Source organism: Exiguobacterium sp. SH1S1, from assembly GCF_004337245.1.
Taxonomy (GTDB): domain Bacteria; phylum Bacillota; class Bacilli; order Exiguobacteriales; family Exiguobacteriaceae; genus Exiguobacterium; species Exiguobacterium aurantiacum_A.
The window spans coordinates 1-56699 of record NZ_SJUZ01000002.1 but is presented as its reverse complement, the minus strand read 5'-3'; the positions used below and the strand labels follow the sequence as shown (position 1 = coordinate 56699).

The window sequence follows — 56699 nt, the reverse complement described above, 5'->3', positions numbered from 1 at the left end:
AAGTTTCAACGGGCGTCAACTTGTACGAAAACGGCGACGTTGACCGCACTGGTTTGACTTCTGAACTCGTTGCTCAATACCAAGACAGCGAAGAATTCTCGACTGTCGTTGAACCGACACTCTTCTACCTCCAGTTCAACACTGAAGTTGAAGCGTTCGACAACCAAAATATCCGTAACGCGATCGACCGTGCTTACGATAAAGCAGCAATCTCTGAAACGCTTCTCGCGAACGGTTCAGTACCTGCGAACTACCTCGTGCCGAAAGACTTCGTAACAGGCCCAGACGGTGCAGACTTCCGTGACGCTAACGGCGACATCGGTGGTTACAACGTTGAAGAAGCACAAAAACTTTGGGAAGCAGGACTTGAAGAGCTCGGGACAGATTCTGTCGAAATCGAACTCCTCAACTACGACTCAGAGTCTGCGAAGCAAATCGGTGAGTTCATCAAAGGTGAACTTGAGAAGAACCTTCCAGGCATGACGCTTACGATCAAGCAACAACCGTTCAACAACAAACTCGACCTCGAGAACAAAGGTGACTTTGAGCTTACATTCGCAGGCTGGGGACCTGACTACCAGGATCCAATGACGTTTGTTGACCTCTTCGTAACTGACGGACCATACAACCGTGGTAAGTGGTCGAACGAAGAATTCGATGCACTCATCGAATCTGCGAAAGCGAACACAGATGCTGAAGCACGTTGGAAAGAGCTTCAAGATGCAGAGAAAATCGTTCTTGAAGAGAACGCGATCTCGCCAGTTTACCAACGCGGATCAGCTCGTCTCACGAAGCCGTACGTTAAAGGAATCGTTGAACACGGGTTCGGCGCTGACTACTCGTACAAGTGGGCATTCATCGAAGGCAAAGAGCAATAAGCAACATTCACCAGAAAGAGACAGGGACGCCTGTTTCTTTCTTTTTTTGTGTTCTTCCATAAAGAAGCCGCCCAACGCATGCGTTGGGCGGCTCTGGCTTATTTTTTCACTTTGGCACGTTTTCGGCTTAAGCCCATCGCTTTCTCGATCTTGGCGAGGTTCTTGTTCGCGACTGCTTCGGCTTTCTCACGGCCGACATCAAGGATCGCATCAAGCTCTGACGAGTCGACGAGTTCGTGATAGCGCGCTTGAATCGGTTCGAGCATGGCGACGACCGCTTCGGCGACGTCTTGCTTGAACGTTCCGTAGTTCGAGTCTGCGTATTGAGTCACGAGATCTGTTATCGAAGTACCCGTCGACAACGAGTAAATCTCGAGCAAGTTCGAGATGCCCGGCTTATTCTCCCGGTCGAAGCTGATGACGCCGCTCGAGTCCGTGACGGCGCTCTTGATTTTTTTACGGATGACGTTCGGTTCGTCAAGCATCGAGATGAAGCCTTTAATGTTCGCGTCCGATTTCGACATCTTCTTCTCGGGGTTCGTCAAACTCATGATCCGAGCCCCTTCTTTTTGAATGAGCGGCTCAGGAATCTTGAACGTCTCATAATAGCGTTTGTTGAACCGTTCGGCCAAGTCGCGCGTCAGTTCGATATGTTGTTTTTGATCGTCACCGACCGGCACGAGCTCTGTCCCATAAAGTAGAATATCCGCCGCCATGAGTGTCGGATAGATGAACAGCCCGGCCCCGACGTTATCGCTACCTTGCGATTTATCTTTGTACTGCGTCATCCGACCGAGTTCGCCCATCCCAGCGATACACGTCAACATCCATCCGAGTTGGGCGTGCGCTTTTACTTCTGACTGGACGAAGATCGTTGCCTTCTCAGGGTCAAGTCCGCAGGCGAGATAGAGCGCCGCCAGCTTGCGGGTGTTGTCCATCAGCTCGACGCGGTCAAGTTGGACCGTGATCGAGTGAAGATCGACGATACAATAGTACGCGTCATGTTCTTCTTGAAGATCGACGAATTGTTTCATCGCCCCTAAGTAGTTACCGAGCGTCACAACGCCGGTCGGTTTAATGCCTGAAAATATCGTTGCCATGCCTACACCTCCATAAAATATAAAAAACCGCAGTTCTCCGCCCGAAAAATCGGGACGAATAACCGCGGTGCCACCCAAATTTGCATGAAATCATGCCACTTGATCGCGTTAACGGGCGTAACCGTCTCACCGTACTACCATTCAGGTGAGCCACTCTGAAGTCCATTCGCTTGAACGCTCTCCGTCTACTCGCAGCAACGTAGACTCTCTGGGGGAGAGGGAGTTCGAGGTACTTGTCTTCTTCCTTGTGTTTCCTATGTTCTGCATTTAGTTTAGCATATTGGTGGAAAAACAAAAAGGTCAAACGAGGGTGATGACGTATGACAGGATCACACTGCCAATCCCGACGTATACCCAACGCCAAGCCGACTGTTTACGGGCGGAACGTTCTTCTTTCATCTCGTCGTCGTCTTTTTCGTCTTCTTCATAATCGGAATCGATTTCCTTTAGTTTGGCGCGGCGATTTCGTTTAAACCCGTACATGATCCCGTCGAACAATCCTGAAGCGCTCATCTGTGAGAACATCCCGTACGCGAAGACGATCATGCCGGCGACGAACAAGCCGCCACTCAAATGAAACGCGAACGATTCCGCGCGGTAATACGACACATACGACCAAACCGTATAGGCAATTGTGACAATTCCCCAAACGATTAATATACTTCTAAAATTTTTCAATGTGACAAACTCCTTTCAACGTGATGACGCCAATTTATCACGTTTGCTTATGGTTCTATGATACGCGTAGTCCCGCTATTATGGCGAGAAGGAAGTTTTTTTAAATGACAGCGGTTTATTCCATAGTTGACAGTTTGATTAAAAATTTTTTACAATAGCCCTAACGTTCTTTCGTCGGATACTTTATGTAATATTCAGAAAATTAAAGAAAAAGAGTAAGATGTTAGTCCGACGGAATGCTAAGCTTCACGAGATTAGAAAGGGGACATCGCAATGAAGAAAAAATCGATTTTGCTAATGATGACACTCATCTTAGCGCTCGGTTCAGTGCTCGCCGCTTGCTCGACTGGCGGAGACTCTGACGGCGGTTCGTCTTCGAACGGAGACAAAGTACTTCGTTTGACGGACACGTCTGACATTACTACAGCCGACCCGGCGCTCGCAACGGACGCAGTCGCGTTCAACTTGATCGCCAACACAATGGAAGGTCTTTACCGTCTTGATCAAGAAGGGCAAGCCGTTCCAGCCATCGCTGAAGGAGAGCCGGAATTGAACGAAGACGAAACCGTCTACACGTTCACGCTTCGTGACGCCGAATGGTCGAACGGTGAGCCGGTCACAGCGAATGACTTCGTTTACGCTTGGCAACGTGCCGTGGACCCAGAAACTGGTTCGCAATATGCGTATATCATGAACACGGTAAAAAATGCCGAAGCAATCAACACGGGTGACCTTCCTAAAGAAGAACTCGGTGTGAAAGCAATCGATGAGAAAACGCTAGAAGTTACACTCGAGCGTCCGGACCCATCGTTCGTCTCACTCACATCGTTCGGTACGTTCACACCGATCAATGAAGCGTTCGCAACTGAGCAAGGAGCGGACTTCGCAAAAAACACAGAGAACCTTCTCTACAACGGTCCGTTCACATGGTCAGAGTGGGATCGTGAACAAGGCTATGTCTTGACGAAAAACGATACGTACTGGGATGCCGACAACGTCGCTCTCAACAAAGTAGACGTTCGTGTTGTCAAAGATACGTCAACGGTCGTCAACTTGTATGAAGCAGGCGATGTTGATTACGCAGGCCTCGCGTCTGAGCAAGTCGCTGCTTTCCAAGAAGACGAAGACTACAACACAGGACTTCGTTCAGCGATCGGTTACTTCAAGTTCAACCATGAAGATGAAGTATTCGCTGATGTGAACGCACGTAAAGCAATCGCTCGTGCCGTTGACCCGGCCGGTATCATCGACCAACTGTTGAACAACGGTTCAATCGCAACGACTTCGTTCATCCCGAAAGAATTCATCAAGTATGAAGACGGAACGGATTACACAGAAGGCGTCCAACACTTCGAGACAAACACTGACGAAGCAGCAACGCTTTGGGAAGAAGCAACTGGTGGCGAAGCGACCACAATCGAATTGCTTTCATTCGACAGTGAAGTTTCAAAACAAATCTCAGAGTACATGAAAGGCCAAATCGAGTCGAACTTGCCGAACGTAACGGTCAACATCTCGCAACAACCGTTCAACAACAAGCTCGAACGCGAAGCGAACGGGGACTACCAGATGTCATTCGCCCTTTGGGGACCTGACTATCAAGACCCGCTCACTAACCTTGGCATCTTCACGTCAGACAACGGTCAAAACGACATCAAGTACAAGTCGGCAGCATACGACAAGTTGATCGATGAAGCTTCGGCTGAAACAGCGATCGATGCTCGTTATGACAAATTCAAAGAAGCAGAAACGCTCTTGATCGAACAAGACCAAGCAATCATGCCGATCTATCAGGCCGGTGTCGCTTACTTGATTCGTCCGAACATCGAGAACTTCAACCGTCAACTTTTCGGTGCTGATTACCAGTACAAATACGTTGATATCAACTAAATAGGAGAGGGGACATGCGCAAGCATGTCCCCACTTTTCTAAAAAAAATATCGAATTGAGAGAAAATACTATTCAAATGTTTTGTTGGTAAAGTATAATGGAGTAACAGTGAAAATTCAGAATACTTCAGAAACTGAGGGTTTTTTGATTTTCATATGCTGTGCTAAGAGCCTTGAGATGACGTTTGACCTATTCTTTCAGAAAATTCCTTTCATTTTGTGAATTCAAGAAATGGGAAATATGTCATAGTGACGCTGTTGGTGCAAGCATAGACACAATTAGAAAAACAGGGGGTTTTTATTATGGGACGTTATATTCTTCAGCGGCTGGTTTACGGCCTCATCACGTTCTTCTTGATTGCGACGTTCACATTTTTCCTGATGGACCTGCTTCCAGGTTCACCGTATCAGAACCAGGAAAAATTGACGGAAACGCAAATTCAGATCTTGAACGATCGTTACGGACTCAATGATCCGCTTCCAGTTCGTTATGCGACTTACTTAGGGAACCTTGTCCAAGGCGACCTCGGCGTATCGTTCCGTACGGCCAACCGGCCAGTGACGGAGTTGATCATGGAACGAATCGGACCATCGGCCCAGTTAGGTATTCAGGCACTAGTGCTTGGTACGCTGACAGGACTATTGCTCGGGATCGTTGCAGCGATTCGCCATAACACGTACATCGATTATGGTTCAATGTTTGTGTCGGTAATCGGGATCTCTGTCCCGTCGTTCGTCTTTGCGGCCCTCCTTCAATACTACGTTGGGGTAAAATGGGGCGTATTGCCTGTCGCGTTCTGGGACTCGCCGGCGCATACGATCCTTCCGACCATCTCGTTGTCGCTCGGGGTCACCGCGTCGATCGCCCGTTTCGTACGGACCGAGATGCTAGAAGTGACCGGACAAGACTATGTCACGCTCGCGAAAGCAAAAGGATTAACCGGGAATGCAATCGTGTGGAAACATATGGTGCGTAACGCCATGATTCCAGCGATCACAATCCTTGGACCGATGACGGCTGCGCTACTCACAGGTACGTTCGTTATCGAGAAAATCTTTGCTGTTCCGGGACTTGGTGAATTGTTTGTAACGTCGATCACGTTGAATGACTATTCGGTCATCATGGGCACGACGCTCTTCTTCTCGGCTCTGTTCATTGTAATTATTTTACTTGTTGACTTGCTCTACGGAGTCGTTGACCCACGTATTCGTCTTGGGGGGGATAACTGATGATTGAAAATAAAAAAGATTTCGAGCAGTTCGACCAAGACATGTTCCAACGTGTCGAGATGAACGAACAGCTCGGTGAACGAATTGCCGGGAAAAGTTTGAACTTCTGGCAAGATGCATGGCTTCGTCTTAAGAAAAACAAAGCGGCCATCTTCTCGCTGTCGATCATTTTAATTTTAGTGTTGCTCGCGTTGTTCGGTCCGATGCTTTCAGCCCGTGACGCCTATGAACAAAATATCTCACAAGCGAAACTACCGCCTAAAGTCACAGGACTTGAGTGGGCCGGATTTGACGGCATGGCCAACCTCGGTGGGCGTGACATCAACTTCTATGAACAGAAAAACGTCGAAGAGAACTTCTGGTTCGGTACCGATTACCTCGGGCGTGATCTTTGGTCGCGTGTTTGGGAAGGGACTCGTATCTCGCTCTTCATCGGTTTGATGGCCGCAATCATCGATACGGTCATCGGTGTCGCTTACGGCGGCGTCTCGGCTTACTTTGGTGGCCGCATTGACAACATCATGCAACGGATCGTCGAGATTTTGACTGGTGTTCCTAACTTGATCTTGATCATCTTGTTCATCTTGATCTTTGACCCAGGTGTCTTCACCATTATCTTGGCGATGGCCATCACCGGCTGGATCGGGATGAGTCGACTCGTCCGCGGTCAGATTTTGAAACTGAAAAACCAAGAGTTTGTGTTGGCTGCCCGTACGCTCGGTGCTTCAAGTAACCGTTTGATTTTCAAACACTTGATCCCGAACACGCTCGGTGCGATCATCATCACACTCATGTTCACGATTCCATCTGCCATCTTCTTCGAGGCGTTCCTCAGCTTCATCGGGATCGGACTTCAACCGCCACAAGCGTCACTTGGTACGTTGATCAACGACGGATACAAAGAGCTACGGACGTTCCCGTACTTGCTCGTCATTCCGTCAATCATCATCGTCTTGCTCATGGTCAGCTTCAACTTGCTCGCCGATGGCTTGCGTGATGCGTTCGACCCGAAAATGCGTAAATAATTTAAACAGAGGGGGACTCGTGCATGGAAACGATTTTATCTGTCCGAGACTTAGCGGTCTCGTTCCATACGTATGCCGGAACGGTACAAGCCGTCCGCAACGTATCGTTTGATTTGAAAAAAGGCGAGACGCTCGCAATCGTTGGTGAATCGGGTTCTGGTAAATCCGTCACATCGAAAGCGATCATGCGTCTCATTCCGAACCCGCCAGGTGAGATCACGAACGGAGAAATTTTGTTCGAAGGAAAAGACTTGGCGAAGTTGTCAGAAAAAGAAATGTTGAAAATCCGCGGGCGCGACATCGCGATGATCTTCCAAGATCCAATGACGTCACTCAACCCGACGATGACAATCTTCAAACAGATTGCCGAAGGATTGAAGCAACACCAAGGATTGACGGGGGAAGATGCGAAGAAGCGTACGCTCGAATTGCTCACACTCGTCGGGATTCCGAACCCAGAGGCACGTCTTAAGCAATATCCGCACCAACTTTCAGGCGGTATGCGTCAACGGATCGTCATCGCGATCGCGCTCGCATGTAACCCGAAAGTGTTGATTGCCGATGAGCCGACGACGGCACTCGACGTGACGATCCAAGCCCAAATTTTAGAATTGTTGAAAGACATTCAGCAAAAAACGGGTACGGCTATCATCTTCATCACGCACGACCTCGGTGTCGTCGCGAACATGGCTGACCGTGTCGCCGTCATGTACGCCGGTAAAATCGTCGAAAGAGGAACGGTCGATGAGATCTTCTATGAGCCGCGTCACCCGTACGCTTGGGGACTGCTCGGATCGATGCCGCGTCCGACCGATGATCCGAACGAAGCGCTCCCGGCCATCCCGGGCACGCCGCCTAACTTGCTTGACCCGCCGAAAGGTGACGCGTTCGCACCGCGTAATCCGTATGCGATGAAAATTGATTTCGAGAAAGAACCGCCGATGTTCCAAATTAGCGATACACACTATGCAGCGAGCTGGCTCTTGCACCCACAAGCACCGCAAGTGACGCCGCCGCGAGCGATCCGCGATCTCGCGCTCAAATATCGTCCTGACAGCGCGTTCGCGAAATCGATTTTGAAAGGTGGTGCTGAATAATGGAACGTGAAAAATTATTAGAAGTACGAGACCTGAAGCAGCACTTTAAAATTGGCCGAGGCCGCGTCGTCAAAGCGGTCGATGGCATCTCGTTCGATATTTACAAAGGTGAAGTACTCGGTCTCGTTGGAGAGTCGGGTTGCGGTAAATCGACGACAGGTCGTACGATCATCGGCCTTTACGATGCAACCGACGGCGATGTTCTTTTCAAAGGTGAGAACGTCCACGGGAAAAAGAATAAGGCTGAGAAGTTAAAATTCAACCGGGCTATGCAGATGATCTTCCAAGATCCGTATGCGTCGCTCAACCCGCGGATGACGGTCGCTGATATCATCGCTGAAGGCATCGATATCCACGGCCTTGCCAAGACGAAAGAAGACCGGATGAACCGTGTGTACGACCTTCTCGAGACGGTCGGCCTCACGAAAGAGCATGCGAGCCGTTACCCGCACGAATTCTCAGGCGGACAGCGTCAGCGGATCGGGATTGCCCGTGCGCTCGCTGTTGAGCCGGACTTCATCATCGCCGATGAGCCGATCTCAGCACTCGACGTGTCGATCCAAGCTCAAGTCGTCAACTTGATGAAAGAGTTGCAACGTGACCGTGATCTCACGTACTTGTTCATCGCCCACGATTTGTCGATGGTCAAGTATATCTCGGACCGGATCGGCGTTATGTACCAAGGTCACCTCGTCGAGCTTGCACCGGCAGAGCGCCTGTACGAGAACCCGATTCACGCTTATACGAAATCGCTCTTGTCTGCAATCCCGCTTCCGGATCCAGAACATGAACGGACACGTAAGCGGATCGTCTACGAATCTGGCTCACTTGGTGCTGTCGGACGGTCGGATGAAGATTCGAGCATCCCTGCGCTTCGCGAAGTCGAACCAGGTCACTATGTTTCGCTCACAGACGCAGAATATGAGGCGTATAAAGCCCAGCTCGTCTAATACGAAAAGCCCCAAAAATCCAATTGGATTTTTGGGGCTTTTTTGCTCAAACGAAAACACCGTGGGAGACCCGGACGGTGTTAGGCGTTTGAGATGCGCGGCAAGTTCGAGAGACGCTCGACGACGGCATCGATTAAACGGACGCGAGCGAGCGCGTCTTCAATCTCCATCGTCTCGTAGTGGTGGAGGCCGCCCGGCTGTTCGACGAACGTATCGGCGTCATGGACGAGCTGTTGGAGCGGGGTCCGTTGGATGCGGTTAGGCGGAAGGTAAGAATCCGTATGAAGCAGGATCATGACGGAAATTTCCTTGGCCCGAGCCGGATCTTCTCCGAGCCGGATCAACAGTTTATGGGCTCGTTCCGCGCCTTTGATGGCGTGGATATCGTTTTGGCGATACAAGTCGTAGTTCCACTTGCCTTCGGTGTACCATTCGTAATGACCGATGTCGTGGAGCAGTGCAGCCTTCGTTGCTAGATCGGTGTCGAGCCCTCGTCGTGTCGCCAATTCGAGAGCGCGTTCACAGACGTCAACGGCATGTTTTAATCCAGATCGTGTCAAGTATTTCTGGGTGACGTGATGCTGCATGATCGTTTCTAACGTGATTCTCATTCGTGCTCTCCTCCTTGGTGATTTCAAAGATTATTTCTATTAACTATACGGGAATGGATAAGCAAATGCAAATTTGGAACATGTGAAATCATGATTTTTTACGAGATTGTTCAACATTTTTCAATAGAATGTGCTATAATTTAACTATAGATTAGTGCAACTTTAAGATTTTCAGATACAGTAATGGTTGGTTTTTTCCTTTCGTCCATGGGGGTGAGAGACCATGAAAGAGCGTGACAAAGTACTGCAACAGAAAAAGAAACTGTTAAAAGAAGTGCTCAAGAAGAAATTGAAAGACTTGCAAGTGAAGCCAGGGAAAGAAACGGTGTCACAACCGGTTTCTCGGATTCCAGCTTCGTAGAACGGTCGATCAAGGTCGCATTCTTCTGAATGCGTCCTCTTTTCTTACCCCGATGAGAAAGAATATCATTGAAGTTTCAATAAATAAGAATTATTATAATTACGTGAACGAGATTTTGGGTATACAAGAAGAGTCACTAAAAAAATGGACGAACATTTGATCAGGGAGGAACGAAAATGGTCACACTTTATACGTCTCCGAGCTGTACATCGTGCCGAAAAGCACGGGCTTGGCTCGAAGAGCATGATATCCCATTTACAGAACGAAACATATTCTCAGAACCACTCTCACTCAATGAGATTAAACAGATTTTACGCATGACAGAAGACGGCACAGATGAGATCATCTCGACCCGCTCAAAAGTTTTCTCGAAAATCGATGTATCGGTCGACGCACTTTCGCTTCAGCAGTTGTACGATTTGATTCAAGAATATCCGGGCCTCCTTCGCCGTCCGATTTTGATTGATGAAAAACGCCTTCAAGTCGGATATAACGAAGATGAGATTCGTCGATTCTTGCCTCGCAAAGTTCGTACGTTCCAACTTCAAGAAGCGCAACGACTCGTCAACGAGTGAGGAAGCATACTGTCTAAGCAGTGTGCTTTTTATTATCTCGTTTTTCCGATAAAATAGTGGTACACACCCCATCATCAATAGATTGACAGGTCAAAAAAAGGGTACTATGATAACAAGACAATTTCCCCTCTCCTCCTTAAGAAGTAGGAGTGAGGTCAGAAGGGAGTGGACAATCGTGAAAATTGAGCGCATCAATGACAATACCGTCAAGTTTTTCATCACTTATGTCGATATCGAGAAACGCGGATTCGCCCGGGATGAAATTTGGTACAACCGAGAACGTGGTGAGCAGCTGTTCTGGCAGATGATGGACGAAGCGCACGAACGGGAAGATATCTCGTTTGATGGTCCACTATGGATACAAGTACAAGCGTTTGAAAAAGGACTTGAAGTGACCGTCACGATCGCGAAAAATGTGATCGACACAGAAGACGACGCAGAACTCGGGTCGCTCTTGCGCAACGCAATCGACGAAGCGCGTGATCAACAGTCTGTCCTCGACCAGTTGAGTGAACTCGATGAAGTCGAAGCTGAACCGGAGGCGTGGGCTCCGTTAGCTATGGATACGGATGACTTTGAGGCGATTATCGCTCTGAGCAAACGGGCCGGTGATACGCTGAGTAACGTCACCCTCAAGTTATTCCATTATGAAAACCGTTACTACTTGTGGATCGACTTCCCGGACGAGATGGAGCCGGAAGAAGAAGAGAACGTCCTCAGTCTTTTAGCCGAATATTTGTCGTTCAGTACGCAAACCCTCGCTATGCTCGAGGAGTACGGTAAACCGATTCTCGACGGAGACGTGTTCTCGAAAGTACGTCACTATTTTTAAACACGAATCGCCTGTTCAAGCGGACAGGCGATTTTTTTACTAATTTATACATATGAAGAGGTGACTTGATGCTCAAGCGTTTACAATTGACGTTGTCAGACAGTACGTGGTTCGTCCCGTTTTTGTATGGGACAGGTGGTATCGTATTAACGTTTCTGACGCAGTATTTCGGTAGCTTTTTCCGCGAACTGTTGCCAGAAATCATTTATTTGGATCAGGATTCAGCGGCTTCCGTCCTTTCGTCGTCGTTCACGAGTCTCATGACGATGATGACGTTCAGTTTTTCGACGATTTTAGTCGTGCTGACGACGTATTCATCTCAATTCTCGCCCCGTACGATCAATAACTTTTTAACAAACTCGGCTTCGAAACATACGCTCGGTATTTTCATCATGACGACCGTGTACGGGATCACGAATTTATTTCTCATTCGGACTTCGGAAGAGGACGCCGTCCTCGCTTCAGGTGTCAGCGTCGTATTAGTCGTCAGTTCGATCTGGGCGTTCGTCAAGTTCATTCAGACGATCAGCGTCTCGATTCAAGCTGAACGCCTGTTATCGTCCTTACATCGAGAGGCATTATCCGTCATCGAAAAACAGAAGCAAGCGGTCGAAGATGGGAAGGTGAGCATCGTGCTGAAGCGATCGGTCCATACGTTCGAAGCAGGGCAGGCGGTGTACGCCTCACGGACCGGCTATGTTCAACTGTTCTCGAGCGAGAAACAAGAAGATCACGACATCAGTTTCGAATCGGTCGTCGCGGTCGGCGACTTTGTGGCGGAAGGAGATATTCTCGGATATTGGCTAGGGGATGACGCTCTCGACAAAGACGTGTTTCAAATCGGCGAGATCCGTTCATCGATTCAAGACCCGGCGTTCGTCATCGAAAAATTGAGTGAGATCGCCCTTAAAGGAGTGTCACCGGGAATTAATGACCCGAATACGGCGATTCATGCGATTCACTATATCGGGGACATCTTACGGGAATTAAGTGAACTTCCGGAAGGGGATTTCGTCTTCTCAAACGGCAAGAGTGATTGGCACATCAAACGGAAAGCGATGGAAGCGACGTTGTTCGAGGCGCTGGCGCCGATCAAGACGTACGCGAGCCATGACATTTTCGTGATGGCGTCGATTTTCGAGGCGATCCGAATCGGACGCCTGCGCGCTCATCCAACGCATCACGACACGTTTGAAGAGTTCGTCGATTACATTGAAGACGTGCTCACATGGGACGACTTACATCCGCGCGAAAAGGCGTTCTTGACGACCCAGATGATGCAAGCGAGGAAGATCAAGGCATAATATACAGCTGTTCGCACAAAAGCGAAAGGGGCCGTCTAATTCGTAGACGACCCCTTTTTGCGTTCAAGACAGGCTGTAGCCACCGTCGATGGTGATGGCTTGGCCGTTAATATAGCTCGACGCATCACTCAATAAAAACGTGACGACCGGTGCGACTTCTTCGGGTGAAGCGGCATTCCCACGGAAATGATGGCTCATCGCGTCTTTGAATTTCGTCTCGCCGCCGTACAGCTTATGGCTGAGCGGCGTATCGACCGGTCCGAAACAGACGGCGTTGAAACGAATCTTTCCTTTCATCCGATGGGCGAACGTCTTCGTCAACGCGATGACGGCCGCTTTCGAAGCGGCGTATGGACCAAGCATCGGCGGAAACTTGACGTGTCCGACGATCGCTGCGTTGTTGACTACGCTTGAACCGGTCGCGAGGAGCGGAATCGCGCGTTGAATGAGGCGGTTTGTCGCCAACACGTTCAGTTCGAACACTTCGTCAAAAGCAGAGGCCGGCAACCGTTCAGGCGTACCGGGACGACCGAACGTCGCGGCGTTATTGAATACTCCGTGCAGGACGACTTGATCGGCTACGAGGCGATCCATGAGCGCCTCGACCTCATCAGCTTGAGATAAATCACATTTCAGGAACGTGATGGTGTTATCCGATTCGAGTTCGAGTGCCGCACCTCTCGTCTCATCACGTCCGACGCCTAAGACGTCGTGTCCTTCTTCCGTTAACCGTAAGGCGACCGCACGACCGATGCCGCTCGTCGCCCCCGTCACTAGAAAAGTCCCCATATTTTCTCCACTCCCCTCAAAAAGATATCGTTCCGATGTATAATTAATGATAATACATGACAGAAACGGGGTCAGCTTATAATATGTTGCGACGCATACAAGTACTATTATCCCTTCTTTTGCTCGCAGGGCTCATTGCCGTATTATCTTATTACTGGAGCTCGCAAGTGATTGGGCTGTTCACGATCCTTGTCTTTCTGACGACGTTTAGCATCCTGCTCGTCATCTTGCTCGAGAACCGTAATCCGCAACGAACGCTCATCTGGGCAATCGTCATGCTCGGATTTCCGGTTGTCGGTTTATTCGCATACTTCGTCTTCGGTCAAAACTATCGGCGGAGACGCATGTTCAATGAGAAGGCGATGTTGGATGAAGAAACGTATCTCGCTTATCGTCAAAAAGCGATGACACTCTCGCCATCGCTCATGTTTCCGCACGATGATTACGAGAAGTTGCTCCACTTAACGTCTTCATTGAATCAATTACCCGTCTCGTCGAACACGTATACACAAATCCTCACGAACGGAAAAGAAAAGTTTTCGAAACTATTGCCAGCCTTGAACGGGGCGACGCGTCACATTCACCTCGAGTATTACATTTTCCGGGAAGATCGTATTTCTCGGGAAATTCAACGTATTTTGATTGAAAAAGCGCGGTCAGGGGTCGAGGTCCGGTTTTTGTACGATGCAGTCGGGTCGATCCATACGAGCAGTTCTTTTTTCGAAGAGATGCGACAAGCTGGTGTTCACGTCCAGGCGTTCTTTCCCGTCGTCTTACCGCTCGTCTCGAGCAAGACGAACTACCGGAACCACCGGAAGATTGTCGTCATCGACGGGACCGAAGCGTTCACAGGCGGTTTGAACGTCGGGGACGAGTATTTAGGAGAGCATACGAAGTTCGGATTTTGGCGTGACACGCATCTCTACGTCAGAGGGGAAGGGGTATCGGAACTGCAGCTGATCTTCCTACAAGACTGGTACTATATGACGGGTGAGCGCTTGTTCACGCCGTTCTACCTAGAGCCGCTCGAGACGGTACGGAGCGCGAGCGGCGGTGTCCAAATCGTCGCCAGCGGACCGGACGAGCCGTACGAGACGATGAAGTCGATTTATTTCGCACTTATCAACGCCGCCAAAAAATCGGTGTACATCTCGTCACCGTACTTGATTCCTGACGAGGATATTATGAGTGCGTTGAAGACAGCTTCTTTGTCGGGGATCGACGTCCGCATCGTCTTACCGAGCTTCCCGGACCATAAAATCGTCTTCTATGCGAGCCGATCTTATTATGAGGAGTTGCTCAGCTCTGGCGTCAAGATTTATTTGTACGAGGAAGGATTCATGCACTCGAAAGTCATCGTCATCGATGACGGCCTGGCGACGATCGGGACGGCGAACATGGACTTCCGCAGCTTTCATCTCAATTTTGAAGTGAACGCACTGCTGTACAACACGAACTCGGTTCATCAGCTCAAGCAAGACATCTACAAAGATTTTGAAGGGTCTCACGAGTTGGAGTTGGGCGCGTTCGCAGAACGATCTTATTTCATCAAACTCGTTGAATCTTTGGCACGAATGTTTTCACCATTATTATGAGGGGGAAGCGGGATGCGGTTCGCAATCGATCAGACAGGGGAGTACGTCGATGCCCATACGTTGAGTCGGAGGCAAATCGAACCGGCTGCCCCTTTTTCATGTCCACAGTGCGGAGAACGGGTCATTGTAAAACGAGGAGCGAAGCGACGGCTCCATTTTTCTCACGTTCAAACGTGTGGGCGCGGAGAGTCGGCTGGTCACCGAACCGATAAATGGGGCGTCAGACAATGGCTGCAGGCGGGCGGATATGATGTCGAGCAAGAAGTGGATCTGAACGGGAGACGGGCTGACTTGGTCGCGTCAAAAGCGGAGGCGTCGTTCGTCGTCGAAATACAGGCCTCACCGTTAGCAGTCGATTCTTACGTAGAACGGACGAGACACTATGAGCGAAACGGTCTTGCCGTCATCTGGATCGCGAGCGGATTGCGTCTTGAACCGGTGCCGTCCTTCTCACCGTGGATGAGGTGTGAGATCGCACGGCGACGTACGCTGATCGTTCCGGTCAAGAACGCGTTGTACCGGTTCGTCGGGTGTCCGATTTCGCTCAGACGGGCACAAGGCACGTGGGTGCCCGTGACATCTTTTGACGTCTCGCCGTTTGAACCTTTTTATCGATTTGATGCGCACCGATGGATTCAACTCGTGCGGCGTAAGCGTATGGCGCCGCCTTATCCGACACCGCTCTACAGACGGCTGATCTTGAATCGTCTCTATCCGCTCGGCATGTTACCGTCACTGTTGCCGACGGTCTGTTATTTGCCGCTCCCGGCGCTGTGGGGTGTTCATGTTCATCCGTTCGAATTTCAAACGGTCTTGTATTTAAATCGACGGGAAGCGCCTCAGGATTCGCTCGCTTGGAGCATCGAGAAGACATGCCGCCAGTTCAACGCGACCCCGACAAGCGACTTTGTTTCTTCGTTTCAGTTACAATGGAGACAACTCTTGAACGTATTCGGCTTGTCAGAGTATGTCATCGACTGGCAAGTCCCGGTCACGCTCGAAGCAGCACTTCGTGACGATATTCGTTTGTTTCAAGGGTTTCAGCGATTCATGGCGAAATCGTATATAAACTGAGAAAAGGAAGTGGACATATGTCAGAAGTACTAACACGACAACAAGTACCCGTCGAGGAGACGTGGAACTTAGAAACCATCTATGCAGACGACAAAGCGTGGGAGCAAGACTTTGAGACACTCAAAGCCCGAATCCCTGAACTCGTTGAATTCAAAGGGAAACTCGGGGAATCGGCCGAGACACTTTACGCGGCGCTGCAGCTCCGTGACGAGATCTCGCGTCAACTGCATAAGCTGTATACATACGCCCATATGCGCTATGACGAAGATACGGCCAACAGCCATTATCAGGCGCTGAACGACCGTGCCGGGTCACTCGCCGCTCAAATTTCGGCTCAACTCGCCTTCATGACACCAGAACTGCTCGCCATCGACGAAAGTGAGATCACAGCGTTCATGGGCGGCCACGAAGGGTTGACCGTCTACCGTCATGCGTTCGATGAGTTGGCGCAAGAGCGGCCCCACGTCTTGACGGAAGCGGAAGAAGCGATTCTCGCCCAAGCCGGCGACGTGCTCGGGCAATCGAGCTCGACGTTCGGCATGCTCAACAACGCCGATTTGAAATTCCCTAAAGTAAAGAATGAGCAAGGAGAAGAAGTCGAACTGACGCACGGACGTTACATTACGTTTTTAGAGTCGGCAGACCGCAGCGTGCGTGAGACGGCTTTCAAAGCGATGTATGGGACGTACAAACAATACTTGAACACGTTCGCGTCAACACTGTCTGGGAGCGTGAAGAAGGACAACTTTTATGCGACGGTGCGCAAGTTTGAGAGTGCGCGTCAATCGGCACTCCACAACAACTCGATTCCTGAATCGGTATACGATGGACTCGTTGAAGCGGTGAATGAACGGCTCGATCTGTTGCACCGTTATGTCGCGCTTCGTAAACGAGCGCTCGGTGTAGACGAGGTGCACATGTATGACCTGTACACGCCACTCGTCAAAGACGTCGAGATGAAAGTGCCTTATGAAGAAGCGAAAGAGCTCATGGTCCAAGGTCTGGCTCCACTCGGAGACGAGTACGTCCAAATCGTCAAAGACGGTCTCGACTCACGTTGGGTCGACGTCCGGGAGACTCGCGGCAAACGTAGCGGTGCCTATTCGTCTGGCGCGTACGACACGCAACCGTTTATCTTGATGAACTGGCAAGACAACGTGAACAACTTGTTCACACTCGCCCACGAGTTCGGTCATTCGGTACACAGTCACTACACGCGTGCCACGCAACCGTACCCGTATGGGGACTATTCGATTTTCGTGGCAGAAGTCGCCTCGACGACGAATGAGGCGCTCTTGAACGACTATTTGTTGAAGACACGGACGGACAAAGCCGAGCGTCTTTACTTGCTCAACAATCAACTCGAGACGTTCCGGGGGACGCTGTTCCGTCAGACGATGTTCGCCGAGTTCGAACATAAGATCCATCAAGCGGCCCAAGATGGCATCTCGCTCACACCAGAATACTTGAACGAGACGTATCTTGAGTTGAACAAGCGTTACTTCGGCGACGACATCGTCATCGACGAAGAGATCGCGTTCGAGTGGGCCCGTATCCCGCACTTCTACTACAACTACTATGTATATCAGTATGCGACAGGAATTTCGGCGTCAGCGGCGTTGTCGCAACAAATCATGGACGAAGGCGCGCCTGCCGTTAAACGTTATATCGATAAGTTCTTAAAAGCCGGGTCGAGCGATTACCCGATCGAGGTGTTGAAGGCGGCCGGCGTTGACATGACGACGAAAGCACCTGTGTTAGCGGCGCTCGATCAGTTTGAATCCGTCCTCGATGAGATGGAATCACTCCTGTTTTCGTAAGCGTGCATGCGCGTGAACATTATGTGACAATATGAACAAAGTGCTTGTCAACAGGCGAGCCTATGGTTATATTATAAGTGTGAAATCAATCACAAACCCCTTTATTGACCGTAAACTTTCTCCCGTCTTGACACCTTCCCCGGGTGTTAAGATCGGCGTCTCTTGTCCCCGCTTGAGACGTCAAAAACCCACGGCTCCCCGGCCGTGGGTTTCTTTTTGTATCCGTTTATTTTTGTGTGGCCCATGCTTGACCGCTGCAGCCGGGAACAGGGCGGCAACGTTGCTGGAGCGACAGTTTTTTCAGTTCCCGCTCGATGATCGGCTTGTCGAGCTCTAAGATGAATGCGAGCTCAGTGATTGTCGAGGCGTCGTAGTGACGTAACACTTTTTCAACGTTCCAACCGGTTTGCCGATTCGGTACGTATCCGAGCAGTTCACTCATAACGGCTTGGTACACGTCGTAAGGATAGACGCCTTCGATTTTGAGCGCCTCGTCACGGGTGACGAACGTCATGGCGGGAAGTGATTCGATTTCCCAGTCTTTTAATATTTGATGGTCGACAGCGAGGGCGCTCAAGAGTTGATTCGACTGCATATCTGCCGCCAACTCATCGATATCGAGTCCGTATCCAGCGTAAGAGCGCGCGATCTCCCACAGGTCGGCATCGTTAGAAGCATCCTTCGTAAAGGCGTCGTTAATATGAAGGTGACGCAAAAAACGCATCGCATGGCGTTTCCCTTGTAATTCCATAGCCTTGATCATCGTGAGAAGGCGAACCTCTTCCTGACATCCGCCAACACAACTAGGAACCGTCGAGACCATCCGAAAACGAATCAAGTGCCCGTATTCGAGCTCGAGTTTTTTAATGAGTGTCATCACGTGAAAACCGTCGGGATCAGAGATGTCCATGAAATAGAATAACTCTAATGGCTTATATGTTACTTGGATAGAAGATTCTTCCAGTGAACAGGATGACTCATTACATTGTTCAAGTTCCATTGTGTCGCCTCCTCTCGTAAACAAAATCAAATATATCGTATGCTCATTGTAGCAACGAAAAAAAAAGGTTGGCAACGTATCTGCTCAACCTTCACTCCGTCCCATCTTTTCTTCCATGAATCGGACGATTTTATTTTTGGCCGGACGTAACGGGATATTGTGGCTCGAGAGCAGCTTTTCAAACGCGATTCGTCCTGCCGCTTCGTCCGTCACTTCGAATTCTATTTCATAATCACAAATCTCCAAATAATGACTTTCATCGAGCACGAGCAGACCGTCTGCCGTCTCGATTTCAGCACGCTTCGTCTCGAGGCGGCCCAAATGTTCGAGGGGTCCGGTCAAATTGAACGTGGCGAGGGCTTGTTTCATCTGTTCGTCGTGGACGATGCCGTACTTGAACAAATTTTCCGCCGCTTCTTCATTGATCGGTGCATGCGTCTCAAGCAGTCCGACATCGTGCGGTTGTTTGAGCGTCAAAACTTGACCGGTCTTCTTCTCGCGGATGCGCAAGGCCGCGCCTTGGCTGCGCAGTTCAAACGTGGGCGTATCGAAATAATCGTTGGCTTGCCATTTAATTTGGTCGGATAACTGATACGATTCGAGCAACGTCTCATACTCATCTTTCGTCAGCATCGATTTAAACTCAATTTCCACTTCTTGGGTCATTCATCATCGCTCCATTCTATGAACAATTGTTGGTTTATGATACCATACAATCGGATACATACGGAAAAAAGCAAGGTTTTCCGAAACGAACGAAAGTGGTGACAGCATATGCAATCAGTGGACTGGGATCAATTTTTAGTGCCGTATCAAATTGCGGTCGATGAGCTGAAAGTAAAGTTTAAAGCGATCCGTAAGCAATACAACTCGCAAAATGACCATTCTCCGATCGAGTTCGTCACCGGCAGGGTCAAGCCGGTCGGTAGCATCCTCGAGAAAGCGAAACGCAAACAGATCGCCTATGATCACTTGTCGACCGAGATGCAAGACATCGCCGGGCTTCGAATCATGTGTCAATTTGTGGACGATATCGTGCAGGTCCTCGAGCTGTTGCACCACCGGACCGACTTTAAAATCGTAGAGGAACGGAACTACATCACGAATCAAAAAGAATCGGGTTATCGGTCGTATCACATCATCATCGAATACCCGGTCCAGACGATCCACGGGGAATTCCCGACGCTCGTCGAAGTCCAAGTTCGGACGCTCGCGATGAACTTTTGGGCGACAATCGAGCACTCGTTAAACTATAAATACGATGGCGACATGCCGCAAGAAGTCCAAGAACGGCTGCGTCGGGCCGCGGAGGCGGCGTTTCTGCTCGATGCTGAGATGAGTCAGCTCCGCGTCGAGATTCAAGATGCGCAGCAAGTGTTTCGTGATAAAGAAATGAACGTCCAAACGGACCAAGACTAGGGGGGTGAGTGTATGCAGTTTGCGATTGTGTCAAGGGGAGATGCGCGTTCCGCGGAGATCGCGCGTGAGTTGACAGACAAGTTGACCGAGGCGGGACATTCCGTCTCAGAACAACCTCGGATCGTCGTTTCGGTCGGTGGGGACGGGACGATGCTACAGGCGTTCCATGAATATGTCGATCGGTTAGACGACACCCTTCTCGTCGGCATCCATACGGGCCATCTCGGTTTTTACGCCGACTGGCAACCGGACGAGCTCGATGAATTGACAGAGATGATCACGAGCGAGTCGTTTGAACCGGTATCTTATCCGCTCGTCGAAGTGTTGATCGACTATGAGGACGGGACGACGGAGCGGCAGTTGGCGATGAACGAGTGTACGATTAAAAATTACAAGCGCACGCTCGTGTGTGACTTGTCGATCCGTGATGATTACTTTGAAACGTTCCGCGGAGACGGGCTTTGCATCTCGACACCTTCCGGCTCGACCGCCTATAATAAAGCGCTCGGCGGTGCGATCGTCCATCCATCGATCGAGGCGATCCAAGTGACCGAGATGGCGTCGATCAATAATCTCGTCTACCGGACGATCGGCTCACCACTGTTGTTGCCGAAGCACCACCAAGTCAAAATCAAACCGCATACGAAAACGGAGTTTGAGCTCGCGTTCGACCATCAGGAAGCACTGTCGTGGTCGAACGTCCAGTCGATCCGTTGCGCGGTCGCGAGAGAAAAAGTGACGTTCGCCCGGTTCCGCCCGTTCCCGTTTTGGCGTCGGGTGCGCGAATCGTTCATCGAGGAAGGGAAGTAACATATGTACGGTTTTACATTACGTCGTGTCGCGGAGACGAACGTCCCGCTGCGCGATTTTTTGATGGGGGATTGTGGCATCTCACGCAAGATGTTGACGCAAGTCAAACACGGTGGCCTCATCTTAGTGAACGGGGAGCCGCGGACTGTTCGCTTTGATGTGTCGAGCGGCGATGAAGTGACGGTTCATTTTCCGCTTGAGCAGCCAGCGGAAACGATGGTCCGTTCACGGCGTCCGCTCACGGTCATCTACGAGGACGACTATTTGCTCGCCGTCGATAAGCCGGCAGGCATCGCGACGATCCCGTCTCGGCTTCATCCTGACGACACGCTTGCGAACGCTGTGCTCGGTTACTATGAACGAATTGGATTGCACTCGGCGATTCATGTGATCAATCGGCTCGACCGGGATACGTCTGGTGTCGTCTTGTTCGCTAAATATGCGTACGTGCACCATCGTTTCAGCGAACTTCAAAAGCGAGGTGGTTTGTCCCGGACGTATATCGCCCTCGTCGAAGGACTGGTCGAACGACAGACGATTGATGCGCCGATCGGTCGGGCCGAACACTCGATCATGGAACGTGTCGTCACAGACGACGGGCAACGAGCCGTCACACACGTCCGTCACGTCGAGTCGCACGGTGACTATGCGGCGTTGACGATCCAACTCGAGACCGGACGGACCCATCAGATACGCGTCCACATGCGCCACATTGGTCATCCGTTACTCGGGGATACGATGTATGGCGGACGTCCCGTGCTCGCCCGTCACGCGCTTCACAGCTCGTCTGCCGCGTTCGATCATCCGTTGACAGGGGAGAGTATCGTAATCGAAGCGGCTTACCCCGTCGACTTTCAACTCGAACACGAGTGAACAAAACATAGCCCCGCGCTCAAATGAGTGCGGGGCTATGTTTAATCGTCGTCAAACATATACGTTTTTGATTTTGAGGCGACGTTCATGACGAGCCCGATGGCAATCATGTTCATGATAATCCCGGTACCCCCGTAACTGATGAACGGCAAGGTCAAACCGGTGATCGGGAGGACACCGATTGTCATACCGATGTTTTGGAAGATCTGGAACGTGAACATGGCGATGACGGCGGTCACGATGTAACTTCCGAACGGACTGCTCGCTTCGAGCGCGATATGAATCATCCGGTACAAGAACAAGAAGAAGACGATAATCACGATTGCTGCACCGATAAAACCATAATGCTCAGCGATGACGGCGAAAATAAAATCGGTCTGCGACTCTGGTAGATAGACTAAACCTTGACCATAGCCAGTTCCGAACATTTGACCAGAACCGATGGCTTGAAGCGATTTGATCAACTGGAACGCTAAATCGTCAGAGTACTCATATGGGTAAATCCATGCTTGAAAGCGATTCAAGGCGTGGCCCGGAACGAAGCTTTGAAGCACCTCGAAATGCGAGAAAAACAAGTACATGAACCCACCGGTCGTCACGGCGGCAGCGCTAAATAGACCGAGCAACCACTTCCAACCGATTCCTGACACGATGATGATGGCACCGAGCATCGTGATTAAAACAAGCCCGGTCCCTAAGTCTGGTTGCGTGACAATCAGCCCAAGAGGCGGGATAGCGAGTAATACTAGTTTCATTAACAGCCACGCATCCTGTTGAGACGAACCGTAACGTTTATTGTGGTCGTAGACGATTGTGGCCATGGAAATAAGTAAAAACAACTTCATAAATTCAGCTGGTTGAAAACTGAAACCAGGCACATTATACCATCCATACGCCCCATTAATATTTGGAACGAGTGTGGTATCCCGGAGCGGAATTAAGCCAACTAAAAGCAATAAACCAAAGGAGTAGAGATACCAATGAATTTTTCGCAACTGCTCGTATTCGATTGTCATGATGGCAAACATGGCGACGAATCCGATGATGTAACGGATTCCTTGATCGAAGGCGAAGTTAATATGTTGTAATCGTGTTGGCAACATCGGTTGTGCCGTGTAAATGGCGCCTAGGCTAATGACCATCAAGAAGAAGACGATTGTCAGAAGTGTCGTGTCTAAACTTTTTAAATAAGATTGAATGCGGTTCATGATGAAGTCGTCTCACCCTTTCTATACGTAGTTTATCTTACCGTAACTATAAAAAATCGCAATACGTTACGAGGCGGTTGACAAAACAGACACCATTCTGTAATCTGATAACAGATATTATAACCAGGTACTAAAAAGGGGAGTTCACAATGTCAATTTATCCAACGTTAACGAACAAGACGTACGTCGTCATGGGGATTGCCAATAAACGCTCGATCGCTTGGGCGATCGCGAAAACGCTCGACGCGGCAGGAGCGAAGCTCGTGCTCACTTATGCGTCTGAACGTTTCAAGTCAGGTCTCGAATCACTCGCTGCTGAATTGAGCCAAGAAGCACTGTTGCTTGAGTGTGATGTGACGAACGATGAAGCGATCGACACGACGTTCCGTTCGATCCATGAGCAAGTCGGTCTGATTCAAGGGATTGCGCATTCAATCGCTTTCGCGGATAAAGAAGCGTTGCGCGGTGAATTCTCGGAGATGACGCGCGGTCAGTTCGCACAAGCGCTCGATATTTCGGCGTACAGTTTGACGGCGGTCGTCAAGGCGGCAAAACCTTACTTCGCAGAGAACGCTTCGGTCATCACGCTCACGTATCTCGGAGGGGAACGGGTCGTACCGAACTACAACTTGATGGGTGTCGCTAAGGCCGCGCTCGATTCGAGCGTCAAATATTTGGCGAACGAATACGGCCCGCAAGGCGTACAAGTCAACGCGATCTCGGCTGGACCGATTCGGACGTTGTCGGCGAAAGGCGTCGGCGACTTTAACAGCATCTTGTCTGAGCTCGAGCAAAAGGCACCACTGCGCCGGAACGTCTCGGCTGAAGAAGTGGCCTCGACCGGTCTATTCTTGTTATCGGGCATGGGGAGCGGCATCACGGGAGAAGTCATCCACGTCGACAGCGGCTACCATATTTTATAAGTTTGGGAAAGGGCGCGTAAATGCGCTCTTTTTGTATTATAGCGTAACCGTTTGGGGTAAGGACTTGTGAGGGAGGGAAGATCATGGGTCCTTATCAGATTGATTTTACGGTCGTCCAATATGGGAATCGCCAGGTCCAACCGACAGAACGGGCGAACATCGAACCGGTCACTCGCATCCAGCGGGTCCAGCGGATTATTCCGCGTCAAGAAGAATGGTTAGAAGCTGAACAAGAAAAAAGCCCCGGTCGTTTCGTCGACCGGAGCGTATAATATTAACCTCGGAACCGGAACGTCTCATAGACGTTCCATGTTTCGTTTTCGAGCTCGTACATGACGGCCATACGGTTGATCGTCTCTTCAAAATGGACTTGTTCCATCCGCATCCGTTCGAGCACATCGAACAGCTCGGCGTCGGTCAGATCTTGTCCGATCGTGATGTGCGGGAGGAACTCGTACTTCGGAGGCTGATCGAGTGCACCTTCGTGTAAGCGAGTTTGTAGCGCTGCGAGTTCGCGCGTCGGCAACACTTTTAAGTAAAGGACGTTGTTCGTCGGCGCGAACGAGCGGGCACCGTCGATCTTCAACTGAATCGGCTTCGTCGTTTCAGCGATTTGTTGTAAATACTCGAGCACTTTTGGTAACTCGGCTTCGTCGACTTCGGTACGTTCTTTGATCGTCACGTGTGGCGAAATCAAAGCGTACTTCGTATCGTACCGTTTTCGATACGAGTTGGCGAAGTCTTGAACTTGTTTTGATGGAAATAAGACTACCCCAATCTTCATTCCAGTTCCCCCTTTATGAATGGTCTACTAGTTTATGATGACCGATTTATCGAATGAAGTCAAAGTGGGCTTAGTGTTTTTTTTTAAGTTTTCAGTATAATAGAGAATGAGTACTTCGAGACATGCTGTTCTCGAGATGAAGGGATGTGACGCGGGTAATTGCCCGCAACAATTATGAAACAAGTACCACACTCACGAGACGTAACAGAGGCTGCACGGGCCCGTTTGATTGAACGGGGCGTATCGATCGAATCGATCGCAGAGATCGTCTACCAAATGCAGGCGCCTTATTCACCGCACTTATCATTAAAAGACTGCATCGAGTCGGTTGAGGCCGTCCTTGAGAAACGCGAACTCCAACACGCGATTCTCGTCGGCTCAGAGCTCGATATGTTAGCCGAAAAAGGGCAGTTGTCAGAACCGCTCCTTTCAATCGTCGCTTCAGATGAAGGCCTATTCGGAGTCGATGAGACGATCGCGATCGGGGCCGTCAACACGTACGGATCGATTGCCGTCACGACGTTCGGTTACTTAGATAAAGCGAAGATCGGGATCATCAAGCAGCTCGATACGAAGATGGACGATGGTCAAGTTCATACGTTCATGGACGACCTTGTCGGTGCGATCGCGGCTAACGCATCGGGCCGTCTCGCGCACCGGTTGCGCGACATGAACGATTTCGGTGAAGACGAGATGCGTGAACGCAAAGGATTATATTGATGCATCGCGCAAAAACACTGACAATCGCCGGGACGCTTGGCTTCGCCATCGTCTCGGTGATTGTCATTTTAGGTGGGGCGGTTTCGCTCGACGGGTTCGTCTATCGGATTGTCGCGCCGTTGTCTGGCCCGCTGTTTGTCTATGTGACGGAACTCGGCAGTGTGAAGGTATTGATCGCCCTCTCCTTTGTCGGCATGCTTTATTGGTTATGGCGCGGGGACAAACTTGAAGCGTTCCGGTTACCGCTCGTCGTCATCGGGACGTTAGTTTTGACTCAACTATTGAAGCGCGTGTACGGGATCGATCGGCCGCTCATCGATGCCGCTCTCGATGCGACGACGTATAGTTTTCCGAGCGGGCACGCCTCGGGTTCGCTCGCCTTGTACGGTTTGCTCGCTTTTAGTTTATACCGGCGAAAGTACTCGCCCGTTTGGGTCGCGGTGCTCGTCGTGCTACTCGTAGCCGTCTCGTTCAGCCGGGTCATTTTGAACGTTCACTATTTCAGTGACGTCGCGGGCGGATGGCTCGTCGCGTTCACGGTGATTGCCGGATCAGAATGGATTATAGGGAGGAAGAATCGTTGATACTCGTGTCTGAAGTTGAAAGTTGGTTGTTTATGGGAAGGGATCAAGCGGACGCGGCGAGTTCGCCGACGATATTGGTCGAAAAAGATGCGACTGGCGCGAAGTCATTTGCGTCGATGCGGACGTTGTTTCAATTGAAGAAATGGACGGGACAACGCCGCTTCGTTCCGCTCCTATCATGTGATGAAACGGGCTATCGCGCCTACGAGGTGTTTCATGTCGACGCGAAGCCACCGTTCGCGCTGCTCGAGCACGGACGTGTTCTGTTGAAAGATAATGAGGTGGACGCGGCCTATGCAGCGGCTCTTGCGAACGAGGGAACAATGTCTGCGGATGAAGTGATCACGTTTGCTTCCGACTACATCGAAGCAGCACTCGGCGAACCGGTCGTGCTCGCAATCAATCGAGAGATTCCGTCGCATGCACACGTGCCGATGGAACTGTTCGTACCGGGCGACGCGATTCAAACGGGTGCGTACTTATTTGCCTGGGCGAACGAAGCACAGAAGGAAAGGAATGAAGCAAAATGAACGAGTGGGAACAAAAGGTCCAAGCGTTACTCGACGGCTCAATCGATGAGTTGCTCGTACCGAAAGACGACTTTTTGACAGTACGGTCACTGTTGATCGAGAAAGAGTGGTTGTTCCAAGTCGTGGGCGCCGCCAAACATGGGGGCGTCACCATCTATCGGAGGAATGAACAAAGCGCGCCCTCATGAGGACGCGCTTTTATTAAGCGTTTGAAGCCAATTTGATTTTTTGTCGTTTTAATTTGTGAAGCAGCCATGCATATAACACTTCACAAGAATGGTGAGGAAGGGTCAGTTCCACGAGTGGGCGCGACTGACCGAATATAGTGAAGCGCGAATGGTCCTCGTCGAGCATCGAGACTTGTATATCGGTCGCTTCTTGAAGCGAAATCCGCTGCTCGCCGGCAATTGCGTCTTTTAATTTCAGCATGTTTCCATTCGTCGCAAACTTGGTGAACGAAGAAATTCCCTGTACTTTCAGTTGTTCCATTTCGTAGATCTATCCATCGACAGATGAATAGATTTTCACCTCGCTTTCTCTATATTGCCTTCCGTCCCTCTAGAAGGTTATTCCTAGTATACCGTCCTATCGTTAAAAGAAAAGACTTAATTTAACGAAAAATTAAGACAATTTGTTATCAATTTTTAAAAATAACGATAAAGTCGTTAGACAAAGCGATTTGGAACGAAATAAAGACGAGCACGATAGCAAAAAAGAGCCTGAATTTTCCAGGCTCTTTTGACTTTCATACACGTATGAACTTAAAATCGTTCGATTTCCCATGCTCGGCGGCGATAGGTCAATTGCCCTTTTAAGGCGATCGATTCCTTCTTGGCGTCAAAGTCTTCTTCAAGCACAGACATGTCCTCGTATCGTCCGGCGACGTAAAACGAGATGGCGACTTGTCGATTGAACAGACTGCGTTTCGTATGGTCGAAATCGATAATCAGCCCTTGTGGGGATAAAGCCAAGATTTCATCGATGACAGGCAGTGGGATCGGGACGAAGCTGATATTACGGATGTCACGGTCGAGTTTACTTTGAAGCACGCTTTGCAGGAACTGATTGATCGTCGACCAGTCTTTTATGTAGAGGCTACTGTGACGATCGTTCGACTCGTTGAAATAAGCGATCTCATTTTGGATCGAGTTGAGGAACGGCGCTTTCAGCCCTCGTTCCATGTGGCTCAAAAACAAGATTTCCGCAATCTCATGGTCTGATAATGATTCGAGTAAATTATAGTCGGGAAAGTCGATGGCGGTGAAACTCGTCTGGTTGTTCAAGTATTTCGTCGAGAACGTTGAGAGTTCGTGTGCCTCGATATAGCGAAACCTCGTCCGGGATGATTGTCTCATCCCTTTAATGTCTGTTCGACAGATGATCATCGGTCGGGCGAGTGATAACGCTTCGACGACATCCGTCAGTGTCACCCCATGAAGGGTAAAACGTTGTAGTTCCCGGTCTTGTTTAATGTAGAACAACTGTTTTGACATATTAATCCCCTCAGTTCGAAGTCACTACAATTTGATTTTAGCAAATCCGTCTCGAGTGTGCCATGTTGGAGCGGTCGAGATGATTGAGATGATGGTTTTTGAGGAAAACTAGGTATAATTAGAGAAAAGGTAGAAGAAAGGCGGGTTCAGCATGTGGGGGTTGAAGAAGAGTTTTCCAGAGCTCGCTACAGATCGTTTTATCCTGAGAGAACTCGAGCCTAGGGACGCACGGGCACTCTACGTGATCCTCTCGACCGAGGAAGTCATGCGCTATTACGGATCTGATCCGTTGCTTGCCGTGTATGAGGCGAAGAACGTCATCGCCTATTTTAAAGATCAATTTCAACAAGGGAAAGCGATTCGATGGGCGATATGTGACCGTGTGACCGATGAGCTCGTCGGGACGATCGGCTTTCATAACTGGACGCCCCAATATTTCAGGGCTGAAATCGGATTTGAAGTCGCGCCTAGTCATTGGCGCAGAGGTGTCGCCTATGAAGCGGCGACAGCCGTCATCGGGTACGGGTTCGACGAGTTCAAGTTTCACCGGATCTCGGCGCTCGTCGCACCAGAGAACGATGGGTCAAATCGGTTGGTGCGAAAGCTCGGCTTCACCGAGGAAGGCTTGCTGCACGACTATGCTTACAGTCACGGCCGTTTTATGGACTTGACGATGTACCGTCTACTAAAAGACGAATGGTCACAGAGAGGGAGATGACGATGAGACAAGTTGTATTGCTTCACGGCCTATGTGGGTCACCGGATTATTTTGACGAGCTCGTCCCGATGCTTGAAGCGGATGTGTACGCGTTGACGCTTCCAGGACATGATGACACCGAATCGGGTCCCGAGACGATCGATCAATTCGCGGATTGGGTGATCAGAGAGATACGTTTGCGCGAGCTCGATCGTCCGGTCGTACTGGGACATTCGTTCGGCGGATACATCACGACGAACCTTGTTCGACGCTATCCGGATGAATTATCTGGCTTCGGGTTGATTCATTCGACGGCCGGCGCGGATTCGGATCAAGCGAAGGCGAAACGAAACGCCGCGATTGAGAAAGTGATCGAAGAAGGTGTCCATCCGTTCATCGACGAGATGATCCCAGGCGTGTTCGCCCCGGATTCTGATCACACACTCATCGAACGTGCTAAACGAATCGGCTTCAACATGTCGAAAGAAGGAATCATCTCAGCTCAAGAAGCGATTCGGGACCGGAATGATGAGACAGGAACGGTGCGCGAGACGAACTTGCCCGGATTGTTTATTTACGGCTCGAAAGACCCGAACATGGACGCGGAACGAGCTTTCATGGGGGCGGAGCGTCATACAAAACAGACGGTGCAAGCCAGTCATATGGGGATGATGGAGGCGCCTGAAACCGAAGCGCAACTCATTAACGCTTGGCTCGACGCGGAAGTGCGCTCGGTGCATAAGTTCAAACTGATCGCCGTATCAGGCAGTTTGCGTAAAGCATCGTTCAATACGGCGCTACTTCATTCAATCATCGAACTCGGTCGTGATCGGTTTGACGTGGAGGTCGCATCCATCGAATTGCCGCTCTATAATGACGACTTGATTGACCCGGATGAACCGGACGTCGTTGTCGCGTTCAAGCAAGTGGTCAGAGAAGCGGACGGTCTGCTCGTCGTTACCCCGGAGTACAATCACAGCATACCCGGCGTCTTAAAGAATGCGATCGACTGGCTATCGCTCGAACCGGGAACGCCACTTCGTGATAAACCGGTCATGATTGCCGGCGCCTCACCCGGCATGCTCGGGACGGTAAGGTGTCAAGTCCACCTCCGACAAGTATTTGCCACAAATCGGGCAAACGTTTTACCAGGAAACGAAATCTTTATCACGCATTGCAAAGAGAAGATTGGTGCTAAAGGACTTGAACATGAACCATCAATCCAACAAATCGATAGAGTGTTATCTGAGTATTACAATTGGATTGATTTTTGGAAGCGTAACGCAAAAAAATAACTTGAAGTCACGACCTTTGTCTGATAGAAATGAATTGTGAAAACAAACACAAAGGGAGCGACAACACATGGAAACGTATATCGAACTGTACAACGGCGGCGAGTTAGGGGACCAGGCAGTCATCAATGACGGGATGACGTTCGGCCGGGTCACGATTGTGGAATTATTTTATCAGACGAACCACATCTTCGGTTACGTGAAAGCGGACGGGGAGAAACGCTTCTTCCTAGAACCGATTGCTGGAGATGACACGTTCGACGTCGAAGGAGAGCGCTATTCCCTCCAACAGTTCATCGCCCTATTTTGATGTTCACGACGCAAGCGACTCGCTTGCGTTTTTTTGTTGTTTTCGTCACGATTGGTGTGAGGTGATGAAGATGAAACTTGTAGCAATTGAACCAACACCAAGTCCGAACAATTTAAAGATCATTGTCGAACCGGCTTTTTCTGGCCGCGGGATCACATATGACAAGGCGAGTCAGGACGTCCCGGAGACGATCCGAGACATCATCGCGTTACGAGGCGTCAAATCGGTATACGCCGTCTCTGATTTTTTAGCGGTCGAACGGCATCCGAAACACGATTGGCACGACGTCATGAACGACATTCGTCGCGCGTTCGGCGAAGACGTCGCTGAAGGAGAAGCGAGCCAGTTGACGGCAGACTATGAGCCGGTCCACGTATCGGTCCAGTTCGTATTAGACGTCCCGATGCAGTTGAAACTCGTCAAAGGCGACGAGGAGAAACGGGTCGGTTTGTCTAAACGCTTTGTCGACGCAGCGATGCAGGTACAGCAGCAAGTGAAAAACGTCATTCAAGATCGCCGCTGGGTCGAACAAGCTCCGCGTTACGGGGAACTTGAAGACGTGAGTGCTGTCGCTCAAGAAGAGCTTGAAGCGGCCTATCCAGAAGATCGCGTCGCTCGGATTGTCGCCCGTGCTTTCGGGCGTGAGGCGGATTACGAGGCCAACGTGTCGCAACTCCAGTCGGAGGACTGGAAAGCACGGATGGCATTCTTGGATGAACTGCAAATCGAACCGGAGAACATGAATTACTTCCGCCGGGCACTCGAGGACAAGGTGATGGCGATCCGTCGTCAAGCAGTCGTCATGATTGGTATGTTTGAAGAAAATCGGGAGGATTACGTCACCTATATCGAGCAGGCACTCGTCGATCCGTCACCGATCGTGAGACGGACCGCGGGGGACACCGTCTCTGATTGGGCGTTGTCAAAATCTCAGCCATCGATGATCGAGGCGCTCAAAGATAAAAGTAAGCTTGTCCGTTGGCGGGCTGCACGCTTCTTGTTCGACTGTGGTGATGAGCAGGCCGTACCGGCTTTGAAAATCGCCGAGGACGACCGTGAGTTCGAGGTTTCTCTCCAAGCACGTCTCGCCAAAGAGCGAATTACGAGCGGAGAAACGGCACTCGGAACGGTATGGCAACAAATCTCGAACCGTTCGAAATAAACCATTCGACAAGTCAGGTTTGTTCAAATTTACAGTTATAGGAAGTGAGAGGAGTTCGCTTGGCGAATTGCCTCTCTTTTTCGTTTGTCCTTACATAATTCAACCAATCGGTTAACAATCGGTGCCAGTTATTCGACAGACAAGTCGAGCTCGGAGCGGGACTGTCGAACGATAGGACGTTTTTATTTGAATAACGTTGGTACACTGAAAGTATCTTATTTGGACAAAGGAGCAACACTCATGATTCTTTTTGCAGAAACAACTGAACTCGTAGCTTACAAAGAAGTGGTCGATGGCATGATCACCGTCATTTTTGAGACGATTCATAGTGAGACGTTCTCAATCTCTGCACAAGTTCGTTCTGACATCGACGTCGCTGACTCGTTGTTCGTGACCGGTTGGCAGCAATACGTGGAAAACCTACAAGTTTCTTAAAAAAGGTAAATAATATAGGGAAATCCATTACAAACGTCTGCACGAACGTATACACTAGTGCTATAGACGTTTTTTTATTTTGTTGAGGAGAGTGGAATACGTGAAAAAAACTTGGTTGCTAGTCGTGGTCGCTGCGATGATGCTCGTGGTAGCGGCGTGTGGTAAAGAAGAAGCAACTCCGAGCGATGTGGACGGGAACTCGTCGGCAGCTCCAGCTTTATTGACGCTTGAGACGGACGCGAGCTACAATGCCGACACAAAACAATTATCGGCGACGGTTTCGATGACGAACCCGAATGAAGGACCGGTCAAGGTGACCTTCAATTCATCGCAACGTTTTCAGTTGACGGTCATGAACGGAGAAACGACCGTTTTTGATTACGGCAGCGAATATATGTTCACTGAATCAATTATCGAAGAGACGTGGGAACCGGGTGAGACGAAAGTGTTTGACGAAGTGTTCCCGCTCACACTCGAGAGCGGAGAGTATACGGTTGATTTCGTCAGTCTCGCTCAAGTCGAAGGCGCACCAGAGATGGCAGCCACCGATCAAAAAACGTTATCAGTTGAAGCGGTAGAGGCGCCGCCTGCGGAAGAACCGGCAGAAGAGCCTTCTGAAGAGCCTTCTGAAGAGCCAACGGATGAGCCGAGCGAGCAGCCGGCCCAAACGGACGGTGCGTTCAGCGATGTCTCGATTAAGAGAAACGGGAATTTGATTGAAGTGGCTGGGTACACGAACGTCGAGGAGTTCGAATGGAGCGTCTCGGACGGGCATAACGTGTTTGCGCAAGGGGCGTCGCAACCGACGGCCGGCGGCTTCACGTTCGGCGTGTTATTAGATGAGGAACCGACATCAGGACAGTCGCTCTTCCTAGAGATGACACCGATCGGCGGAGACGTCGCATCGTTCCGCGTTCAATAACCGTTAGACGGAAACTCACGTTTCCGTCTTTTTTTTGGAATCCAAACGTATTGACGACAAAACCAGATTGTCAGACAATAAGGCAAACCGACTTACAAACAAGGAGGAAACGAAAGATGCAACAACACATCATCGAATCGACTCATGTGAAATCGCACATCGATCCAGTTCAAGAAGTCCGTCGACGAATCGACTTTTTAAAAACGTACGTCAAACGTGTGGGGGCGAAAGGACTCGTCCTCGGTATTTCAGGTGGACAAGACTCGACACTCGCGGGCAAGTTATGCCAACACGCGATGGAAGAGTTGCGGGCTGAGACCGGCGGCGACTATACGTTTTATGCGGTGCGCCTCCCATACGGCGAACAACATGACGAAGACGACGCCAAGCGGGCGCTTGATTTCATCCGGCCTGACAAGACGTTCACCGTCAACATCAAGCCTGCCGTCGATGCTTCGGTCGAGGCGTTCAAACAAGCAACGACGCTCGAACTCGGCGATTTCCATAAAGGGAACACGAAAGCGCGTGAACGGATGAAAGTCCAATATGACATCGCGGCGACGTTCGGGGCGCTTGTCGTCGGGACTGACCATGCGGCAGAGTATGTGACTGGATTTTATACGAAGCACGGGGACGGGGCAGCCGATTTGACGCCACTCACGGGACTGAGCAAGCGCCAAGGAAAAGCGTTGCTCCATGAGCTCGAAGCGCACGAGAGTCTGATTTATAAAGTGCCGACGGCTGACCTCGAGGACGACAAACCGGGTCTTCCCGATGAAGTCGCACTGGGGATGACGTATGACCAACTCGACGATTATTTAGAAGGGAAAGCCGTCGACCCGGCTATCGCCGAGCGGATCGAGACGATCTTTAAACGGTCGCGCCATAAGCACCATATGCCGGCGTCGCTCTATGACGAGTGGTGGCAATAAGCTAAATAAAGAGGAGACGCGGTCAATTTCGACCGTGTCTCCTCTTTCCATTCAACGAGCAGTACGTTTTGGAACGAATTGAATAGCTAAAATCAGCGTGAACGCGATGAAGCTCAAGAGCGGGATCGTGACGAACCCGAAGTAGTTCACCCAACGGATGAGACAGTCGTTGCTGCAAAACGCATCCCCGTTCGGAATCCGTTCGAGCACGACGTGGTATAGGCTGATCAGCCAGCCGGCACCGGCCATCAGTCCGATGAAGAGACGGTTGACCTCACGGTTCGTCAACATGATAGTCAAGTAATAAATCGCGAGCGGGTACATGAATATGCGCTGAAACCAGCACAGCTTGCAGGGCAGATAAAGCATGACTTCGGAGAAGTACAAACTTCCAAGCGTCGCGACGGTCGCGACAATAAAGGCAAAATGATGACGTTGCATACGATTTCCTCCTGACGACTCAAAAATTGCGAATGAACATGATATGATACAGGTTAGCAACAATGAATTTAGTATACAGTCTTAGAAACGATATAGAAATAGGTGACGTCATGCAAGTATCAGAAGTGGAAGTGTTGATCGTCCTCGCCGAAGAGTTGAATATGAGAAAAGCCGCCGAGCGGTTGTTCGTCTCCCAACCGGCTTTAAGCCAACGCCTCGTCACAATCGAGCATCAGTGGGGCAAAAAGATTTTCGTCCGCTCGACGCGAGGCCTCGCCCTCACCCCGGACGGTGAGAAAATCATCGACTTCGCGAAAAAGATGTATAGCGAAGAGCAAGAACTTCGGGGAGAGTTGACGGCCAAGCAAGGCGAAGTGTATGGGACGCTCAAAATCGCGGTCGCCTCGATCATGGGACAGTATTGGTTGCCCCGCGTCTTGAAACGATTCATGGAACGGTATCCGTCCGTCCGAGTCAAACTCGTGACGGGCTGGTCGAGCGAGATGATGCGCTATATGCTCGAAGAGAGTTTCCATATCGGGATCATTCGCGGTAATCCGGACTGGCGCGGAGAAAAGATGAAACTGTTCTCAGATTCGCTTCACCTCGTTGATATGCGGATGACCGATTTAAAGCAGTTGAAAAATAACGAGCGCTCGTTCATTCAGTTTAAGAGTGACTCGACCTATTATCAAGAAATCCTTGAATGGTGGCAAGAGCGGTTCTCGAGTCCGCCGCTCACGACACTCGTCGTCGATCAGATCGAGACGTGCAAACAGATGGCGCTGCATGGGATTGGTTTTGCCATCTTGCCGGAGTCGACGATTCGCGATGTCGAGGCGATCAATAAGATCCCGCTCACGTCGTCGAACGGGACACCGCTCGTGCGTGACACGTGGATGTTGTCGACCGACTCGATGCTCGAGCTCGCGCAAGTGAAAGCGTTTTGGGAAATCGTTGAAGAAGTGACAAAGGAGAGTGTGGAATGAGTTGGGCCATAGAAGCTAGAAGACAGTTACATTTGATTCCAGAACCGGGTTACAAAGAGTTTAAAACACAAGCGACGCTTGAGGAGTTGATTCGTTCGTTTAACTCGTCACGGGTCCACATCTCGCATTGGCGCACCGGACTGTTCGTACGTGTAGACGGTCTTGTCGGCGACAAGACGATCGGGTATCGGGCCGATATGGACGGATTGCCGATCACGGAAGAGACAGGACTGGAGTTCGCCTCGGTCCATGAAGGCATGATGCATGCCTGTGGACATGACGTCCATATGGCGATCGCGCTCGGCTTGATCAAACGCTCGATCGAAGAGCCGCTCGATCATCATCTCGTCGTCTTTTTCCAACCGGCCGAAGAAGGGCCGGGCGGTGCGGAACCGATGGCGATGTCGGAGTTGTTCTATCATTTCCGTCCTGACGCGATGTTCGGTCTCCACGTGGCGCCGGAATATCCGGTCGGCACGATTGCCTCACGACCGGGCGTCTTGTTCGCGAGTGCGCGTGAGCTCCACCTCACGATTCACGGCAAGGGTGGGCACGGCGCTTTCCCGCATGCCGGGATTGACGCTGTCATCGTTCAGGCGGCATTGATCATGCAGCTGCAGACGATCATCTCTCGCAACATTGATCCGATGGGGAGCGCCGTGATCAGTATCGGTAAAGTCGCCGCCGGCACGAAAGAGAACATCATCGCCGAGACGGCCAAGCTCGATGGGACGATCCGGGCCCTGTCGGATAAAGAAATGGTCGTCCTTGAGCGCCGGATCCGTCAAGTCATCGCCGGTGTCGAGATGACGTATAACGTCCATATCGACCTCGAGTTCGGCAACCGGTACCATGAAGTAGTGAACGACGAACGGTATTTGTTCCAGTTCGAGGAAGCGGTCGAAGACGTCGGCTATTCGTATAAGACGTGCGTTCCGGCCATGACCGGTGAGGATTTCGGCTATATGTTGAAACAAGTGCCGGGATTCATGGTGTGGCTCGGGGTGAACGACATGGGTTCAGGTCTTCATCAAGCGACGCTCAATCCAGATGAGCGGGCGATCGATGTCGCGGTCGAACTGTTCGACCATTTCTTTAGAACGGTCATTGTGAAGTGAACGAAGCGGACACGTTGCTGTCCGCTTTTTTTGTTGAAATGTGTTGAATTGTGCTTCCGATGTGAGGAAAAAGGGAAATTATTATGATTGTAAAGCGTCAATATTGTTAAGCTTGTTCAAATGTGAACATTTTGCGAACTCAAGCATTGAGACATTACAGCGCTATATAAAATCATTATGATAGGGGTATCCAAAGGAAATTATCTATGATGTTTCGTTTCACGCATCGGTGTGAAGCGCTAGAGAGAGATAGGAGGTAATCAATAGATGTTTCAAGATCCGGTCCTGATGAGTCGGGCGTTAACGGCACTCACGTTAGGTTTTCATGTGATTTTTGCCACAATCGGCGTCGGGGTTCCACTTTTAATTTTATTGGCAGAGTTTTTAGGTATTAAAAAGAAAGATCCGAAATACACCTTGATGGCTCGTCGGTGGTCGCGGGGCTATGTCGTGACCGTCGCGGTCGGTGTCGTCACCGGTACAGCCATCGGGCTGCAGTTATCACTGCTTTGGCCAAACTTGATGCGCGTCGCCGGTCAGACGATCGCGCTGCCGTTGTTCATGGAAACGTTCGCGTTCTTCTTTGAAGCGATCTTCCTCGGCATTTATTTGTACACGTGGGATCGGTTTAAAAACCCGTGGCACCATATGCTGATCGGGATTCCAGTCGCCGTTGGTGCACTGTTCTCAGGCTTCTTCATTACGACAGTCAACAGCTTTATGAACCAGCCTGTCGGATTTGATATCGTCGATGGGAAACTTGCGAACGTGAGTCCGCTCGAGGCGATGTTCAGCCCGGCGATGCCGACAAAGATGGCGCACGTATTAACGTCTGCCATTTTGACATCGGCGTTCATCTTAGCGGCGATTGCGGCCGTGCAGTTATTGCGCCAACGCCGTAACCAGCTCGACAAATTGTCTATCGAATATCACAAAAAAGGTCTTCGTTTAACGATGACCGTCGCGCTCATCTTTGCGATTGCGACTGCGCTCGTCGGAGACTTCTCAGGTAAATACTTGGCGAAGTATCAGCCAGATAAGTTGGCGGCGGCAGAGTGGCATTTTGACACCTCCTCCGAAGCCGAACTCATCTTGGGCGGATGGCTCGAAGACGATGGTGAAGGTGGTTACGAAGTACGCGGGGCCATTAAAATCCCTTATGCGTTGTCAATCTTAGCGGGCGGTGTCCCAAACTATGAGGTGACGGGTCTTAATGAATTTGCGAAAGAGGACCAACCGCCACTGTTCATCCACTATCTGTTTGATGCGATGGTCGGAATCGGGATGCTTCTTGCGCTCATATCATTCCTGTTCGTCCTCGGACGCTACATTAAGCGATTGCCTCAATTCAGCAAACCGATGCTGATTGCGATTGCGGCAGGAGGCCCTCTCGCCATGATGGCAATCGAGTTCGGGTGGTTCTTCGCCGAGTTTGGCCGTCAGCCATGGGCGCTCTATGATTTGATGCGCACGAGTGAGGCAGCGACGACGTCGGCTAACGTAGGTTGGATGCTCATCGCCTTCGCGATCCTATATGCGGTTCTTGGCGTGGTCACAGTGCTCGTCTTGACACGTCTGTTCAAGGACAACCCAGTCGGGAAAGAACTAAAACAATCGGAACATCGCGGCGAAGCGATGTTTGCGGATGAAGTGTGATCGGAGGATATGACATGCAAATTCAAGAATTAGGGATTGCCGTATTATGGACGTTTTTATACGGCTATCTCATCGTTGCATCGATTGATTTCGGTGCCGGCTTCTTCGCTTTCTATAGTAAGTACACGAAGCGAGACCAAAAAATCAATCGCCTGATTCAACGGTATTTGTCACCGACATGGGAAGTGACGAACGTCTTCTTCGTCTTCTTCTTCGTCGGAATCGTCGGGTTCTTCCCGGATACGGCTTACTATTATGGAACGGCCTTGTTAGTACCGGCCTCTGTCGTGTTGATCTTGCTCGCGATTCGCGGAAGTTTTTATGCGTTCGCGAACTACGGTTCGAAAGAGAGTACGTTTTACGTGTTCTTGTACGGGGCGACAGGTTTATTGATTCCGGCGGCGATGTCGACCGTGCTCACGGTCAGCCAAGGCGGATTCATTAACGAGACAGAGTCGGGTGTGTTCTTTGACGGATTGAAGTTGTTCACAAACTTCTACTCGTGGACAGTCGTTATCCTTGCGATCGTGTCGGTGCTCTATATTAGTGCGATGTTCCTCTTGTTCTATGCGGACAAGGCACGTGATGTCGAAGCAGTCGGCCTCGTGCGCAAATGGGCGCTCTTCTGGAGCGTTCCGACGATCCTCGCTTCGGGCCTCGTCTTCTTCGGCTTGAAATCACAGGCGGCATGGCACTATGAAAACATTTTGGCGGGTAACTGGTGGTGGTTCGCCGCGAGTTTCGTCTTCTTCATCATCGCCGTATCGTTCGTCTACTTGAAACGCAACTACGGACTCGCTTTCTTAATGGTCATGGGTCAGTTCTTCATGGCGTGGTTCGGATATGGTTATACGCATTTGCCGTACATTCTCTATCCGTATATCGACATTAACGGAAGCGTCGTCAACGAGTCGATGGCGATCGCGCTCGTCATCGTGTTCATTCTAGGATTGCTCTTACTCGTACCAGCGTTGTATTTATTGCTTCGTCTGTTCTTGTTCGACAATGACTATGTGCGTGGAACACGTTCAAGCGGTAAAGCATAAGACCGGGATTTCCCGGTCTTTTTTGTATAGTTTTTTTAGGGCGAATCGGTTACACTGTACGAAGAATCGGGAACAGAAACCGCTGTAGGGAAAGGGATGTTTTGAATATGACAGGTGAATTTGCAGTCATCGGCTTAGGTCGGTTTGGTGGGTCGATCGTGCGGGAGCTGTCGTCGAACGGATATGACGTGCTCGCCATCGACGTGGATGAAGAACGCGTCAATGAGTTCATGGGTCTAGCCACGCATGCGGTCATCGCCGATACGACCGATGAGAACGTCTTAAAGAGTCTTGGGATTCGTAACTTCGAACATGTGATCGTGGCAATCGGAGAAAACATTCAAGCCTCGATTTTGACGACGTTGATTTTGAAAGAGCTCGGTGTCCAAATCATCACGGTAAAAGCGACGAACGACTACCACGAAAAAGTCCTACGTCGAATCGGTGCGGATAACATCGTCCACCCGGAACGCGATATGGGCGTCCGGATCGCCAACGGATTGATGAGCCAAAGTATTTTGGACTACCTCGAACTTTCAAATGAACATTCGATCGTCGAGATCAAGGCTTCTGATAAACTATCGAATAAATCACTGATCGATTTGGACCTTCGTGCCAAATACGGAGTCAACATCGTCGCCATCCGTCGTGGTGACGACGTCTTGATTTCTCCTCAAGCCGACGAGATGATCCTGCCGGAAGATATCTTGATCATCATCGGAAAAGATACCGACCTCGACCGGCTCGAACGCTCGCTTCGGTCAAGATAAAAACGAGAGGCGCGAGCCTCTCGTTGTTTTTAGATTAGCTTCATAGTTTTTAGTCCGTACTCGATCCCGTCTTCAAGTATCGATTTCGTCACAAAGTCGGCCGCTTCTTTTGCCTCGGCTCGTCCGTTGCCCATCGCGATGCCTGTACCGACGTATCGGAGCATCGCCAAATCGTTCAACGCGTCACCGAAGGCGTATGTGTTCTCGAGGCGATAGCCGTTCGTCTCGATGAAGTGGCGAATGCCGTCCGCCTTGCTCGCCCCGCGATTGATGACGTCCATCGCATGCGGGTGCCACCGGATAAAATCGAATTCGCTATAAGCGTCGAGATAATGATGCTCTTCTTCAGGCGTGCAGTAGAGCAACGTCTGATAAACGTCCTGTTCAATGTGGAAGTTTGGCGCGTACGTCGGGATCGGCATATCGAGTTCACCGAGCGACTGTTCGACGACGTGGTCGTTCGGTTTCGTCGCGCCGCCACGGTCTTGTCCGAGATAGACGAGTGTGTGGTCAAACGTTCCCGCATGGTCCGTCAAACGGCTGAGCGCATGAGTCGGTAGCGTGTTCCGATAGACGATTTCCCCACGGTGGACGACGATTTGGCCGTTGTAGCACACCATGCTCTCGATTCCAAGTTGCTGCGGGATGTCTGAGAGCATCGCCGGGCCTCGTCCCGTCGCGATGAACGTCTCGACTCCGTTCGCACGAAGTTGTTCGATCGCCGCAATCGTCGAAGGCGGAATATACGTCCCTTCGTGGAGAAGTGTGCCGTCAATGTCAAAAAAGACTACTTTTTTATCTTCCATTCGAATCACCATGCTTTCTCTGTCTTGTTTAGGGTATTTCTATACAGAAAAGCATACCACGAAATCAAGAAACCGCCCTCAATCTGACGTCATTAGTGAAATTTTGTCACAATATGAGCTATAATGAAGAAAGAATCTTACGGAGACATAACTTTATCACGAGAATCACTTATGTATCACATAGATGAAAATCAACTAACTAGAAGTAAGGAGAGATTAAATGAAGTTTGTAAAGAACCATCAAACCGCTGTGTTCGCATTAGGCGGACTCGGAGAAATCGGGAAGAATACGTATGTCGCTCAATTTCAAGATGAGATCATTGTCATCGACGCCGGGATTATGTTCCCAGAGGATGACTTGCTTGGGATCGACTACGTCATTCCAGATTACTCATACTTGATCAAAAACAAAGAAAAAGTAAAAGGGGTGTTCATCACCCACGGTCACGAAGACCATATCGGTGGAATCCCGTTCTTGTTGAAACAAGTCAAACTGCCGATCTATGCGACAAAGCTCGCCCTCGGGTTGATCAAAGTGAAACTTGAGGAGCACGGCTTGCTTCGCGAGGCCGAATTGCATGAAATCGATGAGGATACGATCGTCAAGTTCAGAAAGACGAGTATCTCGTTCTTCCGGACGACCCACTCGATTCCGAACTCGCTCGGTGTCGTCGTCAAGACGCCACAAGGCAACATCGTCCATACCGGCGACTTCAAGTTCGACTTCACACCGGTCGGCGAGCCGGCTGATATCGCCAAAATGGCTGAGATCGGAAAAGAAGGCGTCCTTTGTCTCTTGTCAGACTCGACGAACGCAGAAATCGAAGGGTTCACGATGAGTGAAAAAGTCGTCGGCGGGACGATCAGTGAGACGTTCCGTAAAGCGGAAGGGCGCATCATCTTCGCGACGTTCGCCTCGAACATCTATCGTCTGCAACAAGTCATCGACTCTTGTGCTGAGACGGGCCGCCACTTGCTCATCTTCGGTCGCTCGATGGAAAAAGTCATGACGATCGGACAAGATCTCGGCTTTATCAACGTACCAAAAGGAATGATTATCGAGACGAACCAGATGCGCAACTTCCAACCACATGAAGTGGCGATTCTCTGTACCGGATCACAAGGTGAACCGATGGCTGCGCTCAGCCGGATTGCGAACGGGACACACCGTCAAGTTTCGATCATCCCTGGCGACACGGTCATCTTCTCATCGTCACCGATTCCTGGTAACGCCGTGTCGGTCGGTAAAACGATCAACCAACTGTACAAAGCGGGCGCTGACGTCGTCTACGGTAAACTCACGAACATCCATACGTCAGGTCACGGATCGCAACAAGAGCAGCTGCTCATGATCCGCTTGCTCAACCCGAAATTCTTCATGCCGATTCACGGAGAGTACCGCATGTTAGTGAAACATGCCGAGCTCGCGCAATCGGTCGGGATCCCGAAAGAGAACACGTTCGTAATGGACAACGGCGAAGTGCTCGCCGTCGATGCCGATTCGGCTGCCATTACAGGAAAAATTTCGGCGAACGCCGTCTATGTTGACGGAAACGGCATCGGTGACATCGGCAATATCGTCTTACGCGATCGCCGGATCTTGTCAGAAGATGGACTTGTCGTCGTCGTCATCAGCATCGACGGCAAGACGCGAAAACTCGTCTCCGGACCCGATATCATCTCGCGCGGATTCGTGTACATGCGTGAATCGGGCAGCCTAATTCGTGACGGTGAGCGCTTGCTCAAGAAGACGGTCGAACAAGGCTTATCGAACAAGCAGATGAAATGGTCAGAGATGAAGCAACTTGTCTCGGATACACTCACGCCATACTTGGCTCAAAAAACACGAAGACACCCAATGGTTCTTCCGATCATTATGGAAGTATAAACGAACGGGCTGTAGGTGACTACAGCCCGTTTTTTAGAGAATGAAAAAAGGGGCGGTGCGTATGGAACGGAAGAAGCGTAAGACAGGTTGGCTCAAGTGGGGACTTGCCGCATTTGCGATCTTATTTTTAGTCACGATGATTTATCATCAAGTAAAACCGCTGCCAGAAGGGGTGTCTCGAGCATCCGAACCGGTAAACATCTCGGATGACCAAATCGATTTTTTGTCTGATTTGACATACCAAGGAGAAGACACCGAAGTCAATGAGCAAGAGATCTTCCAAGATGTCGAGCGATCGATCCGCGAGGCCCGGGAGTATATCGTCATGGACTTTTTCTTATTCAATCCATATTCAAATGAAGATCGACCGTATCCGGACATCACGGCCCGCCTGTCGTCAGCACTCATAGAACAGATGGAGCTCTATCCGGACTTGAACGTCGTCTTGATCACAGACGAGATCAACACGACGTATAACGGTCACGCGTCTGACCATTTAGACGTGCTCAAGGAAGCCGGCGCGGAGATTGTCTACACGAACCTCGACGCGTTGCGTGACCCGAATATCTTGTACTCGACGTTGTATCGCATCGGATTCCAATGGTTCGGGGACAGCCAGAACGGTTGGCTCCCGAACCCGATGGCGAAATCGGCACCGGACATCACGATTCGTTCTTATTTACGGTTACTGAACGTGAAAGCGAACCATCGCAAAGTCATGGTGACGGAGAACGACGGGTTCGTCCTCTCGGCGAATCCGCATGACGCGTCCGGTTACCATTCAAATGTCGGCGTCCGACTCGACGGTCCGATCCTAGCTGACATTCTTGAAGGGGAAGAGGCGATCGCCCGGTTCTCGAAAGGGGACGCGAGCCGTTTCCCGAGTGAAGAAAAACTCGCCGCCTTACGTGACGAGGACTCGGACGGACCGATGCAGGTTCGTTACGTCACCGAGTCGAAAATTCAAGAAGCCGTCGTGAAAGCGATGGACGAGGCGGAAGCGGGCGAGACGATTTGGATCGGCATGTTCTATTTGGCCGATCGGAACATCATCCAAGCAATCCACGATGCCGCCGAGCGCGGCGTGTTCGTCAAGCTCATCCTTGACCCGAACACGAACGCGTTCGGGCGTGATAAGTCGGGTCTCCCGAACTTGCCGGTCACGGCTGAGCTCATCGAAGTCAACCCGGAACAGATCGAGGTCCGTTGGTACGAAGTCGGGAAAGAACAATATCATCCGAAGATGCTCTACGTCGAAGGCGAGCAGCGTGTCGTCGTGATGGGGTCTGGCAACTATACGACCCGGAATATGAACGACTATAACCTCGAGGCGGACGTCGAAGTGACGACTGCGACCGAGACCGAGTTCATGCGCGAAGTCGATAGCTATTTCAAACGGCTTTGGAACAACGAGGACGGGACGTACACCGTCGCTTATGATGAGATTCAGACCGACTTGCCGATCGGTAAGTACTTGCTCTACTGGTTACAGAAGTTGACGTGGACGATGACCTACTGACCTAAAAACAAGCCCGTCCTCGTCAGAGGGCGGGCTTCAGCTTGTTGACTAACATGATTGCTATGGCTCGTCCTTTCGGCGCCCACGCTTTCCGCAGGCAATCCCGGAGCCGCATCGCGACTCGCGTCGCTGCTGGGTCTCCGTTGGATTGCTATCCTGCAGGAGTCGCGGCGCCATCGGACGAGCAACGCACACGGTCCCATCTGGCGGCGGTCACCGCACAAAACATGAAGAAGCTGACTAGTTTATTGGCCTGGAGAGACCGTATACATACCATTTTTTCAATCTTGTGCCGGGCAGAGTGACTCGAGGTCATCGAACATAAAAAAGACGAACCAATTCGCGAAAAGCGAATTGGTTCGTCAACAGCCTAAGCCCGTCCTCATCAGAGGACGGGCTTGTTTTATTGCGTTTCGACTGGATTGAACTCATTTGAATACTCGTATAAGAACTCGCCCGTCTCACGGAGCACGTCCGTCTTCCGATGAAGTGAGAAGTGATCGTATGGGACGGTCTCGGTACCGATATTGTTCGTGTATTCCTCGAGCAAGAGCGAGCTCGACGGTTCGATCAAGTTGAACTCGCCGCCTCGTCCTGAGAACGAATACACTTGGACGGAGCGGGGCCACGTCTCAAGCTTGGCCTGGAACGACTTGAGCCCATCAGAACTCGGCGACAAGTCGCGGATGGCCGGACTGCCCGTGTTCACACCGAAGTTGCTGGCGGATAAACCGAAGTTGGCGAGGCGCGTCCCGGCGAACGGGCTATCAAACGTAACGAGCTTATCGACGATATACTCGTCTTGGTTCAAAATGTAGTTGGCTGCGGCGACACCGCCCATACTGTGACCAATTACATACATGCGGTCGAATGAACGGTTTCGTTCCGCTTTGTACTCTTCGATGGCGAGGTTCAACCATTTCGTCTGGTTGTTCAAGGACGCTTCAGCATCCTCATATTCAATCCGGACGATCGGTCGGTTCGAACTGTAATCATTGATGACGCAGTCGACCGCTCCTTTCGCTGTCACCGTACAAAGCGCACCGTCTTTGGCAAGTCCGCGCTGCTCCATGTATTGGGAGAAGCGGAGGAACGTCCGGTCGGTCCCGAGCAGGCCGTGGACGGCGAACGTCGGGATGAACTCATCGGTTTGAGCGGCTTGACGGATGGCTTCGACTTTTCGATCGTTCGTCAGTTCTTCACGTACGGTCACGATAATGATGGCTAACGCTAACAGGATGATCAACATACCGAGCACGCGCGAACGGATTGATGTCCGGTCGGGGTTTCCGACATTTTTCCTAGATCTCCGCCAAACGAAGAAAGCAGTCACACTAGCAATGAGGGCAACGACGATCGTGATGATCCACGCTTTGACGTTCGGTACGTGCGCGACAAGCATCATATTGTTTTGGCGTCCGCCGTACACTTGCCACTCGACTTGTTTCATCGAACGAGGGTCAAGGCCGGTCCCGTCCTCGACGAACACACCGGTCGGTACCGTCAAATTGAAACGGATGTCGGCTTGGCGGATGTAACGCTCGGCGAGTTCTTTCGGGGAACCGCTCAAGTTGACACCAGGCAAGTCGACGCGATCGAGACGTAAATCCAAGTTCGTCTTCAATACGTATGAATCGAACCAAATGCCGTCTTCCTTTTGAACGTCAAATTCCACGTCGGGGGGAACGAGGACACCGGCCGGTCCGGTCTTCCATTCCTGTTTAATGTTTTGCAGCTCATCGACGTTTTTGAACGTCTTCTTTAACACCATACCTTCGTAATCGTCTTCGCTCGAATAGTCTCGAGTCGCATAGCCGTTATCGTTCGCTTGTTGTTTCCACGTTTCCCAGTCGAGCCGTAAGTTTAATAGCTTCATGACCGGGTGATCGCGGAACGCATACGTCGTCTCGAGCGTGACAGACTGATCGTAGTGGACGGTGGCGTCATATTCGATCCGGACGCATCCACCGATTAAAAGAAACAAGAATGGGAATAGGAACAACAGTGTCTTTTTTTTCACGCTCGTCACCTCAGATCGGTTCACCGTATGTTTCTAGCGGATTGGTCGTATTAATGCGGTCATAAAACAGGACGCCGTCCAAGTGGTCGAGTTCGTGTTGGCAGACGATGGCTCGCATCCCGCGAAGACGTAACTTGATCGGATTGCCGTCACGGTCAAATCCTTCGAGGGTGATGCGACGGTGACGGGGTACGTTGCCTTTGACGATGCGATCGACAGACAAGCAGCCTTCACCGCCGTTCAAATACGTCTGTTCGAGCGAGTGACTCGTGATTTTCGGATTGAAGATCGACAGCTTGAACGTCTCTTCTTCCTCTTTTAGCAGGACGGTGAAGAACCGTCGATTGACACCGAGTTGTGGTGCGGCAATTCCGACTCCGCCGCGAAGCTCATATTTCTCACTGATCTCAGGGTCTTGGCTGTTGACGAGGAACGTTTCCATCTCGTCGAGCAGGGCGAGGTCTTCTGCCGTAGGTGGAAGCGAGACTTCACTTGAACGGTTACGGAGCCGCTCATCTCCTTCACGAATCACGTCTTTCATTGTTAACATGGGTAAACTTCCTTTCCAATTGCGATATGTCCAATTATATCATATTTAATGAGCGAATCGCTCAGATGGTACAGAAGGTGAAATGAAAATGATACAGAGCGTAAAACATTCGAAAAATGTGTTCATGTAAGCGTTTTTATGGAGTGAGCATATTTTTTGCGTTATTGTAACAACCCGTTTTATACTGACAAGGAAACGGCAGGAGAAGTCATACTTTCCTGAATCACGTTAATACAGATTGCTTTTTTGGACAGATACACTTAAGATTTGAGGTAGTGTTTGATCACAAAAAAAGACAATTGTCTCATAGTTGAAAGGATGAGGTGAAACGAATGAACAACGTTCAGGTACTTCAAAACGTGGAAGAAAACTTCCAAACGTTCCGTATTCTCGACGAGAAGGGCGAGGTCGTCAACCAAGACGCAATGCCAGATGTAACGGACGAGCAACTTCAGGAGCTTATGCGCCGCATGGTCTATACTCGAATTTGGGATCAGCGTGCCATCTCGCTTAACCGTCAAGGACGCCTAGGTTTCTACGCGCCAGTGGCAGGGCAAGAAGCAACGATGATCGGGACGCAATACGCGCTCGACAAGCAAGACTGGATTCTTCCGGGTTACCGCGATATCCCGCAACTCGTATTCCACGGACTTCCGCTTTATCAAGCGTTCTTGTTCTCACGTGGTCACGTGGCAGGAAACCGCATCCCAGAAGACGTTAACGTCTTAATGCCACAAATCATTATCGGTGCACAAATCATTCAAACAGCGGGTGTGGCCATGGGCCTCAAACGCAACGGCAACACGAACGTCGCCATTACTTACACGGGTGACGGCGGATCGTCACAAGGTGACTTCTACGAAGGTATGAACTTCGCAGGTGCATTCAAATCACCAGCTATCTTCGTCGTTCAAAACAACCGCTTCGCAATCTCGACACCTGTTGAGAAGCAGACGGCAGCTAAAACGATCGCGCAAAAAGCTGTAGCAGCGGGCATCAACGGAATCCAAGTTGACGGTATGGACGTACTTGCTGTCTTCGCCGCAACACAACAAGCGCGTAAAGACGCACTTGATGGGACACCGACGCTCATCGAAGCACTCACATACCGTTACGGACCACATACGCTCGCTGGGGATGACCCAACACGTTACCGTACGAAAGAACTCGATTCAGAGTACCAAGAAAAAGATCCACTCGTACGTTTCCGTCTTTTCCTCGAAGGCAAAAAGCTTTGGAGCGAAGACATGGAGAACGAAGTGATCGAACAAGCGAAAGCAGACGTGAAAGAAGCGATCAGCCTCGCGGACAAAGAACCAAAACAAAAAGTTTCGGACTTCATCAACAACATGTTCGAAACACTCCCTTCAAACTTGAAAGAGCAGCTTGAAGAATATACAGCAAAGGAGTCGAAGTAAGTTATGGCTCAAATGACAATGATCCAAGCGATTACTGATGCGATGCGCGTTGAAATGAAGCGCGACGAGAAAGTACTTCTTTTCGGAGAAGACGTTGGTAAAAACGGTGGGGTCTTCCGTGCAACGGAAGGTCTCCAAGACGAGTTAGGCGAAGACCGCGTCTTCGATACGCCACTCGCTGAGTCTGGTATCGGCGGTCTCGCGATCGGTCTTGCACTCACAGGCTTCCGTCCAATCATGGAAGTTCAATTCTTCGGATTCGTATTCGAAGTATTTGACTCAGTTGCTGCCCAAATGGCACGTATGCGTTACCGTTCAGGCGGCGCTTACAGCCAGCCGGTTACAATCCGTTCACCGTTCGGTGGCGGCGTTAAAACACCAGAACTTCATGCGGACAGCCTTGAAGGATTGATGGCTCAGACACCTGGTCTTAAAGTCGTCATCCCGTCAACACCGTATGATGCAAAAGGTCTTTTGATCGCGTCAATCCGTGACAACGACCCAGTCGTATTCCTCGAGCACATGAAACTTTACCGTTCGTTCCGTGGCGAAGTACCAGAAGGCGACTACACGATCGAGCTTGGAAAAGCAGACGTGAAACGCGAAGGTACTGACGTTTCGATCATCACATACGGTGCGATGGTTCATACTTCACTCAAAGCAGCTGAAGAACTCGAAAAAGAAAACATCAACGTCGAAGTAATCGACCTCATGACAATCAGCCCGCTTGATATCGACACAATCGTCGAGTCAGTTAAAAAGACTGGCCGCGCGATCGTCGTTCAAGAGGCACAGCGTCAAGCAGGGATTGCGGCGAACGTCGTAACTGAAATTCAAGAACGCGCGATTCTTCACCTCGAAGCACCAGTGCTTCGTGTAACTGCACCAGACACGGTCTTCGCTTTCGCACAAGGTGAAGATGCATGGTTACCTGACCATAAAGATGTCGTTGCAAAAGTTAAAGAAGTTATCAACTTCTGATCGTGTTCATTTAACGATGAGGGAGAATTGTCTCCCTTGTCGTGTTTACATGATTATTCGATAGGAGGAAAAACCAGTGGCAGTATTTGAATTTAAATTACCAGACATCGGTGAAGGAATTCACGAAGGTGAGATCGTCAAGTGGTTCGTCAAAGCAGGGGATACAGTGAAAGAGGATGACATCCTCCTCGAAGTTCAAAACGACAAAGCCGTCGTTGAGATTCCTGCTCCGGTCGACGGAACAGTCAAGGAAGTTAAAGTCTCTGAAGGAACAGTTGCCATCGTCGGCGACGTCCTCATCACGTTCGATATCGAAGGTGACGCACCAGCCGGTGAAGAAGAGGCAGCTCCTGAACAGCCAAAAGCTGAAGAGAAGACAGAAGAGGTTCAAGAAGACGTGAAAGAAGACGGTCCACGTGAAGTTCAACTTCACAAGTCTGAGCGTGTCATCGCCATGCCTTCGATTCGCAAGTACGCTCGTGAAAAAGGCGTCGACATCCGTGAAGTCAAAGGAACTGGCGACAACGGTCGCGTTCTTAAAGAAGACATCGACGCGTTCGCAAACGGTGAAGCACCGACAGCGGAAGCTACAACAGAGAAAACAGAATCTGTAGCGACGGCCTCGGCTGCGAAGACGGAAATCAAGCCTTACGAGTCAGCTACACCTGAACTCGAAACGCGCGAGAAAATCCGTGGTATCCGTAAAGCGATCTCGAAAGCGATGGTCAACTCGAAACATACGGCTCCGCACGTAACACTCATGGACGAAGTCGATGTCACGAAACTTGTCGCACTCCGTAAAGAGTTCAAACAAGTCGCGGCTGACCAAGGCGTGAAACTCACGTACTTGCCATTCGTCGTCAAAGCATTGACAGCGGCAGCGAAAGCTTACCCAACAATCAACGCGTCAATCGACGATGTAAACGAAGAAATCGTCTACAAAAACTATTACAACATCGGTATCGCAGCTGACACGGATAACGGCCTCGTCGTTCCTGTCGTCAAAGATGCGGACCGTAAATCAGTCTACGCACTTGCAAACAACATCAATGAGCTTGCTGGCAAAGCCCGTGAAGGCAAACTTGCTGGGGACGACATGAAAGGCGGATCGATCACAATCACGAACATCGGTTCAGCTGGTGGACAATGGTTCACACCTGTCATCAACCACCCGGAAGTTGCAATTCTCGGTATTGGCCGCATTGCTGAAAAAGCTGTCGTCAAAGACGGAGAGATTGTCGCAGCACCAGTGCTCGCACTTTCATTCAGCTTTGACCACCGTCTCATCGATGGTGCGACTGCTCAAAACGCGCTCAACATGGTCAAACGCTTGCTTCAAGATCCAGCACTTCTAATGATGGAGGGATAATAACATGGTAGTAGGAGAATTCGCACAAGAAACTGATTTACTTGTCATCGGCGCAGGTCCTGGTGGATACGTCGCAGCAATCCGCGGCGCACAACTCGGACTCAAAGTTACAATCGTTGAAAAAGGCAACTTTGGCGGTGTCTGCTTGAACGTCGGTTGTATCCCATCAAAAGCGTTGATCACGGCTGGGCACAACTTCCAGCACGCTAAAGGTCACTCGTCAATGGGAATCACATCTGACAACGTGTCAGTTGACTTCACGAAAGTCCAAGACTGGAAACAGTCGGTCGTCAACAAATTGACTGGCGGCGTCAAAGGTCTTTTGAAAGGCAACAAGATCGAGATCGTTCAAGGTGAAGCGTTCTTCGCAGCTGAAGACACAGTTCGTGTCATCACAGAAGATAGCTCAACTCCTTACAAGTTCAAGAAAGCGATCATCGCGACTGGTTCGACACCAATCGAGATCCCATCGTTCAAATGGTCAAAACGCGTTCTTTCTTCAACTGGCGCATTGGCTCTTCCAGAAGTTCCGAAAAAGCTCGTCGTCATCGGTGGCGGCTACATCGGAATGGAACTTGGGACAGCGTATGCGAACTTCGATACTGAAGTCGTAGTCGTTGAAGGCGCAAGCGACATCTTGTCTGGCTTCGAGCCACAAATGACGCAAATCGTCAAAAAGAAACTCAAACAAAAAGGCAACGTCACGATCCACACGAACGCTCTTGCAAAAGGCGTCGAGGAAACGGAAGACGGCGTTATCGTGAAGTTTGAAGTGAACGGCGAAGAACAGACTGTTGAAGCGGACTACGTCCTCGTCACAGTCGGACGCCGTCCGAACACTGGCGACATCGGCCTCGAGAATGCTGAAGTTAAAATCAGCGACCGCGGCATCATCGAGATCGACGACCAGTGCAAGACGTCGAACGAAAATATTTTTGCAATCGGCGACATCGTACCAGGACCACCGCTCGCACACAAAGCTTCTTACGAAGCAAAAGTTGCAGCGGAGGCAGCTGCAGGTAAGCCGGCTTACCTCGACTACTCAGCAATCCCAGCGGTCGTCTTCACTGACCCTGAACTTGCGACAGTTGGTTACACAGAACCGCTCGCTAAAGAAGAAGGACTCGATTTCACAGTATCGAAATTCCCATTCGCAGCGAACGGTCGTGCCCTCGCTCTCGACGAGCCAGACGGCTTCATGAAGCTCATCACGCGTAAAGAGGACGGTCTTTTGATCGGTGCTCAAATCGCGGGTACAGGCGCTTCTGATATGATTGCCGAGCTTGGTCTCGCCATCGAAGCAGGCATGACAGCTGAAGATATCGCGCTCACAATCCACGCTCACCCATCACTCGGTGAGATGGCAATGGAAGCGGCAGAAATCGCAATGGGTATGCCAATCCACGTCGTTAAGTAATACAAAAAACTCTCTCGCTACTCGCGGGAGAGTTTTTTGATGTAGTGGACGGTCCGTTCGACTTCATCGAAACCGATTCGAGCATGAAAACGTTGGCTCCCCTCATTGTCAAGCTCCGTATCGGAAGCGAGTTCGTCACAGCCTTTCGACCGAGCGTATGATGCGGCAGCTTCGACGAGCCGGGTCGCCACATCCTGCCCGCGTACGGATTCGTCAACGTATATCCCTTCTAAGAACGCAGTCGGAGAAGAGACGGCGCCGGGAACATAGTCATGTCTGAAACTGAGCTGGCAAAACCCGACTGCCGTGTTGTCGGTCGCCAAAAAATAATGCATCTTGCCGGAACGCAATCCGAGACGAAGCTCGGCCGTCAACTCGATCAACGGGGCGTCGGGCCAGAGCGCTTGCATGAGCGTCAATAGTGCGGCTTCGTCGCGCGCGCTTGCTTTTCGAATGTTCATGAGTCATCCTCCCTAGGTTTCACAAGTTCAGTATAAAGGAAAATAACATATGAAGTCAGAAAGGAGGGAATGATCATGGCGTTTGATGAGGAGCTATTATATACCGTTTCCGAGACGAGCCGCGTTCGGTTTACCGGCATCGAAACCGAGACGTCTCGTTATGATTTCGGATTTGTCTATACGCACCAGTTCATGGGGAAAGTACTCGTCGTCTGCATGCAGACCGGACAGTCAGCCCTTCTCGATATGCATGCGCTCGAAGAACCGAGACAGCTTTATCCGATGCTCGGAATCAATCTGTATGACACCGATCATGTTGCTGAATTTTTGCGTCTTTGTCTCGAGGAAGGGACGAAAGATGAAAAAACTTCAGAATCACCTCTTGAAAAAATGTAAGCGTTTTCTTATAATGGGTAGTAGGGGAAGCAATTCGATCATCATAAGCATCTTTTCTTCTGATGACACAAAGCGAGCCGGTCAATTTGACCGGCTCGCTTTCGTTTAGCGGATTGCTTTCGTTTGTTGGATGACTTTAATCATTTGAAGCGACTCGTCTTCAAGACCTTGAACCGGTAAACCAGCTTCGATATTGGCCGTGATGTATTCGAGTGTCGATGCCGTGATCAATTCTCCAGGAATGATGATAGGAATCCCTGGTGGATACACCATGATGAACTCAGCCGAAATTCGTCCGACAGCGTTCTCGAGGGGAATCGTTTCCGTCTCTTCGTAGAACGCGTCTCGTGGGCTGAGCGCGAGTGGTGGGATCTCGGGGAGCATGATCGATAAAGAATCGTTCCCAGACTGCTTATACACCGATACGACATCGTGCATCGCATCGATAAGTGCTTGAATCGTCGACTCATCGTCGGCACTCGTCACGATGAAGAGGACGTTCAACAAATCGGACATCTCGACTTCGATGCGGTGATGTTCGCGCAAATATTTCTCGATTTCAAATCCGGTAATTCCAAGCTCACGAACCGATACGAGTACTTTCGTCTCATCTAAGGCGTACGTCGACTCAGAATGGAGCTCAGAGTGGCCGTAGACCGATAAATGCGGCATGTTGTTGATGGCGACGCGTGCCATTCGTGAGAGCGTGAGGGCGCGTTCGTTCATGGCCTCACCTTTTGTCGCCAATTGGCGCCGGGCTGCGTCGAGCGAGGCGAGAAGTAGGTAGGACGTCGACGTCGTCGTAATCATCGAGAGCATCGCGTGGATCCGCTCTGGAGAGACAAGACCGCGGCGTACGTTCAAAATCGAGCTACCTGTCATCGAGCCGCCGAGCTTATGCACGCTCGTCGCAGCGACGTCTGCGCCCGCTTGCATCGCCGACAGAGGGAGCTCGTCGTGGAATGGCAAGTGGACACCGTGCGCTTCGTCAACGAGTACAGGGACGTCCTGAGCGTGAGCAACGGCGACGATGCGTTCGAGGTCACCAGCGACACCGAAGTACGTCGGGTTGATGACGAGGACGGCTTTCGTGTCAGGATGCAGCTCGAGCGCGCGCTCGACAGCGCTTGCCGTGATGCCGTGGGCGATCCCGTACGTCTCATCATATTCAGGATGAATGAATACAGGATGGGCTCCGGTCAAGACGAGCGCTGACATGACGGATTTATGCACGTTACGCGGGACGATAATTTTTTCGTTCGGCCCGACGACGCCCATGATCATCGCCATGATGGCGCTCGATGTACCTTGGACCGAGAAAAATGTCTCATCAGCACGGAACGCTTCAGCAGCGAGACGCTCGGCTTCAGCAATCGAAGCTTTCGGATGATGCAAGTCATCAAGTGGAGCGATGTTGATCAAATCGATTTTTAAAGCATTTTCGCCGATGAAGTCACGAAATTCGGGATCCATTCCTTTTCCGCCTTTATGACCGGGAATATGGAACGCAATCGGATTTGTATTGACGTGTTTGAGCAACGTCTCAAATAGCGGCGTGTCGAGCTGTGTAGACCCTTTAATTTTCAATAGTAAGCCCTCCTTGAAATCAGCGTTTGTATGGGATCGGTCGTTTACGTATACTAAGTTTCTTTACCCGGTGAATGATTGGTCTGCTATGCAGAAAAACGATGCAACAAAAAAACTATAGAGATTTCCAAGTCAACTTGCAATAGTTTTTTTTGTTGATACAATGGTTGTCGAGGTGAAGAATATGCAAATCAACTATCCAATCAATCCGGACTGGACGACGGAAGAACTGATCGAAGTCGTCGAGTTCTATAATCAAGTCGCACTCGCCAACGAAGGCGGCGTCGATCGGGAAGAATTTTTAGCAACGTATCGGTCGTTCAAACAAATCGTGACATCAAAATCAGAAGAGAAGCAACTGAGCGCTGTCCACGATGAGCAGACCGGATACTCTACCTATCGTACGGTCCAAGCGGCCTTGAAATCAAATACTAAGATTATCAGGTTGTAACAAATGAATTGCAGGAACCGACGAATCTGTCGGTTGCTGCTTTTTTTAGTTAATACCTTAAGAAATAGGGTACATATCACTAACGGTTATTTAAGGTTTAGGACCGGTTGAAGTGGGAATATATCCACTAAGATAAAAAATTCAAAATAGTCAGACAATTCTCTTTCTTTTTTGAATCTCATCTGATATACTCAATTCAACTTACTAAACCGTAACTTGTAGCCCAACAAAAGGAGTGTGGCATCTCATGAAACAAGTGATTGAGGCATTCAAAAGAAAAGACGCAGAAAAACGGATTCCGGTGCTGCGCCTAGAGATTGATTATGAATTGGCAACACTCTTCGATGCAATGGCGTCACAAGACGATGCCACTGTCCAGGCTAGCAAGCATCGGTTAGAGAAATACCGCCAAGAACTTTTGCGTCTCGAAGCCTGACCCACAACCGCTCATTCAACCAGTATTCCACGCGAATACTGGTTTTTGTTTGCTATAATACATAGAGAGGTGATAAATATGTTGGAATGGTTTGCGATTGATCTAATCAAACAAGCAGGGGAATATATCCGCCTTCAAATTGATGAAAGCTATCGGATCGAGCGGAAGACGGGCAAAGGGGACTTGGTCACTGAAATCGATCGAGCGGTCGAACAACTGATCGTCGACCGCATCCGAGCGGCGTATCCGGAGCATCAGATCGTCGGAGAAGAAGGCATCTCGACACAGCCTGACAAGTTGACAGGGACGGTTTGGTTTGTCGATCCGATCGACGGGACGCTCAATTTTATTCATCAAAAGCGGATGTTCGCCATCTCGATCGCGATTATGGTCGATGAGGTCGTCGAGTATGGATTTGTCTATGATGTGATGGCTGACGAGCTGTTCGTGGCACGACGTGGTTATGGGGCGACGCTCAACGGACGGAAGTTGCCGCAGCTTCATGAACATCACGTCCGTGACGCATTTTTGAGTATGAATGCGACGTGGGTGACCCCGAACCAACAGATTGCGCCGGAAGTGTTGGCACCGATCGTCCGCGACTCTGTCGGGACACGAGCGCACGGGGCCGCCTCACTCGAACTGGCTTGGGTTGCGGCCGGACGGGTCGACGGCTATATCACGATGCGCAATATGCCGTGGGATTACGCGGCCGGAAAACTTCTCGTCGAAGAAGTCGGGGGACGCGTCGTCTCCTTATACGGTGAACCCGTCAGCTATAAAGGGAAGACATCGGTCCTCGGCGGGAGCGAGACGTTCGTCAAGGACGTCATCAAGCATTACGTCATCGCCAAAAACGTGGCGCCTGAAGTGAGGCCAGACCTTGTGATTGAACCGAACAAAACGTACGATCGCGTGCGCGATTTGCTCGTCTTGGCGAATCCGAACGAGGCGATGGTGCAAGTGCAATATGAGACGGGATCGACGTTTGAGGCTTTACTCGGCGGTGAACTCGTCGGGGCGTATATGCTTGTCCGTCGCAGTGCGGAATCTGTCGAACTCGTCAACATCGCTGTCAAACCGGACCGTCAAAACCAGACGATCGGGCAACGGATGCTCCAAGACGCCATCCGTCGGGCGGCTAGCGGAAGTGCGAGCGAACTGCTCGTCTGCACGGGCAACTCAAGCATCGTCCAGTTGCGCTTCTATCAACAAGCCGGATTCCGTTTTGCTTCGGTCGAACGCGATTATTTTCCGAACCATGGCTACGAGGCGATCGAAGAAGATGGACTCGTGTTGCGAGACCGCATCTGTTTGACGCGAGAATTATAAAACAAGGCCCAAGGCGCTCTGAACTGCTCCCCGTCAAGTAGACAGGGTAAATAATGAAAACCAGCCTAGGCGGCTTGAGCCCTGTATTCGACAGGGCTCAAGCCGTTTAGTCGTTTCTGGAGACGATCATGGTTGTAGAACGATAT

General features: G+C 50.5%; 61 protein-coding genes and 1 other annotated feature (1 of these 62 running past the window's edge). Of the genes, 44 read left to right on the top strand and 17 right to left on the bottom strand.

The window, feature by feature from the left end; all coding sequences use genetic code 11:
• Positions 1–878: the 3' portion of a peptide ABC transporter substrate-binding protein gene (locus tag EVJ23_RS06685; protein ID WP_070327641.1), read on the top strand. Its footprint begins 787 nt before the window's first position; only the last 878 of its 1665 coding nucleotides appear in the window; its start codon lies beyond the left edge, outside the window; the stop codon is at positions 876–878.
• Between the two features lie 98 nt (positions 879–976).
• Here the strand turns inward: EVJ23_RS06685 and trpS are convergent, their stop codons facing one another.
• Positions 977–1978, bottom strand: a complete 1002-nt coding sequence (trpS, locus tag EVJ23_RS06680) for a tryptophan--tRNA ligase (RefSeq protein ID WP_070327640.1) — start codon at positions 1976–1978, stop codon at positions 977–979.
• 47 nt (positions 1979–2025) lie between these two features.
• Positions 2026–2233, bottom strand: a binding site (T-box leader).
• 45 nt (positions 2234–2278) lie between these two features.
• Positions 2279–2656: a DUF3899 domain-containing protein gene (locus tag EVJ23_RS06675; protein WP_131440855.1), complete on the bottom strand. Its 378-nt coding sequence runs from the start codon at positions 2654–2656 to the stop codon at positions 2279–2281.
• A 273-nt stretch (positions 2657–2929) separates the two neighbouring features.
• Here EVJ23_RS06675 and EVJ23_RS06670 point away from each other — a divergent pair, with 273 nt between their 5' ends.
• The 5 genes from EVJ23_RS06670 (at position 2930) to EVJ23_RS06650 (ending at position 8847) form a co-directional block, all read left to right on the top strand.
• Positions 2930–4546: a peptide ABC transporter substrate-binding protein gene (locus EVJ23_RS06670; protein WP_131465413.1), complete on the top strand. Its 1617-nt coding sequence runs from the start codon at positions 2930–2932 to the stop codon at positions 4544–4546.
• A gap of 302 nt (positions 4547–4848) precedes the next feature.
• Positions 4849–5775, top strand: coding sequence for an oligopeptide ABC transporter permease (gene opp3b / locus EVJ23_RS06665; RefSeq protein ID WP_131440851.1), 927 nt, complete (start codon positions 4849–4851; stop codon positions 5773–5775).
• Complete coding sequence (opp3C, locus tag EVJ23_RS06660) at positions 5775–6800, top strand: oligopeptide ABC transporter permease (protein ID WP_070327636.1); 1026 nt, start codon at positions 5775–5777, stop codon at positions 6798–6800. Before opp3b ends, opp3C begins: the two co-directional genes overlap by 1 nt.
• 23 nt (positions 6801–6823) lie before the next feature.
• On the top strand, positions 6824–7897 hold the full coding sequence (locus EVJ23_RS06655; protein ID WP_131440849.1) for an ABC transporter ATP-binding protein: 1074 nt from the start codon (positions 6824–6826) through the stop codon (positions 7895–7897).
• Positions 7897–8847 carry an ABC transporter ATP-binding protein gene (locus EVJ23_RS06650; protein WP_131465411.1) on the top strand — a complete coding sequence of 317 codons (951 nt, stop codon included), beginning with the start codon at positions 7897–7899 and terminating at the stop codon, positions 8845–8847. Before EVJ23_RS06655 ends, EVJ23_RS06650 begins: the two co-directional genes overlap by 1 nt.
• Positions 8848–8927: 80 nt before the next feature.
• Here EVJ23_RS06650 and EVJ23_RS06645 read toward each other — a convergent pair whose 3' ends face one another.
• A complete protein-coding gene (locus EVJ23_RS06645) occupies positions 8928–9458 on the bottom strand; it encodes an HD domain-containing protein (RefSeq protein WP_070327633.1) in 531 nt (176 codons plus the stop codon).
• 223 nt (positions 9459–9681) lie between these two features.
• Here EVJ23_RS06645 and EVJ23_RS15295 point away from each other — a divergent pair, with 223 nt between their 5' ends.
• From EVJ23_RS15295 to EVJ23_RS06630, 4 genes are all read left to right on the top strand, one after another.
• Positions 9682–9819 carry a hypothetical protein gene (locus EVJ23_RS15295; protein ID WP_167331259.1) on the top strand — a complete coding sequence of 46 codons (138 nt, stop codon included), beginning with the start codon at positions 9682–9684 and terminating at the stop codon, positions 9817–9819.
• A 176-nt stretch (positions 9820–9995) separates the two neighbouring features.
• Positions 9996–10394, top strand: coding sequence for a transcriptional regulator SpxA (gene spxA / locus EVJ23_RS06640; protein WP_015881217.1), 399 nt, complete (start codon positions 9996–9998; stop codon positions 10392–10394).
• A 175-nt stretch (positions 10395–10569) separates the two neighbouring features.
• Complete coding sequence (gene mecA, locus EVJ23_RS06635) at positions 10570–11226, top strand: adaptor protein MecA (RefSeq protein WP_071399493.1); 657 nt, start codon at positions 10570–10572, stop codon at positions 11224–11226.
• Positions 11227–11294: 68 nt separating this feature from the next.
• Entirely contained in the window at positions 11295–12530 is a 1236-nt protein-coding gene (locus tag EVJ23_RS06630; protein WP_131465409.1) for a DUF2254 domain-containing protein, read from the top strand.
• A 63-nt stretch (positions 12531–12593) separates the two neighbouring features.
• On the opposite strand, the gene EVJ23_RS06625 is transcribed toward EVJ23_RS06630, so the two are convergent.
• Complete coding sequence (locus tag EVJ23_RS06625; RefSeq protein ID WP_131465407.1) at positions 12594–13319, bottom strand: SDR family NAD(P)-dependent oxidoreductase; 726 nt, start codon at positions 13317–13319, stop codon at positions 12594–12596.
• An 83-nt stretch (positions 13320–13402) separates the two neighbouring features.
• Here EVJ23_RS06625 and cls point away from each other — a divergent pair, with 83 nt between their 5' ends.
• The 3 genes from cls to pepF are packed head-to-tail and all read left to right on the top strand — an operon-like array spanning position 13403 to position 17808.
• Entirely contained in the window at positions 13403–14914 is a 1512-nt protein-coding gene (gene cls / locus EVJ23_RS06620) for a cardiolipin synthase (RefSeq protein WP_070327629.1), read from the top strand.
• Positions 14915–14926: 12 nt separating this feature from the next.
• Positions 14927–15988, top strand: a complete 1062-nt coding sequence (locus tag EVJ23_RS06615; RefSeq protein ID WP_131465405.1) for a competence protein CoiA — start codon at positions 14927–14929, stop codon at positions 15986–15988.
• A gap of 17 nt (positions 15989–16005) precedes the next feature.
• Positions 16006–17808: an oligoendopeptidase F gene (gene pepF / locus EVJ23_RS06610; RefSeq protein WP_070327627.1), complete on the top strand. Its 1803-nt coding sequence runs from the start codon at positions 16006–16008 to the stop codon at positions 17806–17808.
• 226 nt (positions 17809–18034) lie between these two features.
• Here the strand turns inward: pepF and EVJ23_RS06605 are convergent, their stop codons facing one another.
• Entirely contained in the window at positions 18035–18718 is a 684-nt protein-coding gene (locus EVJ23_RS06605; protein WP_083274022.1) for a DsbA family protein, read from the bottom strand.
• 174 nt (positions 18719–18892) lie between these two features.
• The gene (locus EVJ23_RS06600) at positions 18893–19462 is read right to left on the bottom strand and encodes a CYTH domain-containing protein (RefSeq protein WP_131465612.1); all 570 of its coding nucleotides are present in this window, start codon (positions 19460–19462) and stop codon (positions 18893–18895) included.
• A gap of 120 nt (positions 19463–19582) precedes the next feature.
• Between EVJ23_RS06600 and yjbM the strand changes: the two genes are divergently transcribed.
• Genes yjbM through EVJ23_RS06585 form a run of 3 tightly spaced genes read left to right on the top strand, consistent with a single transcriptional unit; the run spans position 19583 to position 21910 of the window.
• Entirely contained in the window at positions 19583–20227 is a 645-nt protein-coding gene (gene yjbM / locus EVJ23_RS06595; RefSeq protein ID WP_070327625.1) for a GTP diphosphokinase, read from the top strand.
• A 12-nt stretch (positions 20228–20239) separates the two neighbouring features.
• The gene (locus EVJ23_RS06590) at positions 20240–21037 is read left to right on the top strand and encodes an NAD kinase (RefSeq protein WP_070327624.1); all 798 of its coding nucleotides are present in this window, start codon (positions 20240–20242) and stop codon (positions 21035–21037) included.
• A gap of 3 nt (positions 21038–21040) precedes the next feature.
• Positions 21041–21910: an RluA family pseudouridine synthase gene (locus EVJ23_RS06585; RefSeq protein WP_131465403.1), complete on the top strand. Its 870-nt coding sequence runs from the start codon at positions 21041–21043 to the stop codon at positions 21908–21910.
• A gap of 41 nt (positions 21911–21951) precedes the next feature.
• Here EVJ23_RS06585 and EVJ23_RS06580 read toward each other — a convergent pair whose 3' ends face one another.
• Complete coding sequence (locus tag EVJ23_RS06580) at positions 21952–23118, bottom strand: FtsW/RodA/SpoVE family cell cycle protein (protein WP_131465401.1); 1167 nt, start codon at positions 23116–23118, stop codon at positions 21952–21954.
• 149 nt (positions 23119–23267) lie between these two features.
• Here EVJ23_RS06580 and fabI point away from each other — a divergent pair, with 149 nt between their 5' ends.
• Positions 23268–24041 carry an enoyl-ACP reductase FabI gene (fabI, locus tag EVJ23_RS06575; protein ID WP_071399503.1) on the top strand — a complete coding sequence of 258 codons (774 nt, stop codon included), beginning with the start codon at positions 23268–23270 and terminating at the stop codon, positions 24039–24041.
• 83 nt (positions 24042–24124) lie between these two features.
• Complete coding sequence (locus EVJ23_RS06570; protein ID WP_016510315.1) at positions 24125–24313, top strand: hypothetical protein; 189 nt, start codon at positions 24125–24127, stop codon at positions 24311–24313.
• A 2-nt stretch (positions 24314–24315) separates the two neighbouring features.
• On the opposite strand, the gene EVJ23_RS06565 is transcribed toward EVJ23_RS06570, so the two are convergent.
• Positions 24316–24825, bottom strand: a complete 510-nt coding sequence (locus EVJ23_RS06565) for a YjcG family protein (RefSeq protein WP_070327620.1) — start codon at positions 24823–24825, stop codon at positions 24316–24318.
• Between the two features lie 174 nt (positions 24826–24999).
• Between EVJ23_RS06565 and EVJ23_RS06560 the strand changes: the two genes are divergently transcribed.
• The 4 genes from EVJ23_RS06560 to EVJ23_RS06545 are packed head-to-tail and all read left to right on the top strand — an operon-like array spanning position 25000 to position 26847.
• The gene (locus tag EVJ23_RS06560; RefSeq protein WP_070327619.1) at positions 25000–25545 is read left to right on the top strand and encodes a phosphatidylglycerophosphatase A family protein; all 546 of its coding nucleotides are present in this window, start codon (positions 25000–25002) and stop codon (positions 25543–25545) included.
• Positions 25545–26129 carry a phosphatase PAP2 family protein gene (locus tag EVJ23_RS06555; RefSeq protein ID WP_131465399.1) on the top strand — a complete coding sequence of 195 codons (585 nt, stop codon included), beginning with the start codon at positions 25545–25547 and terminating at the stop codon, positions 26127–26129. Before EVJ23_RS06560 ends, EVJ23_RS06555 begins: the two co-directional genes overlap by 1 nt.
• A 5-nt stretch (positions 26130–26134) precedes the next feature.
• Positions 26135–26659, top strand: a complete 525-nt coding sequence (locus EVJ23_RS06550) for a hypothetical protein (RefSeq protein WP_131465397.1) — start codon at positions 26135–26137, stop codon at positions 26657–26659.
• Positions 26656–26847, top strand: a complete 192-nt coding sequence (locus EVJ23_RS06545; RefSeq protein ID WP_131465395.1) for a hypothetical protein — start codon at positions 26656–26658, stop codon at positions 26845–26847. The genes EVJ23_RS06550 and EVJ23_RS06545 overlap by 4 nt, the downstream gene beginning before the upstream one ends.
• A 13-nt stretch (positions 26848–26860) precedes the next feature.
• Here the strand turns inward: EVJ23_RS06545 and EVJ23_RS15335 are convergent, their stop codons facing one another.
• A complete protein-coding gene (locus EVJ23_RS15335) occupies positions 26861–27148 on the bottom strand; it encodes a hypothetical protein (protein WP_070327615.1) in 288 nt (95 codons plus the stop codon).
• 272 nt (positions 27149–27420) lie between these two features.
• Positions 27421–28152 (bottom strand): hypothetical protein, encoded by a 732-nt coding sequence (locus tag EVJ23_RS06535; RefSeq protein WP_131440409.1) that lies wholly within the window; start codon positions 28150–28152, stop codon positions 27421–27423.
• 151 nt (positions 28153–28303) lie between these two features.
• On the opposite strand from EVJ23_RS06535, the gene EVJ23_RS06530 reads away from it, so the two are divergent.
• The 7 genes from EVJ23_RS06530 (at position 28304) to nadE (ending at position 33902) form a co-directional block, all read left to right on the top strand.
• Complete coding sequence (locus EVJ23_RS06530; protein WP_070327613.1) at positions 28304–28870, top strand: GNAT family N-acetyltransferase; 567 nt, start codon at positions 28304–28306, stop codon at positions 28868–28870.
• Between the two features lie 2 nt (positions 28871–28872).
• The gene (locus EVJ23_RS06525; RefSeq protein WP_161567020.1) at positions 28873–30144 is read left to right on the top strand and encodes an alpha/beta fold hydrolase; all 1272 of its coding nucleotides are present in this window, start codon (positions 28873–28875) and stop codon (positions 30142–30144) included.
• 67 nt (positions 30145–30211) lie between these two features.
• Complete coding sequence (locus EVJ23_RS06520; protein ID WP_070327611.1) at positions 30212–30451, top strand: hypothetical protein; 240 nt, start codon at positions 30212–30214, stop codon at positions 30449–30451.
• A gap of 70 nt (positions 30452–30521) precedes the next feature.
• Positions 30522–31613, top strand: a complete 1092-nt coding sequence (locus EVJ23_RS06515) for a virulence factor (protein WP_201738982.1) — start codon at positions 30522–30524, stop codon at positions 31611–31613.
• Positions 31614–31853: 240 nt separating this feature from the next.
• A complete protein-coding gene (locus EVJ23_RS06510; protein WP_070327609.1) occupies positions 31854–32048 on the top strand; it encodes a hypothetical protein in 195 nt (64 codons plus the stop codon).
• Positions 32049–32148: 100 nt separating this feature from the next.
• Positions 32149–32970 (top strand): BsuPI-related putative proteinase inhibitor, encoded by an 822-nt coding sequence (locus tag EVJ23_RS06505; RefSeq protein ID WP_236633407.1) that lies wholly within the window; start codon positions 32149–32151, stop codon positions 32968–32970.
• A 116-nt stretch (positions 32971–33086) separates the two neighbouring features.
• Positions 33087–33902 (top strand): ammonia-dependent NAD(+) synthetase, encoded by an 816-nt coding sequence (gene nadE, locus EVJ23_RS06500; RefSeq protein ID WP_070327608.1) that lies wholly within the window; start codon positions 33087–33089, stop codon positions 33900–33902.
• Positions 33903–33953: 51 nt separating this feature from the next.
• Here nadE and EVJ23_RS06495 read toward each other — a convergent pair whose 3' ends face one another.
• Positions 33954–34343 carry a disulfide bond formation protein B gene (locus EVJ23_RS06495; RefSeq protein WP_131465389.1) on the bottom strand — a complete coding sequence of 130 codons (390 nt, stop codon included), beginning with the start codon at positions 34341–34343 and terminating at the stop codon, positions 33954–33956.
• A gap of 110 nt (positions 34344–34453) precedes the next feature.
• On the opposite strand from EVJ23_RS06495, the gene EVJ23_RS06490 reads away from it, so the two are divergent.
• The 5 genes from EVJ23_RS06490 to EVJ23_RS06470 all read left to right on the top strand — a co-directional run bounded on the left by EVJ23_RS06490 (position 34454) and on the right by EVJ23_RS06470 (position 39922).
• A complete protein-coding gene (locus tag EVJ23_RS06490; protein ID WP_070327606.1) occupies positions 34454–35332 on the top strand; it encodes a transcriptional regulator CcpC in 879 nt (292 codons plus the stop codon).
• Positions 35329–36450 carry an N-acetyldiaminopimelate deacetylase gene (locus EVJ23_RS06485; protein ID WP_131465387.1) on the top strand — a complete coding sequence of 374 codons (1122 nt, stop codon included), beginning with the start codon at positions 35329–35331 and terminating at the stop codon, positions 36448–36450. Before EVJ23_RS06490 ends, EVJ23_RS06485 begins: the two co-directional genes overlap by 4 nt.
• Before the next feature lie 267 nt (positions 36451–36717).
• On the top strand, positions 36718–38106 hold the full coding sequence (locus EVJ23_RS06480) for a cytochrome ubiquinol oxidase subunit I (RefSeq protein ID WP_131465385.1): 1389 nt from the start codon (positions 36718–36720) through the stop codon (positions 38104–38106).
• Between the two features lie 14 nt (positions 38107–38120).
• The gene (locus tag EVJ23_RS06475; protein WP_131465383.1) at positions 38121–39152 is read left to right on the top strand and encodes a cytochrome d ubiquinol oxidase subunit II; all 1032 of its coding nucleotides are present in this window, start codon (positions 38121–38123) and stop codon (positions 39150–39152) included.
• 107 nt (positions 39153–39259) lie between these two features.
• A complete protein-coding gene (locus EVJ23_RS06470) occupies positions 39260–39922 on the top strand; it encodes a potassium channel family protein (protein WP_071399517.1) in 663 nt (220 codons plus the stop codon).
• Between the two features lie 29 nt (positions 39923–39951).
• Here the strand turns inward: EVJ23_RS06470 and EVJ23_RS06465 are convergent, their stop codons facing one another.
• Complete coding sequence (locus EVJ23_RS06465) at positions 39952–40728, bottom strand: Cof-type HAD-IIB family hydrolase (protein ID WP_071399518.1); 777 nt, start codon at positions 40726–40728, stop codon at positions 39952–39954.
• Positions 40729–40948: 220 nt separating this feature from the next.
• Between EVJ23_RS06465 and rnjA the strand changes: the two genes are divergently transcribed.
• The gene (gene rnjA / locus EVJ23_RS06460; protein ID WP_070327600.1) at positions 40949–42616 is read left to right on the top strand and encodes a ribonuclease J1; all 1668 of its coding nucleotides are present in this window, start codon (positions 40949–40951) and stop codon (positions 42614–42616) included.
• A 61-nt stretch (positions 42617–42677) separates the two neighbouring features.
• Positions 42678–44135 carry a phospholipase D family protein gene (locus EVJ23_RS06455; protein WP_131465381.1) on the top strand — a complete coding sequence of 486 codons (1458 nt, stop codon included), beginning with the start codon at positions 42678–42680 and terminating at the stop codon, positions 44133–44135.
• Positions 44136–44538: 403 nt separating this feature from the next.
• On the opposite strand, the gene EVJ23_RS06450 is transcribed toward EVJ23_RS06455, so the two are convergent.
• Together EVJ23_RS06450 and def are read right to left on the bottom strand one after the other, a co-directional pair.
• Positions 44539–46164: an alpha/beta hydrolase gene (locus EVJ23_RS06450; RefSeq protein WP_131465608.1), complete on the bottom strand. Its 1626-nt coding sequence runs from the start codon at positions 46162–46164 to the stop codon at positions 44539–44541.
• A 1-nt stretch (position 46165) separates the two neighbouring features.
• Positions 46166–46705: a peptide deformylase gene (gene def, locus EVJ23_RS06445; RefSeq protein ID WP_131440389.1), complete on the bottom strand. Its 540-nt coding sequence runs from the start codon at positions 46703–46705 to the stop codon at positions 46166–46168.
• Positions 46706–47037: 332 nt separating this feature from the next.
• Here def and pdhA point away from each other — a divergent pair, with 332 nt between their 5' ends.
• From pdhA to lpdA, 4 genes are all read left to right on the top strand, one after another.
• A complete protein-coding gene (pdhA, locus tag EVJ23_RS06440; protein ID WP_070327597.1) occupies positions 47038–48123 on the top strand; it encodes a pyruvate dehydrogenase (acetyl-transferring) E1 component subunit alpha in 1086 nt (361 codons plus the stop codon).
• 3 nt (positions 48124–48126) lie between these two features.
• Positions 48127–49104: an alpha-ketoacid dehydrogenase subunit beta gene (locus EVJ23_RS06435; protein ID WP_070327596.1), complete on the top strand. Its 978-nt coding sequence runs from the start codon at positions 48127–48129 to the stop codon at positions 49102–49104.
• A gap of 76 nt (positions 49105–49180) precedes the next feature.
• The gene (locus EVJ23_RS06430) at positions 49181–50473 is read left to right on the top strand and encodes a dihydrolipoamide acetyltransferase family protein (protein ID WP_131465379.1); all 1293 of its coding nucleotides are present in this window, start codon (positions 49181–49183) and stop codon (positions 50471–50473) included.
• A 4-nt stretch (positions 50474–50477) separates the two neighbouring features.
• Complete coding sequence (gene lpdA / locus EVJ23_RS06425) at positions 50478–51890, top strand: dihydrolipoyl dehydrogenase (RefSeq protein ID WP_070327594.1); 1413 nt, start codon at positions 50478–50480, stop codon at positions 51888–51890.
• Between the two features lie 17 nt (positions 51891–51907).
• Here lpdA and aac(6') read toward each other — a convergent pair whose 3' ends face one another.
• Positions 51908–52351: an aminoglycoside 6'-N-acetyltransferase gene (gene aac(6'), locus EVJ23_RS06420; protein WP_070327593.1), complete on the bottom strand. Its 444-nt coding sequence runs from the start codon at positions 52349–52351 to the stop codon at positions 51908–51910.
• Positions 52352–52426: 75 nt separating this feature from the next.
• On the opposite strand from aac(6'), the gene EVJ23_RS06415 reads away from it, so the two are divergent.
• On the top strand, positions 52427–52747 hold the full coding sequence (locus EVJ23_RS06415) for a DUF3055 domain-containing protein (RefSeq protein ID WP_070327592.1): 321 nt from the start codon (positions 52427–52429) through the stop codon (positions 52745–52747).
• 105 nt (positions 52748–52852) lie between these two features.
• On the opposite strand, the gene EVJ23_RS06410 is transcribed toward EVJ23_RS06415, so the two are convergent.
• Positions 52853–54334 (bottom strand): aminotransferase class I/II-fold pyridoxal phosphate-dependent enzyme, encoded by a 1482-nt coding sequence (locus EVJ23_RS06410; RefSeq protein ID WP_070327591.1) that lies wholly within the window; start codon positions 54332–54334, stop codon positions 52853–52855.
• Between the two features lie 184 nt (positions 54335–54518).
• On the opposite strand from EVJ23_RS06410, the gene EVJ23_RS06405 reads away from it, so the two are divergent.
• From EVJ23_RS06405 to EVJ23_RS06395, 3 genes are all read left to right on the top strand, one after another.
• The gene (locus EVJ23_RS06405; protein ID WP_070327590.1) at positions 54519–54785 is read left to right on the top strand and encodes a UPF0223 family protein; all 267 of its coding nucleotides are present in this window, start codon (positions 54519–54521) and stop codon (positions 54783–54785) included.
• A 247-nt stretch (positions 54786–55032) separates the two neighbouring features.
• On the top strand, positions 55033–55221 hold the full coding sequence (locus tag EVJ23_RS06400; RefSeq protein WP_015881266.1) for a hypothetical protein: 189 nt from the start codon (positions 55033–55035) through the stop codon (positions 55219–55221).
• A gap of 78 nt (positions 55222–55299) precedes the next feature.
• A complete protein-coding gene (locus tag EVJ23_RS06395) occupies positions 55300–56553 on the top strand; it encodes an inositol monophosphatase family protein (protein ID WP_131465377.1) in 1254 nt (417 codons plus the stop codon).
• Between the two features lie 65 nt (positions 56554–56618).
• Here the strand turns inward: EVJ23_RS06395 and EVJ23_RS15420 are convergent.
• Positions 56619–56699, bottom strand: an 81-nt coding sequence (locus EVJ23_RS15420; protein WP_131440828.1) for an IS3 family transposase, incomplete at its 5' end; no start/stop codon positions are given.

What these genes read in the sequence shown, in the direction of transcription:
- EVJ23_RS06585 (WP_131465403.1), top strand. Translation starts at nt 21,041, where the DNA reads ATGTACGGTTTTACATTACGTCGTGTCGCGGAGACGAACGTCCCGCTG.
- EVJ23_RS06590 (WP_070327624.1), top strand. Translation starts at nt 20,240, where the DNA reads ATGCAGTTTGCGATTGTGTCAAGGGGAGATGCGCGTTCCGCGGAGATC.
- EVJ23_RS06580 (WP_131465401.1), bottom strand. Translation starts at nt 23,118, where the DNA reads ATGAACCGCATTCAATCTTATTTAAAAAGTTTAGACACGACACTTCTG.
- fabI (WP_071399503.1), top strand. Translation starts at nt 23,268, where the DNA reads ATGTCAATTTATCCAACGTTAACGAACAAGACGTACGTCGTCATGGGG.
- nadE (WP_070327608.1), top strand. Translation starts at nt 33,087, where the DNA reads ATGCAACAACACATCATCGAATCGACTCATGTGAAATCGCACATCGAT.
- EVJ23_RS06615 (WP_131465405.1), top strand. Translation starts at nt 14,927, where the DNA reads ATGCGGTTCGCAATCGATCAGACAGGGGAGTACGTCGATGCCCATACG.
- EVJ23_RS06400 (WP_015881266.1), top strand. Translation starts at nt 55,033, where the DNA reads ATGAAACAAGTGATTGAGGCATTCAAAAGAAAAGACGCAGAAAAACGG.
- EVJ23_RS06525 (WP_161567020.1), top strand. Translation starts at nt 28,873, where the DNA reads ATGAGACAAGTTGTATTGCTTCACGGCCTATGTGGGTCACCGGATTAT.
- rnjA (WP_070327600.1), top strand. Translation starts at nt 40,949, where the DNA reads ATGAAGTTTGTAAAGAACCATCAAACCGCTGTGTTCGCATTAGGCGGA.
- EVJ23_RS15295 (WP_167331259.1), top strand. Translation starts at nt 9,682, where the DNA reads ATGAAAGAGCGTGACAAAGTACTGCAACAGAAAAAGAAACTGTTAAAA.
- EVJ23_RS06495 (WP_131465389.1), bottom strand. Translation starts at nt 34,343, where the DNA reads ATGCAACGTCATCATTTTGCCTTTATTGTCGCGACCGTCGCGACGCTT.
- EVJ23_RS06515 (WP_201738982.1), top strand. Translation starts at nt 30,522, where the DNA reads ATGAAACTTGTAGCAATTGAACCAACACCAAGTCCGAACAATTTAAAG.
- pdhA (WP_070327597.1), top strand. Translation starts at nt 47,038, where the DNA reads ATGAACAACGTTCAGGTACTTCAAAACGTGGAAGAAAACTTCCAAACG.
- EVJ23_RS06470 (WP_071399517.1), top strand. Translation starts at nt 39,260, where the DNA reads ATGACAGGTGAATTTGCAGTCATCGGCTTAGGTCGGTTTGGTGGGTCG.
- EVJ23_RS06605 (WP_083274022.1), bottom strand. Translation starts at nt 18,718, where the DNA reads ATGGACATCTCTGATCCCGACGGTTTTCACGTGATGACACTCATTAAA.
- trpS (WP_070327640.1), bottom strand. Translation starts at nt 1,978, where the DNA reads ATGGCAACGATATTTTCAGGCATTAAACCGACCGGCGTTGTGACGCTC.
- def (WP_131440389.1), bottom strand. Translation starts at nt 46,705, where the DNA reads ATGTTAACAATGAAAGACGTGATTCGTGAAGGAGATGAGCGGCTCCGT.
- EVJ23_RS06475 (WP_131465383.1), top strand. Translation starts at nt 38,121, where the DNA reads ATGCAAATTCAAGAATTAGGGATTGCCGTATTATGGACGTTTTTATAC.
- EVJ23_RS15335 (WP_070327615.1), bottom strand. Translation starts at nt 27,148, where the DNA reads ATGGAACAACTGAAAGTACAGGGAATTTCTTCGTTCACCAAGTTTGCG.
- EVJ23_RS06670 (WP_131465413.1), top strand. Translation starts at nt 2,930, where the DNA reads ATGAAGAAAAAATCGATTTTGCTAATGATGACACTCATCTTAGCGCTC.
- EVJ23_RS06535 (WP_131440409.1), bottom strand. Translation starts at nt 28,152, where the DNA reads ATGTCAAAACAGTTGTTCTACATTAAACAAGACCGGGAACTACAACGT.
- EVJ23_RS06455 (WP_131465381.1), top strand. Translation starts at nt 42,678, where the DNA reads ATGGAACGGAAGAAGCGTAAGACAGGTTGGCTCAAGTGGGGACTTGCC.
- EVJ23_RS06655 (WP_131440849.1), top strand. Translation starts at nt 6,824, where the DNA reads ATGGAAACGATTTTATCTGTCCGAGACTTAGCGGTCTCGTTCCATACG.
- pepF (WP_070327627.1), top strand. Translation starts at nt 16,006, where the DNA reads ATGTCAGAAGTACTAACACGACAACAAGTACCCGTCGAGGAGACGTGG.
- lpdA (WP_070327594.1), top strand. Translation starts at nt 50,478, where the DNA reads ATGGTAGTAGGAGAATTCGCACAAGAAACTGATTTACTTGTCATCGGC.
- EVJ23_RS06510 (WP_070327609.1), top strand. Translation starts at nt 31,854, where the DNA reads ATGATTCTTTTTGCAGAAACAACTGAACTCGTAGCTTACAAAGAAGTG.
- EVJ23_RS06465 (WP_071399518.1), bottom strand. Translation starts at nt 40,728, where the DNA reads ATGGAAGATAAAAAAGTAGTCTTTTTTGACATTGACGGCACACTTCTC.
- EVJ23_RS06490 (WP_070327606.1), top strand. Translation starts at nt 34,454, where the DNA reads ATGCAAGTATCAGAAGTGGAAGTGTTGATCGTCCTCGCCGAAGAGTTG.
- EVJ23_RS06530 (WP_070327613.1), top strand. Translation starts at nt 28,304, where the DNA reads ATGTGGGGGTTGAAGAAGAGTTTTCCAGAGCTCGCTACAGATCGTTTT.
- yjbM (WP_070327625.1), top strand. Translation starts at nt 19,583, where the DNA reads ATGCAATCAGTGGACTGGGATCAATTTTTAGTGCCGTATCAAATTGCG.
- EVJ23_RS06625 (WP_131465407.1), bottom strand. Translation starts at nt 13,319, where the DNA reads ATGGGGACTTTTCTAGTGACGGGGGCGACGAGCGGCATCGGTCGTGCG.
- EVJ23_RS06630 (WP_131465409.1), top strand. Translation starts at nt 11,295, where the DNA reads ATGCTCAAGCGTTTACAATTGACGTTGTCAGACAGTACGTGGTTCGTC.
- EVJ23_RS06555 (WP_131465399.1), top strand. Translation starts at nt 25,545, where the DNA reads ATGCATCGCGCAAAAACACTGACAATCGCCGGGACGCTTGGCTTCGCC.
- EVJ23_RS06405 (WP_070327590.1), top strand. Translation starts at nt 54,519, where the DNA reads ATGCAAATCAACTATCCAATCAATCCGGACTGGACGACGGAAGAACTG.
- EVJ23_RS06415 (WP_070327592.1), top strand. Translation starts at nt 52,427, where the DNA reads ATGGCGTTTGATGAGGAGCTATTATATACCGTTTCCGAGACGAGCCGC.
- EVJ23_RS06565 (WP_070327620.1), bottom strand. Translation starts at nt 24,825, where the DNA reads ATGAAGATTGGGGTAGTCTTATTTCCATCAAAACAAGTTCAAGACTTC.
- cls (WP_070327629.1), top strand. Translation starts at nt 13,403, where the DNA reads ATGTTGCGACGCATACAAGTACTATTATCCCTTCTTTTGCTCGCAGGG.
- EVJ23_RS06645 (WP_070327633.1), bottom strand. Translation starts at nt 9,458, where the DNA reads ATGAGAATCACGTTAGAAACGATCATGCAGCATCACGTCACCCAGAAA.
- EVJ23_RS06480 (WP_131465385.1), top strand. Translation starts at nt 36,718, where the DNA reads ATGTTTCAAGATCCGGTCCTGATGAGTCGGGCGTTAACGGCACTCACG.
- EVJ23_RS06395 (WP_131465377.1), top strand. Translation starts at nt 55,300, where the DNA reads ATGTTGGAATGGTTTGCGATTGATCTAATCAAACAAGCAGGGGAATAT.
- EVJ23_RS06435 (WP_070327596.1), top strand. Translation starts at nt 48,127, where the DNA reads ATGGCTCAAATGACAATGATCCAAGCGATTACTGATGCGATGCGCGTT.
- EVJ23_RS06650 (WP_131465411.1), top strand. Translation starts at nt 7,897, where the DNA reads ATGGAACGTGAAAAATTATTAGAAGTACGAGACCTGAAGCAGCACTTT.
- spxA (WP_015881217.1), top strand. Translation starts at nt 9,996, where the DNA reads ATGGTCACACTTTATACGTCTCCGAGCTGTACATCGTGCCGAAAAGCA.
- EVJ23_RS06485 (WP_131465387.1), top strand. Translation starts at nt 35,329, where the DNA reads ATGAGTTGGGCCATAGAAGCTAGAAGACAGTTACATTTGATTCCAGAA.
- opp3C (WP_070327636.1), top strand. Translation starts at nt 5,775, where the DNA reads ATGATTGAAAATAAAAAAGATTTCGAGCAGTTCGACCAAGACATGTTC.
- EVJ23_RS06520 (WP_070327611.1), top strand. Translation starts at nt 30,212, where the DNA reads ATGGAAACGTATATCGAACTGTACAACGGCGGCGAGTTAGGGGACCAG.
- EVJ23_RS06545 (WP_131465395.1), top strand. Translation starts at nt 26,656, where the DNA reads ATGAACGAGTGGGAACAAAAGGTCCAAGCGTTACTCGACGGCTCAATC.
- EVJ23_RS06570 (WP_016510315.1), top strand. Translation starts at nt 24,125, where the DNA reads ATGGGTCCTTATCAGATTGATTTTACGGTCGTCCAATATGGGAATCGC.
- opp3b (WP_131440851.1), top strand. Translation starts at nt 4,849, where the DNA reads ATGGGACGTTATATTCTTCAGCGGCTGGTTTACGGCCTCATCACGTTC.
- EVJ23_RS06560 (WP_070327619.1), top strand. Translation starts at nt 25,000, where the DNA reads ATGAAACAAGTACCACACTCACGAGACGTAACAGAGGCTGCACGGGCC.